We start from the raw sequence: 57671 nt of genomic DNA, 5'->3' as shown, positions 1-57671 counted from the left end.
GTGAACGTCGTCGCCTACTCGACGTACTTCGACAGCCTGCGCACCGATGTCGCGGGCGGTGGCGCCGACGACATCTTCTGGATCAGCAACGCCTACTTCGCCGAATACGCCGACAGCGGCCGCCTGATGGACATCGATCCCACGATGGGCGCGCGGGCGTGGGAACCATCGGTCGTCGACCAGTTCACCCGCGACGGAACGCAGTACGGGGTACCGCAACTGACCGACGGCGGCATCGGGCTGTACTACAACGCCGACCTGCTTTCCGCGGCGGGTATCGACCCGGGCGAGTTGACCACGCTGCGCTGGTCCCCGGATCCCGCCGTCGACACACTGCGTCCACTGTTGGCCCGCCTCACCCTCGACCACGAGGGCCGCACCGCCGATGCCGCGGGTTTCGACGCGCAGCGGATCCGGCAGTGGGGCTACAACGCCGCCAACGATCTGCAGAACATCTACCTCAACTACATCGGTTCGGCGGGCGGGGTCTTCGCCGTCGGCGACCGGTTCGCGTTCGACAACCCGCAGGCCGACCAGGCGTTCAGTTATCTGGTGGGGCTGATCAACACCGAGCACGTCGCCCCGCCCGCGTCGGCGACCAACGACAACGGCGATTTCTCCCGCAACCAGTTCCTGCAGGGCAGGATGGCGCTGTTTCAGTCCGGAACGTACAACCTGGCGGCGATCGCCGATGCCGCCCCGTTCCGCTGGGGAGTCGCGCTGCTGCCCGAAGGCCCAGTCGGTCGCGTCAGCGTGACGAACGGGATTGCCGCCGCCGGCAATTCGGCCACCGCGCATCCGGAGGCGGTGCGCGAGGTGTTGGCGTGGATGGGCGGTGCCCGCGGCAACGCGTATCTCGGTGCCGGTGGCGCGGCGATTCCCGCGGTGCTCGACGCGCAGCGGGTCTACCACGAGTACTGGCGTTCCCGCGGCGTCGACGTCAGCCCGTTCTTCGATGTGCTCGACGGCGTTCGCATCGAGGCCCCCGGCGGCGCCGGCTTCGCCGCGGGGTTCGACGCGCTCAAGCCCTATTTCGACGAGATGTTCCTCGGCCGACGCGACGTGGCGACAACGCTGCACAAGGCTCAGGAGGCCGCGAACGCCGCCGCGCAGCGGTAGCGATCACCGAGTGACGGCGCTGGTTCCCGCCACCGTCAACTCCAGCGCCAACGCCGTCCCGCACACTGCGGCGACGATGAGGAACGCCCACCAGTCAATGGCTTTGGGTCCCGACGGTGCGGCAGAGATCTGCCCGGCACCGCCGCGTGCGGTGATCGCATCGCCCATCTCGTCGGCGCGGCGCAGCGCGACGGTGATGGCCGCGGCCAACAGATCGATCGCTTCGAGCCACCAGCGACGCCACCGTCCGCGGCGGCGTGTGTGCACCTGCTTCGGGCGCAGATTGCGTGCGGCGTAGAGCACGCGGAACTCGTCGATCAGCATCGGGAACGCGCGCAGCGCCAACGCCAGTGCCACCGCCCATTCGTCGACCGGTATCCGGAACACCCGAAGCGGCCTGCCCAGTTTCGCGACCGCAGGCGCGATTTCGGCGACGTTCGTCGTCCATGAGACCATCGCCCCCAGACCGAGCAGCACGATCGACAGCGCGGTGATGCGCAGGAAATTCAGCAGGCCGCCAAGCCCGACGTCGATCGAACCCATCGAGATGATCGGGCTGCCGCCGGCGAAGGTGGCCGTCAATCCGCCGAGGAACAGCAGGAACCACAGCCAGCCGGGTATCGACGGGAGCACGCCGCGCGAGATGTTGGCCAGCCGAGCCGAGATGAGCACCAGAAGCGCGACCGCGCCGATCGGCACCCAGCCCGGGTAGAACGTCATCAATACGCCGATGGCCGCGACCAGCAGAAGCTTCGTACCCGCCCAAAGTTGGTGGATAACGCTGTTGCCGGGCACGGGCCGCAGCAGCACGACACCCCTGCGCTGTCGACGCTTCGTCGGCGCCGTCATGACAGTCCCCCCGCCGTCGTCGGTGCGGGCACCAGCACGCCACCTGCCAGATGCAAAGTGCGCGGGCACAATTCCTCCAGCCCGGCGAAGTCGTGCGAGATCACGACGACGGTCAGCCCGGCGCGGCGGCGAAGGTCGACCAGCAGCCGTAGCAGGCCCCGCTGACTCGCCGCGTCCAGGCCGGCCAGCGGCTCGTCGAGGATGAGGGCCCGTGGCGAGCGGGCGAGCAGTCCGGCGAGGACGACGCGACGCATCTGTCCCCCGCTGAGCTGGTCGATGCGCCGCTGCGCCAGCGTGGAATCCAGGCCGACGGTCGAGAGCGCCTCGGTGACCCGCGCGCGATCACGCGGCGAGAACCCGGCGGCCGACGCGATCTCGAGATCGACCCGGCTGCGCATCAGCTGCAGCCGCGCCGCTTGGAACGAAATGGCCGCGGCACCAACCTGATCCGACGCCGGCTTCCCGTCGAGCAGGCATTGGCCTGCGGTGGGTTCCGTCAGACCCGCCATGATCCAGGCCAGCGTGGACTTGCCCGACCCGTTGAGGCCGTGGATCAACAGGCCGTCGCCCTCGTGAACCGTGAAGGTGATGTCGCGCAGTGCCGTCGCGGCCCACGGTGTGCCGCTGCCGTATTCGTGGCTGACGTCCACCAGTTCCAGCACGGGAGCGGCATCGGCGCCCGGAGCGACCGTCCCGGCTGGGGCGTCGGCCGATTCCACCATGTCGGTGTTGTCGGTGGCGCCGCCGTTACCGGACAGGTCGACGGTGCGGTCGGCGGCGTCGGCCTCGTCGTTGTAGTGGGTGATGTGGACCAGCGACATCTGGTGGCGCCGCGTCAACCCGGACAGCACCGACATCAGTCCTTCCCGGCCCTGCTGGTCGACCATGCTGGTGACCTCGTCGGCGATCAACAGCGACGGCTCGCGCGCCAGCGCCGCCGCGACGGCAAGGCGCTGCAGTTCGCCGCCCGACAGCCCGCCGGTGTTGCGTTCGGCCAGCCCGTCGAGACCCACTTCGGCGAGCAACTGACCGACGTCGGTGGCCTTGCCGGGTGGCAGCCCCCAGACCACGTCGTCGGCGACGCGGGTGCCGAGCACCTGACTCTCCGGGTGCTGCATGACGACCGCCGTGCCGCCGATGCGGCCCAGTCCGACAGCGCCCGGCCGTTCGATGACCCCGGCCGTCGGCTCGCGCCCGGCCAGCATCAGCATCAGCGTCGTCTTGCCCGAGCCGTTGGCGCCCGTCACCGCGAGGTGCTCACCCGGTTCCACGCTCAGCGACACCGGTCCCAGCGCGTCGTGGTCGGCGCTCGGATACCGGAACCGGACGTCGCGCAGCCGGGCCGGGACCGGGGCGATCGCGCCGACGTCTCTGGAGGACTCCAGTTTGTGGACATCGGGGATGCCGGCCAGCCGCTCCATCACCCGCGACAGGGCCCACCATCCGACGAGGCTGACGAAGGTGATCGACATCACCCCGGCGCCGAAGAACAACAGCGGCCAGTAGTCGAGCGCCGTCGCGAAGTCGCGCTTGAGTCGCTCGGCCGCACCCTCCATATCGGGGATGCGGGCGATCACCGCGGCCAGGCCGTTGATGTTGGCGGTGACGGACTCGAAGATCAGGTGACGCAGCCGCGACAGGATCGACAGCGCCGCCACCACCGCCGTGCCGAACACCGCCCCGGCGATCAGCGCGGCGAACAGCACGGTCGGGGTGCCGCGTCCGCGGCGTTTGACGATGCCGGTCAGCCCGCCGATGTATGCGCAGTTGACGACGGTCATGAACCCGCCCATGCCCGCGATCAGGAACGCGATGATGCCGCCGGCGACGGTCGCGGTGAGCAGCACCCGCAGCCGGTAGCGGTAGGCCAGCAGCCCCATCGGCACCGTGCCCAGCAGAGAGAGCCCCGCCGCGAACGGGACGACCACGGAGATGATCGCGGTGGCCGCGCAGAGCGCCGCCATGACGGAGGCCTGCGCGAGTTCGACGGGACGCAAACGACCGGTACGGCGAGTCAGGCCCCCGGTCGCGGTCATTGCACGATTCTGCCAGTCGCGACCGGGCCGGCCACACGGCGCTGTGATCGGTTGGGCCGGAACTGGCGCTTGGAACACATAATGTTGTCGGCATGACCCAGACGCTCGGAGCCGATCTGCTGTCCGTGGTCGCCCGGATCAACCGACTGGCCACCCAGCGGACCCGCCTGCCCCTCGGCTATGCCCAGGCGCGGCTGCTGTCCACGATCGAGGATCAGGGCGAGGCCCGCATCTCCGATCTGGCCGCGCTCGATCACTGCTCACAGCCGACGATGACGACCCAGGTCCGCCGCCTCGAGGAGGCCGGCATGGTGTCGCGGACCGTCGACCCCGAGGACGCACGGGCGGTGCTGATCCGCATCACGCCCAAGGGAGTGGACACGCTCCGTCAGGTGCGGGTGGACCGCGGCGCGGCGATCGATCCGTACCTGGAGCGGCTCGACGGCGCCGACCGGGAGACGCTCAGCCAAGCGGTGCGCGTGTTGCGACGGCTGCTCGACGAGGCGTCGGCCTCCAAAGCGGTCAGCTGACTCCCGCGGGTTGCTCCCTCTGCACCCGCGGGAAGCGGAGCATTCGCCGGGCGTTCTCTTCCACGATCAGCGCGCACTCTTCGTCGGGCACTCCGGCCAACACCTCCGCGGCACGCTTGCGCGAGTTCGGCCAATTGGAATCCGAGTGCGGGAAGTCGATTTCCAGCGTGATGCGGTCCACGCCGATGGTGTACCGGTTCTCCAGGCCGTGCTCGTCGTCGATGAAGCAGCCGTAGAAGTGCGAACGGAACAGATCCGAAGGGCGCGTGTCGAAATCGATCGGCTGGTAGTACCGATGCCGCTCCCACACGTAGTCGGCGCGCTCCAGAATGTAGGGCACCCAACCGATACCGCCCTCGGACAACGAGAACTGCAGATCCGGGAACTTCTGCAGCTTGCCGGAGAACAACAGGTCGACGGTGGTCCACATCAGGTTGGTCGAGAACAGCGTGATCGCCACCGCGAACGGCGCGTCCGGCAAGGCCGGGGTCGGCGAGTTGGCCAGCGCTGAGTAGGAGAAGCCCGGGACGAACGAGCCGGAGCCGAAGTGCAGCGACACCGGCATTCTCGCGTCGGAGCAGACCTGCCACAGCCCGTCCCAATGGTCGGAGTGGAACGAGGGCAGACCCATCGGCACGGGGCTGTCGGGGAACGACACGGTGCGCGCGCCCTTGGCGGCGACGCGTTCGGCCTCGGCGACGGTTTCGTCGATGTCCCACACCGGCAGGATCGCCAGCGGGATGTAGCGTTCCGGCGCGGTCGCGCACCACTCGTCGATGTAGAAGTCATTCCACGCCTTGACGCACAGCAGCGCGAGTTCCTTGTCCTGTCCGCGGAAGAACGTGCTGCCGCCGAAGCCGGGGAACGACGGGAAGCACAGCGCGGCCTGCACGCCGTCGAGGTCCATGTCGGCGATGCGCGCCACCGGGTCGTAGCAGCCCGGGATCATGTCCTCGTAGCGGACGGGATCCATCCCCCACTCCTCGGGCGGCTTGCCCGCTACGGCGTTGAGGCCGATGGTCGGCAGGATCTGCCCGTCGTAACTCCACAGGTGCCTGCCCTCGATTTCCACGATGCGCGGGCCGTTCTCGTGGAATCTCGCCGGCAGCCGGTCCTGCCAGACGCGCGGATGTTCGATCAGGTGGTCGTCGACGGAGACGATCTGATGGTTGTCCTGCAATGGCATGGTGGGCCTCCTGAGCTGTCGGTAACGTGGGCTGCATGAAAGATGCGGAATCGTCGAAGAGTTCGGACACGACGCGCGGGCGGATCGACGAGGACGACCACGATCTGCTGACGTTCGGCGAGGTCGGTGAACGGCTACGCATCGAAATCGCCTCCGCCCGAGCGGCTGTCGAGAAGGCGGAGGCCAGCGGCGACACCTCCGCCCTCGAGCAGGCCCGCGCTCGCCTGGCCGCGCTGGAGTCGGCCGCCAAGCGCAACAGCGCGGGACGCATCAACGACGCCAACTTCGAGAAGTTCTTCGGATACTCGGGCACCGCGAAACGCAATCTGTCCGAGTAGCCGTTCGTCGCGCGCACCGCCGTCGCCGCTCTCATGGCCGCGGCGGGCAGGGCGGATTCGGGCCCACTCCGCACATTCCGTGATGGATGTAGCTGGGCACCTCGGTGGCGGGTGGTTGCACCTCGGCGTGCTGGTTGACCAGGTTGAAGCCCAGATTGAACACCAGCATGATCAGGTTGAACACTGCCGCCAGAGCCAGGATGCGCACTGCGGTGACGGTTCGCCTGTTCTTGAGCTGATCGATGCCGATGTCGGAGATCATCCGGCCGTTGCGGTCCCGCAGACAGTAGATGGCGATGGACGAGACGCTGACCAGCCCGCCGAAAACGATGCCTTCGTACAGCGGGAACTGGTACATGGTGCCACCGAAGATCGACCAGGTGTCGTCCACCCGCAGGTATGTCCACAGTCCGATGCGGTGGAAGTACTGTTCCAACACGATGTCGAGCACGATGAACAGCACCAGCATCGCCGCGAGCACGCCGGCGGTGTTGATGCGCGGGTACACCTTTCGCATACGGGCGATCACCTGATCGATGCCCATGATGGCCAGCGGCGTCAACAGGATGTAGCTGGCGAGGAAGTAGATGATCGGCTGCGGGTTCTCCGCGCCCTTGTGCACCCACCCGGGGATGAACTCACCCCACGTGCCCATGTTGAAGAAGCCCGCGTTGTACCCGAACACCGGCCTGACGGCGTTCACACCCGGGTCCTGCCACGCCGCGAGTAGCCAGGCCACCACGAAGATGCCGACCGGCGGAAGTTGCTTGTCCCGCCGCGTCTTCCGGATCATCCAGATCAGGAAGATCACCCCGCCGATCATGCATCCGATCTCCCAGAACCGGATCCAGGCGATGCTCGACGTGGGGATGGGGTCGGGTCCGGTCGGCGCGGGTGCGAACTCGTCCGAGAAGATCCAGCGCCCGTAGACGTAGAGCTGGAACACCACGAACAGCGCACCCAGCCGGGCCAGCCAGACGATCGGGGGCGAATCCCGGTAGGTCTTCGGCGTCTCGGGGAGGAACTCGGGGGCTTCGGCGTGCTGATGGGCGGTCATGTGACTGCTCCTGTCCTCGTGAAGGCCTCGACGACCTTTGTGCCGTACTGTTTGCGCCGCCGCGGACTGACGAGAAAGCCCGGTGGGGAATGGAATCCGAGATCGGGAAGGGCGCTGCGGGCGGCGAGCATCTCCCGCGCCTGCGCGGTGTCGCCGCACGCCGCCATCGCCCACAGCATCTCGTCGGTGACGTGCCTGCCGATCGCGCGAGGGTCTTTACCGGCGAAGTCCGCCCGGATCGCGGCCACCTGGTCCTGCCAGCCGTGCAGCGCGACCAACGAGTCGTAGGTCTTGACGGTCAGATAGAACGCGATTTGCAGCTTGGCGTCGTCGATCGCGCGTTGGGGATCGTCGTCGTCGATGGCGGTGATCACCCAACCCCAACGCAACAGGCCGGTCGGGTCGCGACCGGCGCGTCGCGCGCCCAGCGCCAGGTTCGGCTCGACCACCTCGGCCCACCAGCGGTCGGTGAACAATCCGTGCCCGAGCACCCCGTCCGCCACGCCGCCGACGACGCGCAGCATGTGAACATTGAACGCGCCCAGCAGGATCGGCACGTCGATGGGTCCCAGCACCGGCGCCTGGATGCGGGTGTCGATGTGGTAGAAGTCGCCGTCGAAGGCGATCCGCTCACCGTTTTCCGCCTCCAGGAACGCGCGGATGCAGCGCACCAGCTCCGTCATCCGCGGCGCCGGATGCGAGGAGTCCACCCCGAACCAGTCGCGGTTCATCCTTCCCGTTCCCGCGCCCAGCCCGAGGAACACCCGGCCGGGTGCGAACTTGTTGAGATGCCTGGCGGCCGCGGCGTGGACGAACGGCGACCGCGCGAACGCGTACGCGATCCCCGGCCCGATGCGCGCCGTGCTGGTCTGGTGTGCCATCTCCGAGGCCGTGACGTAGGCGCCGGTGTCGGCGAACTCGCCCGCGCAGAACGCCGCTGCTCCAGCGGATTCGGCCTGTCTCGCAAGATCACCGCCCGGCCACGGCATCGCCCACTGCATCGCCATGGATGTCCGTCCGATCAGAACTTCACGGTGGCGCCGGCGTCGACCTTGAGCTGCAACCCCGTCACGTATCGGGACTCGTCGGAGGCCAGGTAGCAGATCCCGTGTGAGATGTCCTCGGGCTCCACGTAGGGAATAGGCATGCCCTGCATCATCGGGAAGGTCAGCAACGCGTCGTCGAGGGACGGATGCTCGAGGTCGGGCCGGAACATCTTGTACATCGACTCGTTGTGCAGCATCGGGGTGTTGACGTTCGTCGGGTGCACCACATTGACCCGGATCGACTTCGGCGCCAGCTGGTTGGCCAGCGCCATCGTGTACTTGTCGATGAACTGCTTGGCCAGGTTGTAACCCGCTCCGCCCGAGCCGTTGGGCCCCATGCTCGCGGCCGGCCCGGCCTTCTCGGCCAGCAGCCCGGCGACCGACCCCACGGTGATGATCGAGGCTCCGGCCGAAAGATACGGCAGCGCAACGTGAACGGTGTTCACCACGCCGACGAAGTCGACGTCGAACGCGTTGGCGAAGGCGTCGATGGGCTGGTCCGACCCCAGCGGGCAGATGCCGGCGTTGGCGACCACCACGTCGAGCTTGCCGAGTTCGTCCACCGCGGACTTCAGCGCATCGGCGAGCGCGGCGCGGTCGCGCACGTCGACGATGGCCGTCACCGCCCGGCGTCCGGTCTTCTCGACCTCTGAACCCGCCTCTTCGAGGTCGTGCTCGGTGGACAGCGGGTAATCGTTGTGTTCGACGTCGCCGCAGATGTCGAACAGGATGATGTCGGCGCCCTCCTCGGCCAGTCGCACCGCATGCGACCGGCCCTGGCCTCGGGCGCCACCGGTGATGAGGACGACCTTGTCCTGCACTCTGCCCACGTTCGTTTCCTTCCGTCGGATATCTATTGGCCGGTCGTGTCGAGTTGTTCTCTGAGGCGGTGCTTTTGCACCTTGCCGCTGATGGTGCGCGGCAGTTCCGGCACCACCACGATGCGTTCGGGTGTCTTCTGCCGGGCCAGCCCGCAGGCGGCGAAGTGCGCGGCGGCATCGGCGGTGTCGAATGACCCACCCGCCTGCAGCACGACGAACACGCAGACCCGTTCGCCGTACTTCTCGTCGGGGGCGCCCACCGCGGCGGCTTCGGCCACCGCGGGGTGGCTGCTGACCACGTCTTCGACTTCCTTCGACGAGATGTTCTCGCCGCCCCGCACGATGATGTCCTTCTTGCGGTCGGTGATGGTGAGGAAGCCGTCGGGATCCAACCGCCCGACATCACCGGTGCGGAACCAGCCGTCGATGAAGCCGGCCTCGGTGAAGCGGGGATCGGTGTAACCCCGGAACAATTCGGGCCCGTGCGTGAGGATTTCGCCGTCGTGGCCGGCCGGTACGTCGCGCCCGTGCTCGTCGACCAGACGGACCCGGGTGCCGGGGGCGATCCGGCCGTCGGTGTCGGCCCGCTTGTCCAGTGGATCCTCCGGGCGGCCGACGCTGATCGTGGGGTGTTCGCTGGATCCGTAGCAGCGGTAGGCACCGATGCCGAACCGGTCGGCGCGACGGATCAGCGTGCCCGCGACACCGGCCGCGCCGGTGGTGTACTCGCGCAGGCTCGACACATCGAGACCGTCACGTTCGGCGACGTCGAGGATGCCGCCCAGATGGATCGGCGCGCCGGCCGAGACGCTCACGCCGTGCTTGGCGATGAGCCGGGCGGCGGCCTCGGGATTCCATGCGTCCATGGCGATGGTGTCTCCGGAGCGGCACATCATGCGCAGGATGCCCAGCGTGCCTGCGATGTGTCCGGCCGGAAAGACCGCCAACGTGGTCTGGTCGGCATCGGTGTTGCGCAGCGCATCCATCGCGCGCAGTTCACCGAGCAATGAACCGTGGGTGTGCTGGACCCCCTTGGGTTCCGCCGTCGTCCCCGATGTGTACACCAGCACCGCGCGACCTTCGGGGTCGGGACGAAACGGCGTGAAACCCGTTGCCGCCGTGGAGGTCAGGTCTTCGAGCGGGATGGTCCCCTGGTGCGCACCGCCCAGCACGACGCGGTGCTGCAGGTCGGGCAGATCGGCCAATGCCGCCACGGTCGCGCCGGTGTCGCGGTTGCGGAGCTCGCGAGCCAGCACGATGGCACGGGCCCCCGATTGCCTGGCGATGAAGGCGACCTCGGCAGGCCCGTAGATCGGCACGATGGGCAGCACCACCGCACCGCACAACCAGGCGGCGGCGTGCACGGAGAAGCACTCGCGCCAGTTCGGCAGCTGGACAGCGACGACATCGCCGGGCCGGATACCCAGTCCGGCCAGCCCGGCGGCCAACCGCATGCTCTCGTCGAACAACTCGGCGGCGGTGAACTGATCGGGACGGTCGTCGCTGTGCACCATGACCGCGGTGTCGGGGTGCTCGCCGATGAACCCGGCGATCTCGTCGGGGATGGTGTCCGCGGCTGTTCCTGCGCGGCGGCCGGGTTCGGTCAGCACGACAACAGCACACATCCGGCTATCGGGCCGCCGCCGGCGGAGGCGACGGCGACTTCGGGGCGCTTGGATACCGCGGTGTCGGTGGCCAGCCCGCGCAGCTGCTGGCACGCCTCGTACAGCACCCAGTACCCGTGCATCCGGCCGGCCGACAGCTGACCGCCGTAAGTGTTCAACGGCAACTCGCCGTCGATGCCGATGCGTGCACCGCCGTCGACGAAGGGGCCACCCTCACCGTCGCCGCAGAAGCCCAGGGCCTCCAACCACGCCAGCGTGAGATAGCTGAACCCGTCGTACAACTCGGCCAGATCGACGTCGGCGGGTTTCAGGTCGGTCTTGGACCACATGTCGGCCGCGGCGTCGTGCATCGCCATCTTCGGATAGTCGGGCCGGCCGGTCCACCCCCCGGCACCCGACGCGCCGCCTGCCGCTTCGATGGTGACCACCCCGTTCGGTGCATCGGTCCGGTGCCCGGGATGCGACAACACCAGCGCGATCGAGCCGTCGACCGGCACGTCACAGTCGAGCAAACCGAGCGGCGTGGAGATCGGCCTGGCGTAAAGGTACTGCTCCATGGTCATCGGATCGCGGTACACCGCAAGCGGATTGCGCGCGGCGTTGCGTCGGGCGTTCAGCGCGATCCAGCCGAGTTGCTCCTTGGTGGTGCCGTAACGGTCCATGTGGGCGCGGCAGTGCATGGCGAGCCAGTTGGCGGCCGAATACGCGTGCGCGGCAAGCAGGTAGCCGACCTCGGTCATGTCCATGCCGCCCTCGGCGCGCTTTCCGCCGGACTCCGGCGCCCGGTCTGCGGCGCGGCGCTCCACGGTGCCGCCGATCATCTGCACCGTCCGGTAGACGAGCACATGGCGGGCCTTGCCCTCGGCGATCAGGTCACGCGCCGCGACCACGGGGGTCAACAGCCCGTAGCGACCCAGCATCGGGCCGTCGTCTCCGCCTTCGCGAACCCCCAGCGCGGCGGCCGCTTCGTCGGCCGGGGTGTCACCCATGGTGAGAACCGCGTCGATATCGGCAGGCGCCAGGCCGGCGTCGGCGATGGCGGCCGCGGAGGCCTGCACGGTCATGTCCAGCGCCGGGACGCCGGTGCGGCGGCCGATCGCAGAGATTCCGGCGCCCGCGATCACCGGTGCGCTGGACGGGGCGGACATCCGACCTCCTTCGGAAATGAACTTAATCAGTGTACTTTTATGGCGTGTCTGATACGTCGGTTACCTCGGATTTCTCGCACGCCCCCCGCATCCTGCCGCCCCTCGACGACGCTTCGCGCCCGTATTGGACGGGCGGCGCCGAAGGCCGACTGCTCATCGCCCACTGCTCCCCGTGCGGGCGTTACTTCCATCCCCCACGGGCGGCGTGTCCGACGTGCGGCGCGGATCCGGAGTTCGTCGCGGTGTCCGGTCGCGGCACCGTGTTCACGTTCACCGTGTGTCATCAGCAGTTCAACCCCAGCGTGCCCACACCGTTCGTGGTGGCGTTGATCGAGCTGAAAGAGCAACCCGGGCTGCGGCTGCCCGCCAATGTCGTCGACTGCGACCCCGACGCGGTGCATTCCGGGATGCCGGTCGAGGTCCGGTTCGAAAGACACGACGACACATGGGTTCCGGTGTTCGCGCCGGTCACTTGATCAGCGGGTCGCGCGGCAAGCCCAAGATGCGCTCGGCGATCTGATTGCGCGTGATCTCCGAAGTGCCACCTGCGATGGTCATACCGCGGGAGGCCAGCACCATGAAACCCGGATACTTTCCGGGACCGCTGACGAGCGCGACGTCGGGCCCCACGAGCTCGGCCGCGAGGCTCGCCCGCGCCACCACGTGTTCGGCGATCAGGAGCTTGGTGACGTTTCCCTCGGGGCCGGGTTCGGCGCCGACCACGCTTCGCGCCACCCGGCGCAGGTTGAGCAGTCGCAGCGCGTGATCGTCGGCGAGGAACTCACCTGCCCGTTCAGGCGCGCCCGCCACCCTGTCGCCGTAGCGCTGCGTCAGGTCGACCACCATCCCCGCGGCCCCCTGGCTGCCCGGTAACCCGCCGCCGATGCTGACCCGTTCGTTGCCGAGGGTCGCACGGGCGACCCGCCATCCGTCGTTGGGTTCGCCGACCACGTCGCGGTCGGGGACGAAGACGTCGTTGAAGAACACCTCGTTGAACTCCGACCCCCCGGTGATCTGGCGCAACGGCCGCACTTCGACCCCGGGCGCCTTCATGTCGATGATCACCGTGGTGATGCCCGCGTGCTTGGCCGCGGCGGGATCGGTGCGCACGGTCGCCAACCCGTAGCGGCAGTACTGTGCGCCGCTGGTCCAGACCTTCTGGCCGTTGATGATCCAGCCGCCGTCGGTACGCGTGGCCTTCGTACTCACCGCCGCGGCATCCGATCCCGCGCCGGGTTCGGAGAACAGCTGGCACCACACGTGTTCGCCGGCCAGCGCCGGGTGCACCAGTCGCTCGATCTGATCGGCGGTGCCGTGCTGGATCATGGTCAACACCACCCAGCTGGTGATGCCGAACTCCGGTCGCTTGATGCCGGCCTCGGCCATCTCCTGCTCGATGACCAGTTGCTCGACGGCCCCGGCCGCCCGGCCCCACGGCTTCGGCCAGTGCGGCATGACATAGCCGGTCTCGATCATCTTCTCCCGCAGCTGTTTCGGGTCCAGCCCCGACCAGCTGCTGAACTCCGTGCGGACCTCGTCACGCATCTGTTCGGCCTCGGGAGGCAGGTCGATCGAGTTCTCCCGGACGACGCCTTTGGCCGTCAGCTCATAGACCTCCAGCGGCGCGTCGCGGCCCCCGAGCAGCCCGCGCAGCGTGATGGCGCGTCGCAGGTGCAGGTGCGCGTCGTGCTCCCAGGTGTACCCGATGCCGCCGTGTACCTGGATGTTCAATTCGGCGTTGTGGACGTAGGCGGGGAAGGCCAGCGTCGCCGCGCAGGCCGCCATCAACGCGAACTCCTGCTCCCCCGCATCCGCCGCCCGCGCCGCGTCCCATACGGTGGCGCCGGCCGATTCCGCGGCCACCAGCATGTTGGCCAGATGATGTTTGACCGCCTGGAAGGTGCCGATGGTGCGACCGAACTGTTCGCGCACCTTCGCGTATTCGAGCGCCGCGTCCACGCAATCATGGGCTCCACCAACGGCTTCGGCGGCCGTGATCGTCCTGGCCATCGCACGCGCGATACCGGCGGCGCCCGGCAGCACCTCGGCGCCGCCGATCGCGACATCGGTCAGCGTGACGCGTGCCGCGCGGCGCGTGGGGTCGAGGTTGGTCTTCACGTCCACGGTGACCCCGTCGGTGCCGGCCGGCAGCACCAGCGCGTCTTCGCCGACCGTGAGCACCAGCAGGTCGGCCAGCCCGGCGCCGAGCACCACACCGGCGTCCCCCGTACAGCGCGAACCGTCCGAGGACAGCGCGGTGTTGAACCCCACGCCCGCGGTCGAGGTGCCGTCGACGAGGGCCGGCAGCCAGCGCGCACGCTGCTCCTCGGTGCCCGCCGCCGAGATGACCGCCGAGGCGATCACCGTCGGGACGAACGGCCCGGGCGCGACCGCACGACCGAATTCCTCTGTCACCGCGACCAGTTCGGGCAGTCCGCACCCTGAGCCGCCGTACTGCTCGGGCACGTGAAGGCCGAGCCACCCGAGACCGGCGAGTTCAGACCAGAACTCGGGCCGCGATTCTGTCTCGGCGTCCAACAGCGCCCGGGCTGCCGTGCGCGCACCACGCGCGGCGAGGAAGGACCGTGCGACCTCGGCTAGCTCACGGTGGTCTTCGGTGATGGCGATGCCCATCGCTGCACTCCTGTTTCGCTCGAATCATGAAGTTCCGGCCAGGTCCGGTGCCGCAACGCGCCGGACGCCGTCCTGGTCAGGTAGTCGTCGCGCTTGATGCCGCGCCACAACTGGGCGACGTAGTCGCGCTCGCCGAGTTCGCCGCGCGCGACGCGCTCCGCCAGCGCGGCTCGGCCCTGTGGCACCGAAGCCGGGGCGTCGCCGAGCAATTCGGCCAGCTCCTCGAGTTCGGCCGCGTCGACCTGCACACCGACGCGATCCACCTCGGCGAGGTACTTGACCAGCCGGGCGGCGCCCTTGACGTATCGGACCGCCAGCGCGTCGGTCGAGCGCCCCACCGCATCCGACAGCGCCGCCGCGGTGGCCGCGTACACGGAGGCACGCTCGGATTCCTGGTCGTCCCCGGGGAATTCGACGTCGACGTCGGGGATCCCGACCACCCGCGCGAGCGCCTCGATCAGCAGCCGCCGGTGCAGCATGCCGTAGATCAGGCTGTTCCCGGCGTCGGGTGAATTCGCCGGCACCGATGCCCGCGCGTCGACGCCCCCGGGGTTCATCGAGGCCAGCCGCGTCTCGGCGAACAGCCGGTAGTACCAGACGCGGTCTTCGTCGACCGGGTGTCCGGACAGCCGTTCGTACTCGGCGATGCGGTCCGGGAAATGGGTGAAAGTGTCCTGCACGGTGCGCAGGGACAGCCAGGCGATGTCGTCCATCGGGTCACCGAAGTGGGCCAGCTCCCAGTCCACGATCGCGGTCACCGTGCGGTCGGCATACATGAAGTTGCCGGGCCCGGTGTCACCCTGGACCAGCACCGTCGGCCCCTCGTAGTCGGGGATGTTGCGTTCGAGCCAATCGATGCAGAACGACACCAGCGGCGCCGGCTTTCCGTACGCGGCAACGCGTTCGCGCATTCTCGTCAGCTCAGCACGGACGTGGTCCGGTACCGGGCCCGCCGGCCCCAGGCTGGGGATGTCCAACGCACCGGCGTCGATGCGATGCAGGTAGGCCAGTTTGGTGATGAAGTCCTGCGCGGTGCGCACCTGATCGTCGGGATCCTTGATCAGCCGGAACCAGGTGTCACCGCCGACGCGCTCCAGCAGGACCGCCTGCTCGTCCGGGTGCGCGGCCAGCACCCGCGGCACCGTCACACCATGGCGCCACAACTCGGCCATGATCTCGGCCTCGACCTGCAGCGGGTGAAAGGCGCTGCCGGGCTTGGGCGGATGCGGGTCGTAGCGCAGGAACAACCGCTCGTCGCCCGCTCCCCCGTACGTGTCGACGAACCACGCCTGCCTGCTGGCGCCTCCGGGCACCTGCTTGACCTCGACTCGGTCCGCGCCGGTGGTCTGCACGATCCACTGCTGCAACGCGGCGGAGATCGTCGCGCCGCCACTCATGACCGGACACCCGACTTCGCCGCAGCGGCAGCCAGCCACGCCTTGACCGCCGCCCGGTGCTCGGCCGTCATCCCGCTGCGCACCATGCGCTCACTTTCGGCCAGCAACGCCTGCTCCAATGGAAGCCGCTGCGCATCCAGGACATTGGCCTTGGTGCCGGCGAAGGCGGATGTCGGGCCCGCGGCGATCTCGGCGGCCCACCGAAACGCCGTGTCTCGCAGTTCGGCGTCGTCGGCAACCCGGTTGAACAAGCCGAGGCGCAGCCCGGCCTCCGCGTCGACGGGCTCATCGGCGATCAACAGCTCGAGTGCCTTGGCCGGTCCGACCAGCCGGGTCAGGAACCAGGCCCCGCCGAAATCACCGGAGAAGGCCAGTTTCGACCAGCCAGGGATGAGGCGCGCCGACCGTGCCGCGATGCGCAGGTCCGCGGCGAGCGCGATGCTCATGCCCGCGCCGACGGCCGCGCCGGGCAAGGCGGCGATCGTGACCTTGGGCATGCGATGCAGCAGGGTCACCATCTTGGCGTTGTCGGCCAACTGTGCGGATTGCGCGCGCACCTTGGCCTCGACGTCGACGGTGGCATCCCGCTCACCGGGCGCCTGCTTGCCCGAATTGCCGTCGCGCACATCGCCACCCGCGCAGAATGCGCTCCCCGACCCCGTGATCAGCACACAGCCGATCGAGTCGTCCGCGCCGAACTCCTCGAGCAGCCGCGGCACCGCAACATACATCTCGGCGTGCAGCGCGTTGCGCCGCTCGGGCCGGTTGAGCGTGACGATCCCGACCGCGTCGACGACCTCGGCCAGCACGGTGTCGGTGCCGGTTTCGATCGGATGAGCCGAAGTCACCGGCGCGATTTTCCGATCAGTTCGTTGTGCCGGTCGAGCATCGCCACGGCCTTGCGGCGCAGCCCTTCGTCCGGGGTGGGCAGCGTCACCGGACCGTGCTCGCGGCTGGGCAGCGCCACGGTGGCCGTCGCCGGAGCGGTGACCTCGCCGCGCTGGCTGGTGCAGCGGAAATCCAGGTCCACCAACGCGTTTCCGTTCTCCATGCGCTTTCCGACCACCTCACCGGTGATGAACTGCGTGTCCCCGATGAAATTGAACTTGCGCATCTCGTCGTGCTGGCGCACCAACCAACCGTCGTCACCGATCCAGTCGGTGACGAAATGGGTGAGCCAGCACTCGCGCATCACACCGTAGTCATAGGCCATCGGGTTGCCGATGGACTGCGACCACTCGTTCTCCCAGTGCAGGCGCTGCGCGACGTCGGGGATGCCCGCGGCGTTCTTGATGTAGAACTTGGGCACCCGCTGGCGGTTCTTGTACCCGATCCGCGCGGCGCCGATCCCGTACGGCCCGAATCCGTAACCGCCCGAGTGGAAGCTGATCACGTCGGTCAGCGTCAGCGGGCCCTTGACCATCTTCGGAAGCGGCTCGCCGACCTCGACGTCCTCCCAGTACCGCGGCTCGGCGCCGCGCGGGCCCTCGGCGGCGTAGATCTCGTCGATCTCGGCGATCTGCTCGTCGGTGTAGGTCGCGGGCTTGATGTCCATGTACTTGCCGCGCTCACGCGAGCGCTGGCGTTCGGTCGCGATCAGGATGATGCGGGCGACCGCGACGATCTCGGCGCGCTGATTCACCTTGACCTGACGCAGGATGCGGATGATGGATCGGCCCGCGTATTCGCTGTGCTTCTCTTCGATGGACTCCAGCCCACCGAACCCATAGAGCGAATCGCCCGGCCGCACCGGCTGGTACCACTCGGTGGTCTGGCCGGAGACGAAGACGTGGATGCCGGAGAACAAGCCCCTGGTGGCCTTGCGGATGTCGTCGGGGATCGGATCGCCGAGCATCTTCTTCGACATGGCCGAGAAGATCATCGGCGGTGCGATCACCCCGCCCCACCGCGTGTCGGCGGCATAGTCCGGATCGCAGAACAGCGGATTGTCGTCGCCCGCGCCGCGAGCGAAGTTGCGGATCCCGTCGACGCTGGCTTCGCGGTAGAACTCGTCGATACTCGTCGGGGCGTCGATGCCGATCAGCAGCTTCGCGCGCTCGATATCCTCGTCCTTGATGGCGTGGTCGAATTCCTGCTGTTGCGTCTGTGTCATATCAGTACATCCGTATCGGTAGGTTGGTCAGTCCGCGTAGCGACACCGTCGGCCGGTAGTGCAGCTGTTCCGGTGCCGCCTTGAGTTCCCAGTTGGGGAAACGTCGCAGCAGGGTGCTCAACGCCGCGCGGCCCTCCAGCCGCGCGAGTTGGTGCCCCAGGCAGTAGTGGATGCCGAAGGCGAAACCGAAGTGCCGGTTGGGCTTGCGGGTCAGGTCCAGCACATCCGGATTGTCGAACACCGCCTCATCCCGGTTGGCCGAGATGATCGCCCCCAGCAGCTGTGAGCCTCGCGGAATGTGCACACCGCGAATCTCCATGTCCTCCTTGGCAAGCCGGGCCGCACCGTAGGCGACCGGTGCCGTGTAGCGCAACAGCTCCTCGATGGCGGTGGATTCGAGGAGTTCGGGCCGGCTGCGCAACAGGTCCAGCTGTTCGGGATGCTGGGTCAGCGCCAGCACACTGCTGCCGATCAGGCTCGACGTGGTGTCGTGGCCGGCCAGCAGCAACAGGAACACCATGGCGACGGCTTCCTTGTGGCTGAGCTTGTCGCCACCTTCGTTGGCCCGCACCAGTTCTGAGATCAACCCGTCGTCGGGGTTGGCCCGACGATCGGAGATCATCTCTTCGAACAGCCGGGACAGCTTGATCGAGTGATACGCACTGAAAAGCTGCCCGGCGCGACGGCCCGCGTCGTCGCCCAGCTTCTCCACCAGATCGTGGAACGTGTCGCGGTCCTTGTCGGCGACGCCGAGCATGGTGGCGATGACCGCAAGCGGCAGCTTGACGGCGAAGGCCTGGACCAGGTCGACGTCGCGCTGGGCGGCCACCTCGTCGGCGAGTTGTTCGGCGATCTTGTTGATGTCGGGTGCCAGCGTGGTGACGAATTTCGGCGTGAAGGCCTTGTGCACCAACGTCCGCAGCCGCTTGTGGTCGGGATCGTCGCGAAAGACCATGGTCTCGGTCAGCATCCGGATCGACGACGGCAACATCCAGGCGAACCGGCGGGCCGAGGTGTATTTGATGATGTCGTTGGAGAAGCGATCGTCGCCGAACACGACGCCGACGTCTTCGTGCCGGGTCACCAGGTAGCCGCCCTTGCCCCGCAGCAGCAGCGGGGCCGTGGCCCATGAGATGGGTGCTTGCGCGCGCAGTTCGGCCATCCGCGCGAACGGATCGTCGAGCATCTGCCGGGTGCCGAGGTCGGTGTACGGCAACCCGGCAGGGCCAGGACTGGCTTTGCCCATCTCATTTCCCCGTGTGTCAGTTGCGAATCCAATTTATTAGTACACTGAATACTATGATTTACGCTAGCCCCCACTCGGACATCGACCCGGGCTCCTCCGATGGTGCGCTCAGGACCATCGATTTCGCGGTCGGTTCGGACCATGTGGCCACGGTGACGTTGAATCGGCCGGACGCGATGAACGCCATCTCCGAGCGGATGGCCCGCGAGCTGGTCTGGGTCTGGCAGACCGTGCGCGACACCGACGACATCCACGTCGTCGTGTTACGGGCGGCGGGTGATCGCGCCTTCTGCACCGGTGTCGACGTCAAGGGCGACGGGGGTTGGTTCCTGAAGCCCAACGTGTGGAACAGCTTCGATCCCGGGGTGTGGGTGTCGCCGAAGATCGCGCACCGGTGCTGGAAGCCGGTGATCACCGCCGTCCACGGACTGGTGGCCGGCGGCGGGCAGTACCTGCTCAACGAGGCCGACATCATCATCTGCTCCGAGGACGCCGCGTTCTTCGACCCTCACGCCAACGCCTCGATCGTCTCGGCGCTCGAACCGATCGGGATGCTTCAGCGCGGTGTTCCGCTCGGCGACGTGCTGCGTTGGGCGCTGATGGGCACCGAGGAACGCATCTCCGCCCAGACCGCGCTGCGGCTCGGGCTGGTCACCGAGGTCGTCGACCGCGAACAGCTCTGGGAGCGCGCCCACCAGATCGCGGCGACCATCGCCGAGCGGAATACGAAGGCAATCCAGGGAACCATCCGGGCAATATGGGAATCTCTAGACATGACCAGGTCGACCGCGCTGCAGAACGGCATGGCCTACACCCATATCGGCAACCCGCCAGTGGCCGAACGCCGGGCGACGCCACGGCGCAACGGACCACCCACTTACCGGTGATGCGGTGGATCAAGACCTAATCGCGCCGCGCATCGACTCGCGGCGGGCCAAGTTGGCGGGCCGCGCGGCCGAGCAGATCGTCGCCGACGTCATCGAACTGGGCTGGCCGGTGGGTCATGTGCTCGGTTCGGAGGCCGAGCTGCTCGAGCGCTACGGGGTGAGCCGGGCGGTGCTGCGGGAGGCCGTGCGCCTCGTCGAGCATCAGCGCGTGGCCCGCATGCGCCGCGGTACCGGTGGCGGCCTGGTCATCGACGAACCCGACGTCGACGCGGTGATCGGTCCGACCGTGATCTACCTGTTGCGGGCCAAAGCCACCCTCGACGAACTCTTCGACACCCGGATCATCCTGGAGGAACTGGTCGCCGAACTGGCCTCGCAGCGTGCCCGTGAGGCCGATATCAGCACCGTGCGCGAAACGTTGGCCGAGGAATCGGCGGGCAACTTCACGGATTACCGGGTTCTGCACACACAACTGGCCGCGCTGACCGGGAATCCGGTGTTGCAGCTGTTCGTCGAAACCTTCAGCCGCGTCATCGATTTCCACTTCGCCGACGAGGCCGCGCTGCCCACCGGCATGAGCAGAGAGGTACAGCACGCGCATGCGAGCATCGCGCGGGCGATCCTGACCAACAACCCCGGCGTGGCCCGCGAGCGGATGAGTAGGCATCTCCGCGCGGAAGCGGAATTCATTCACCGTCAGCCGGCGACGGTGCAGGTCCTCGACCCCACCACCGCCCTGGCGGGCACCGACGGCGACAAGCGCGGCGAGGCGCTGGCCAGGCAGATCTTCGCGTGGGTCCTTGACACCGGCGCGACACCCGGCACGTTCATCGGCTCGGAGGCCACGCTGATGGCCAAGTACAAGGCCAGCCGGGCGGTGCTGCGCGAGGCCATCCGGATCCTCGAGTACCAGCAGATCGCGCTCACCCGGCGTGGCCCCGGTGGCGGCCTGTTCGTCGCGGAGCCCGACAGTTCGGCGCTGACCGAGATCATCTCGATCTACCTACGCCGCCACGGCGTCAACGCACAACACATCCAGGAGTTGCGCACCGGGCTGGAACTGGCGGTGGCCGAGCGGGCAGCCTCCGCCGTGCGTTCCGGCACCGTCGACGCCTCGATGATCGAGAAGGCGCTGGCCACCGAGTCCGAACAGGGCGTCACCGCCGCGTATGCCAAACGTGAGGACTTCCATTCCGTGCTCGCCCGACTCTCGGGCAATCGGGCATTGGAACTCGTGCACCGGGTAACCATGCGACTCGGCTGGAACTTCTTCGCCCAGTACGTCGATGACGACCCCCAGGCGCTCGAGCGGGCATCCAAGGCCATCGATCCGGCGCACCGCAGCATCGCCGACGCGCTGCTGGCCGGTGACAGCGAGCTGGCCGTGGTGCGGATGCGCGCGCACATCACGGCCACCACACCGCAGGGGCGGTGACTTCTCAGCGGTCCAATCGGGGCCTGTTCAGAGCCCGGCGTTGAGTATACTGTTTAAGCTAATTCAAGAGGGGAGTGCTCGTGAAGCATCCGTGGGACCGGCGGCTCGGGGTGTGGTGGATCGCCGAAGATCACCCCCACGCACCGGCGATCGCCGAGTCGCCCAGCGGGCGCACCATGAGCTTCGGTGAACTCGCCGCGGCGGCCCACCGCGTGGCCAACGCCTTGCGCGCCCATGATCTCCAACACGGTGAGGCGGTTGCCTACGCGCTGCCCAACGACGTCGACGCCGTGGTGTGGCAACTGGCGACCACCGAGATCGGTCTGCGCTACCTGACGCTGAACCCGACACTGTCGGCCGACGAGTTCGCCTCGATCCTCGAACACTCCGGCGCCACCGCGCTGGTGTCCCACGTCGACTACCTCGACCGGTGCCGCACCGCGGCAGGCCGCGCCGCACTGCGCGTGGTTGTCGGCGCCGCGCCCGAAGACGACCTGCCCGCCGGATTCATCACCGACGCCGAGTTGGTGGCCGGTGAACCGTCGACCCCGCCCGCCCGTCGCAGACAGGGCGATTCCATCCGATATTCGTCGGGAACCACGGGCAAGCCGAAGGGCATCATGCGCGCACTCGACGACCGCGATCCGTCGGAGGCCGCGAACGCCATGGCGGTGTTCGGCCGCGCATTCGACTTCCGCCCGTTCGACGGCGCGCACCTGGTGTCGACGGGTATGCATCACGCCGGTTGCCAGAGCTTCTATCTCGGCGCTCTCAACGTCGGTCAGGCGCTGGTGATCCTCGGCAAGTTCGACGCCGAGCAGACCCTGGCCGCCATCGACCGGCACCCGGTCACGTCGGCCTACATGGTGCCCACCCAGTTCGTGCGGATGCTCAAGCTGCCGCGCGAGGTCCGCGACAAGTACGACGTCTCGAGCCTGCGGTCGGTGGTGCACTCGGCCGCGCCCTGCCCCCTGCAGGTCAAGAAGGACATGATGGACTGGTGGGGCCCGGTGATCTGGGAGACCTACGGCGGCACCGAGGGTGCGGCCACCATCGCCAAACCGCACCGCTGGCTGGAGAAGCCCGGCACGGTCGGCAGGCCGGTACGCGGGATGAGCGTCAAGATTCTCGACGACGAGGGAAACCTCTTGCCCGCCAACGAAATCGGGAACGTCTACATCGAATCGCGCAGCGGGCAGAGCTTCGAATACCGCAACGACGCCGAACTCACCGCGTCCGTGCACCGCGGGAATGCCTTCACGCTGGGCGATGTCGGTTACCTCGACGAAGACGGCTATCTGTTCATCTGCGACCGCGCCAAGGACATGATCATCAGCGGCGGCGTGAACATCTACCCGGCCGAGGTCGAGGGTGTGCTGTCCAGCCATCCGGCCGTCGCCGACGTGGCGGTGATCGGGATACCCGATCCGGAGTGGGGCGAACAGGTCAAGGCGGTGGTCGAACTCGTCGACGGCGCGGAGCCGTCGGACGCCCTGGCCGAGGAACTCATCGCGTTCACCCGGTCCCGGCTTGCGGGCTACAAATGTCCGCGCTCGGTGGAGTTCACCACCCGACTGCCACGCACCGAGACGGGAAAGTTGATGAAACGTTCGATCAGGGACGCCTATTGGGCCAAAGCCGGCAGGCTGGTCTGAGTGAGACCGACCGCGAGCCGGGGATCGCAATGAGCTTGACGCGCGAGGTTTTCGACGGCGAGCAGCTCACCCCCACCACCGTCGCCGAGGTGCTGCACATCAAGGCGCTGCCCCACGACCGGTTTCGAGCCGACCCGGTCAGCGTCACCGGCAGACGCACGATCTATGGCGGGCAGGTGGCGGCCCAAGCCCTGCGCGCGGCGAGCCTCACGGTGCCCGAGGATCGCGTCGCGCACTCCATCCACGGCTATTTCCTGCTCGCCGGTGATGCCAGCGCCCCGATCGAGCTGCGGGTCGAACGCGACCGCGACGGCGGGCGCTACTCGGGGCGCCGCGTCACCGCCGTCCAGGGCGACGGGGTGATCTTCTCGATGTCCTGCTCGTTCAGCCGTCCGAAACCCGACGCACCCGAATTCCAGGCCGCCGAACTACCGCGGGTGCAGCGGCCCGACGAGTTGGACACCCACCAGCTCAACGCCTCCCGCACCTTCGACGTCGAAGCGCGCGTCCCCGACGACACCCGACCGTGGTATCGCTGGCCTGCGCGAATGTGGCTGCGGATCCGCGAACCGTTGGCCGATGACCCCAACATGCGGGCCTGCGGTGTGGTGTTCCTGTCCGACCTCTGCACCGGATTGTCCCGGGCGCCGCAGATCGAGCAGGTCGGCCTGCTGCCGAGCGTCGATCACGCGGTGTGGTTGCACCGCGGCGCGGACCCCAACGACTGGTTGCTGATCGATCTCGATCCCATCGCGACCGCGGGCGGGCGCGGAATGTACTCCGGCCACCTCTACAACACGCAGGGCACGATCGTGGCCACGCTGGCCCAGGAGTCGCTTTTCGACATCCCTCGACCGCGAGCCGAGACACGTTCGGCCACATGAGGATTCGTGTGGATCACGCCCGTCGCAGATTTACGGACGCCGATCTCGAGAGTATCGCCTAAATTAGTATCCTTTACGTTAGGATGACGCCATGCCACGGGCCAGCAGTCCGGACGCAGCGACGCGGACGGATCGCACCGACACGAAACACCAGGCGGATCGGACCTCGGTGATCACCGCCGATACGCCGATGCTCCCCGCCGACGACAACTTCCACCCGGCCCCGGAGGGCGACCCCTACTGGGCCGAGACCACCTGGTGGTCGTTCAACATTCCGGAACGCAAGATCGGCTGCTGGCTGCACGCCACCTTCCACACCACCCGGCGCACCGTCACCTGGCGCGTGTACCTGTGGGACCCCCGCGGTGCCCATCCGGACGACCTGCGCTACTTCCGGATGCAAACCGAGGTGCCGGTGACCGAACCGAACCCCGACCTGCGCGACATCGCCATCCCCGGCGGCGGCTTCTCGGTGCGAATGCTGCGTCCCCTGCGCGAATACGAGGTCGAGTTCGCCGATGCGGCAGCCGACTTCGCCATCCGCCTGCATTTCGAGGGCCTGCACGACCCGCGCCGGTTCACCCCCGGTGAGCCACCGTTCATGAACCACACCCACTTCGACCAGGTCGGACACGTGACCGGCGCGCTGACGTTGGACGGCGAGCACATCCCGATCGACTGCTACTCGGTGCGCGACCGGTCCTGGGCACCGCGGGGCGCGCCTCGGAAACCGGGCAGCGGCAAACGGTCAGACGACAGCGGGCGGATCCTGCACCCGGGCGGGCCGCTGTGGCGTCAGATCGAACGCGAGCGCGGACGCGGGCGCATTCAGTACGTGTTCGCCCACACCGGGCCTGAGGCCGGCTTCCTGGCCTTCGTCAGGGTTGCCGAGGGCGGCGCTGACGGCTGGTCACCGCTCAACCACGGGTGGCTGCTGCGCGACGGCGAATTCGCCTCACTCGACAAATCGGCCAGCGTCATGAAGAACTACCGCGACCCGGTCACCGGGTGGAGTTCGCACATGGAACTGCGGTTGACCGACGTGCTGGGCAGGCAAATGGCCACGGAGGGCTTCACAGTCAGCCACATCAGCGAATACGGCGGCGGCAGTACGGCATTGATGCGGTTCGACATGGACGGGCGCATCGGCTGGGGCGAAGACCAGGACATCTGGGCGCCCAAGCACTTCGCTCGGATGCGTGACGCGCTGCAGGCGGTGCGGTGACCCTCCCATCGGAATTCGAACCTTCGCGAGCAGCAGGAGGATGAGCATGGCTGGACCGTTCGAGGGTGTTCGCGTCGTCGAGGTGGCGGCATGGACCTTCGTGCCGGGGGCCGGCGCCATCATGGCCGACCTCGGCGCCGACGTGATCAAGGTGGAGCCCCCGACCGGTGATCCCCAGCGCGCGCTGCGCAATGCGCTCAACGCCGACGATAGTGCGCCCAACCCCTTTCTGCACGTGCCCAATCGGGGTAAGCGCAGCATCACCCTCGACTTGACCACCCCGGCCGGCCTTGACGCGCTGCGCCAACTCGTCAAGACCGCGGATGTCTTCCTCACCAGCTACCTGCCGAAGGTCCGGGCCAAACTCGGGATCGATCCCGACGATCTGCGCGCGGACAATCCTCGGCTGATCTACGTGAGGGGATCCGGCTGGGGCAGCGCAGGTCCCAACGCCTCAACGGGCGGGTTCGATTCCGCCGCAGCATGGTCGGCGGCGGGAGTGCAGAACAAGCTGACCGCCCCGGGGGCAACCGACCCCGCCGCGCAACCGGCCGCGTTCTTCGACCTGCAGGGCTCGAGCGCCATCGCCGGTGCGGTGGCGATGGCATTGTTCCGACGAGAACGATCGGGCGAGGGCGCGCTGATCGACGTCTCGCTGCTGAACACCGGCATGTGGACGATGGGCCCCGACATCGCCGCAGCGGCGACAGGTTCCGGGGAACTGCCGCGCATCGAACGCAAGGCGGCACCGAATCCGATCGTCAACTACTACCGCACCTCCGATGACCGATGGCTGAACCTGGTGTGCCTGCAGGCCGACCGGTTCTGGCCTGAACTGTGCACACTGATCGGGCGCGACGACCTGATCGACGATGAGCGGTTCCGCGACGCCTTTTCGCGCTTCGCCAACAGTGCCGAGTGCGTCGCGGAATTGGACGCCACATTCGCAAGCCGCACGCTCGAGGAATGGCGCAGCGCGCTGGCCGGATTCTCCGGCGTGTGGTCGGCCGCCGCGACGTTCGAGGAGGTCTGCGCGAGCCCCCAGGTCGCCGAGAACGGTTATCTCCCCGAGGTCGTCGGCACCGACGGCAAACCGTTCCGTCTGGTGGCCCCGCCCTACCAGTTCGATGGCGTGCCAACCACTCCGGTGGGTCCGGCACCCGAACTCGGCCAGCACACCGAGGAGATCCTGCTGGACTGCGGCATGGACTGGGACACGATCGCCGGCCTGCGCGACCAGGGAGTGCTGGGCTGACGTGTCAGGAGTACAGGTCGAGGACCGTTTCATTGGCGAGGTCGCCCCACAGCATCTGGCGGCCCGCACGATTCATGTGGGCCGTCCACAGTTCCCTTGCTCCCGGCGCGTCTCCGTCTTCGACCAGGGCGATGAACTTCTCAAAGGTACGCAGCGTCTGCTTGAACTGCTTCTCGACCACTCCGGGACCGGCGGCCGTGGTGACCGCCCGTTGCATGTGCTTGGTGACGACATCGCGCAACACCGCACCGACCAAGGCCATGGTGTTGTTTCCGGAACGCTCGAGGATCACGTCATGGAACCGGAAGACGACGGCCGACCACTCGCCGAGGTCGGCATCCTCGGCGCCCTCGGCGATCAGGTCCGCCAAAGCCGTACAGGCGGACCGCAATTCGGCGATGTCGTCGGGTTTGGCCCGTTTGGCCAGCATCTCGACGGCGGCCGGTTCGAAGACCTTACGCACCTCGTACACGTCGGCCAGCGTGGTTTTCGACATCTGCAGCAGCAGGCCGAAATCCCGGGCGGCCACCGCGGTTTCCGGCGAGGACACCAGCACCCCGCCGCGCGAACCGCGGCGCACCACGATCAGCGACTCGCTCTCCAGGATCCGGAAAGCCTCGCGCAACGTGGGTCGCGACACCCCGAACTGCCGGACCAGTTCCACCTCGGTCGGCAGTGCGTCGCCCTTCTTGAGCACACCACGCACGATGCTGCTGCGCAGATGGTCGGCGATCAGCTCGGCGGTCTTGGGGGCACGGACGAGCTTGGACGAGCGGTCACCGCGGCCGTTCAGTTCCATCGCCCTCCTGCCCTGCCCGCCGATGACAACAACGAAATAGCTAATTCAGCTTACTCAATGACGCCCACGTAGGAGGACTTCAGTGACAGCGACGACCGTTTCCACGCACAAGGGCTTGTTCATCGACGGCGCTTGGACGTCGGGCACCGGCAACGACACCGTCACGGTGGTGAATCCGGCGACCGAAGAACCCATCGCCGAGGTACCGCAGGCGACCGTCGCCGACATCGATGCCGCTGTCACCGCCGCCCGCACCGCGTTCGACGAAGGACCGTGGCCGACGATGCGCCCTGCCGAGCGTGGCCGCGTCCTGGCCGCCATGGCCGACGAACTCACCCGCCGCCGAGACGAACTCATCGAGTTGAACATCGCCGAGGCCGGTTCGACCCGCATGCTCTCCGAGATGCTCCAGGTCGGCACCCCGATCGACCACTTTCGCGACCTGACCGAGCGGGTGCTGCCGCAGTTCGACTTCGAGCCGCCGGTGCGCCCCGTGACGGGCCACGGCATCGGCCAGGGCATGATGCTGCGCGAACCCTACGGCGTGGCAGCGCTCATCACCCCGTTCAACTTCCCGTTCCTGCTGAACCTGGCCAAGATCGGACCCGCGCTGGCCGCCGGGTGCACCGCCGTGCTCAAACCGTCGCCGTACACGCCACTGGAGGCGCTGGTGCTCGGTGAGGTGGCCGAGGCCGCCGGTCTGCCACCGGGCGTGCTCAACGTGGTCACCGGCGACATCGCCGAAGGTGAGGCGCTGACCACCCATCCCGCGGTGGACCTGGTCAGCTTCACCGGCTCGGATGCGGTGGGCCGCAGGGTCTATACGCAGGCGGCGGATTCACTGAAGAAGGTCGTTCTCGAACTCGGCGGCAAGTCGGCGAACATCATCCTTGACGACGCCGATCTGGACAAGGTGATGGAGAGTGTGCTCGCGGGCATCGTGACGCACGCCGGCCAGGGCTGTGCGCTGCTGACCCGCATCCTGGTGCACCAGTCGCTGCACGACGAGCTGGTCGCCCGGATCACCGGTGTGCTCGGGTTCATCAGCGTGGGTGACCCGTCGGATCCGGCGACGATGATGGGGCCGCTGATCCGCGAGGTGCAACGCCAGCGGGTCGAGTCGCTGATCTCCACCGGAGTCGACGAGGGGGCGCAGATCGCCTTCGGCGGGAAGCGTCCCGCGCAGTTGGAACGCGGCTACTTCGTGGAGCCGACGCTGTTCGTCGGGGTCGACAACAAGATGCGCATCGCCCAGGACGAGTTCTTCGGCCCGGTCGGCGTGGTCATCCCGTTCAGCGACGACGACGAGGCGGTACGGCTGGCCAACGACAGCCGTTACGGTCTGGCGGGCGGCGTCTGGTCGGCCGACCCGCTGCGGGCGGTGGCGGTGGGACGCCGATTGCGCGCGGGCACGGTCATCATCAATGGTGGTGGTGGCGGGCTGAACCCGAGCGCACCGTTCGGCGGGTACAAGCACAGCGGCATCGGTCGGGAGTTCGGCGAGTACGGGCTGGCGGAATACCTGCAGCACAAGGCACTTCAATGGCCGGTCGGCTGATGTGAGGTGAAGCCGTGAGGATTGGTCGACTGCTCGCCGTGGCTGCGGGCGCCGCCGTGCTGTGTCCCGGCGCGGTGGTGGCGCATGCGGCGCCGCCCACGCGGCCGCCGGGTTCCCCCGACTACATCGACCACACCGTCTGGGAGTATCACGGCGACCGGGCGACTCTGCGCATTTATCCCACCCCCTGGGGATGGGCGGGGTCGGGCCCGTTCAGCAACGGCGCGCAGAGCTACGACGCGTGGGCGGAGTTGCTCGAGCATGCCCCCGACGCCAACACGCTGTCGATGCAGAACCAGTTCCTGTGCTACTGGCAGCTGTCGACGTTCACCAATCCGGGCAAGGTCGGCACCTGGAACCTCGAACCGTGGCGGCCGGTCGTCTCGAGCATCATCATGCAGAACTCCGGGTGCAATCCCGGCGGACCGGACGACGTCCTCAACTGGTGATCGGTGCGAACACCGGAGCGATCAGATCCTGTACCCCGGCCCACGGGATCGTGATCGATCGCACCTCCCTGCCGAATTGGCCTTCGGGGAAGTACATCTGGATGCCCGCATCGGTCGGAATCCAGAATCGGAAGTTGCGCTCCACCGGCGCCCACCCCGCGTAGTACTCCCCCCATCCGCCCAGCGGCGGCTCCGGGTAGGTGGCGGGCAGGATCTTTTCGGTCAGTTCGCCCAACCGGTTCAGCCCGGCCTGCTCGTCGACGAACAGGTTCTTCCACACGATCTGGATTCCGCTGCGCGAGTCGAATACTCGGGTCGCCACGGTGTCGACAGGCATGTTCGGCAGTTCGAAGGCGTTGTACTGGCCTTGCCACAGTTGCGAAATGGTCATCGGCCGAAACAGCAGCCTGCCCTGGGTGTTGAACACCCAGGGCGAGCTCTTACTGGCGCTGGCGGCGAAGAGCCACACCTGACCATCGGCCTCGTCGTCGAGGATCCGGTTGATCGCATCGGTGACCGCGGGGTCGCCGCCCGCGAGCTTTTCGTAGTTCACCGTCCACTCGCCGGGACCCTGCGGGCTGGTTCCCGCGCGGACATCGGGTACGACGGTGTAGGTGACGCCGTTGGATGTGGTGTCAGCGTCGGCCGCCGGTGACGTCCCGACGAACACTCCCACGAGCGCGACGCCGAGCAGCGCACCCGACCACCGCGCGAGAAGCCGGCTCACGGCAGCACGACATCACTGGCCAGCCAGCGGCCGTCGACCTTTTCCATCGTGATGATGATGCGGTTGCGGTCAAGGCGCGGTTCGGGATTCAGTGCGTTGGTGACCGACTGGTCCAGAAAGAGCATCACCTCGACCTTGTCCTTGGTCGCCGACTTGATACCGGCCGCGATGACTTTGCCGTCGGCGCTGGCCTTGTTGTCGATGAGCGCTTGTTTGAGCTGACTGCTGGACTCGCTGTACATCTGCTTGAACTCACCGGTCGCGCCGTCCAGAACCGCCGTGAAGTTCTCGTCGAGTTTGGCGGCGTCGACACTGGTCAGGACGACCGCATACTGCTGTGCCGCGGCGAGGGCCTGCTGACCGGCGTCGGTCACCTCCCGCTCCCGCTTCAGGTCGATCGCCAGCACCACGCTGACGGCCAGCGACCCGACCACGAGCAGGGCCCCCAGTCCCAGCGCGACGGTCTTGCGGCTGGGCCGACGCAGCCACCGGCGCCGGGGGGAATCCGTCTCGGGCTCATCGGCTTTCGCACCGGACTCCGACTCGGGTTCGGCGGCGGTGCTCTCCTGGGCGGCCGTCTCGGCCGTGTCTTCGGCGTCGGTGTCGTCGTTGGCGTCCAGTGTCAGCACCTGTTCCCGGATAGTCATCGTCTGCTCCTTTCAGCCTAGTTGAACGTCGGTCCGGGTGATCCCGCGTTGGCGCGCATCAGGGACCACTCGGTGGTGGTGGAAGCGGAAGGTCGGGGCCGCCGAATGGCGTCGGGATCGTGAGCGGACCGGTGGGAACCGGATCGGCGCGTTGCAACGGATGCGCACCCGGCGGTGGGCCCGCGGTGTCGTCACCGGGCGGTCGCGGTGCGTTACGGGCGCCGCGCACAAGGTATTTGGGGTCGGGGTTCGGGCAGTAGGTGTACAGGAAGGGCTCCGGGAAGTCGGTCAGCGTCGGCGGTGCCTTCGGAAGGTTGTAATCACACCCGTACCGCGAGTACAGGCTCACCGCTCCCCAGACCCCGCCGTCGCGGAAGGTGCTACCGATGGCTTCGAGCGCCGAACCGGTCCGGTACTGCGGGAAGAAGAACTCCTCCAGGGCCGGCACCCGCTGATACACCAGCTGCGACACGGTGGTCAGATTCCCGAGCAGTTGCACCATCGTCGGTGAGTTGTCGGCGATGACGGCATCGATGCCCGCGAACGCCTCGGGCGCACGGTCCAGCAGGGTCCGGTATCCGCCGTCCATGCGTTCGACGCCGCCCAGGATCGTCGACAGGTCCGCCGATGTCGCTGCCATGCCGGGGCCGACGTCGCGCACCGTCGACAGCACCACCTTGCTGTTGCGAATCAGGCTGACCGTTTGCGGCAGAACCGAATCCAGCGTCGACACCAGGAATGCGCCACCGTCGAGAATGGCGGCGAGCTTGTCGGCCCCCTCCGGCCCGACCCGCAGCTCGTCGAGGACCGCCGACAACCGTGCGGTGTCGATCTGTTCCAGGGTGCCGTCGAGGTCGCCGAGCAGTTTGGCCAACGTCACCGGTGTCCGCGTTCGGTCGCTGGCGATTTCGGCGCCGTCGGCCAGATACGGCCCGTCGTTGCGGTCCGCGCGGAAATCGAGATACTGCTCACCGGCCGGGGACAGCGCGGAGACCCTGACCTCGGTGTCGGTGGGGATCCTCGTGCCCGGATGAAGCGCCGCCACCGCAACGGCGCCGGTGTCGGACAGCTCGATCGAGCGCACCCGGCCCACCGGAACGCCCCGCAGCGTCACGTCCTGTCCCGGCAGCAGACCGCCGGTCTGGTCGAGGTGAACGCGGACCAGGGATTCGGTGCTCACCGGGTCGAGCCGCAGTGTCCCGAATATCAGGTAGGTCACGCCGACGACGAACATCATCGCCAGTGCGAGCGCCGACAGGCCCAAGCGGCGCAGCTTGGCCCATCGCAACGCGTTCAGCACCAGTCTCATCGCGGGCCCTCCAGTGACGCCCCCGGCGGGGCCGTCGGCGGTGGCGGTGGCAGACCCGGCGGCGGTGGGGCGGGAGTGAGGTTGCCCGGGTTGGGTCCGATCAGGTTCGGCGGCGGCACCACTCCCGGCGGCGCTGTGGGTTTACCCCAAAACTTGTTGCGAATCATCAACAGCTCGTAGGAGATGCTGCCGACCATGTTGCGGAAGTCCTCGCGGCCAGGCCCGCGGCTTCCCGGGTCCGCGGGGTGATAGGGGTCGGCGAACGCCCCGACGGCGAGGTCGGCGAGGTCGATCTCCACGTTGGATGCAGTCGAGTTGGTCGTCTTGAGGATCGGTCCGAACATCAGGTTGAAGTTGGCCAGGGACGCGCCGGGAGCCGTCGCCGCGTCGTTGAGCCCCTCGGAGAGCCGGTTGAGGTCGGCCATCATGCTGCGGGACTCCTCCCCGCGCACCGACGGAAACTTCGCCAGCTGCAACGTGATCCGATTGACCTGGGCGATCAGATCGACGATTCGGTCGGTGTTCTCCGCGACGGCGCCCAGCGCGGGCCCGGCCGCCTCGATGGCCGCGTCGATGGATTCCTGCCGGGCCGCCATCGTGGCCGAGAGATCGTCGGTCTGGGCGAGGGCCCGCTTGATGGAATCCGAACGCGCCGAGAGGCTCTGGATCAGCCGGGTGGATTCGTCGACGAACTTGTTCAGATCCTCACCCTTGCCGCCGACGGCGCGGCCCATGCCGTTGATCACCCGGGTCAGGTTGCGAATCGCGCCGCCGTTGACCAGCAGTGCCGCGGTGCTCAGCACGTCCTCTACCGAGGCGGCCGATGCGGTGGAATCCAACGGCAGCACGGCGCCCGGCTGTAACGGTTCGGTCGCCGCGGACGCCCCCGGAGGCGGGGTCAGCGCGACGAAGATGTCGCCGAGCGGGGTGGCCGAACGTAGCTCGGCCTTTGTGCCGGAGGGGATCTGGACGTCGGAAGAGATCCGCATCGTGACCACCGCCGTGTAATCGCGGGCGGTCATCGACTCGACCTCACCGACGTCGGCACCGGACAACCGGACCTTGGCCTTGGCGGGCAGGTTCAGCGCATTGGCGAACGTCGCGCTGATCTCGTACGAGTCCTGACCGACGGACGGCGCCGGCAGCGGAACCCGGTCCAGGCCCATGGAACAACCACCGAGTACACCCGCCAGGACAACTGACGCGGTGAGTGCGCCCAGCGCGCGCAACGACCTGTGCGCCGGTGTCGGCGAGAGACGCGTCATGGGCTGTGTCATGGGCTTTGTCATGGGCTGTGTCATCAGGGAAGACCGGCCAATCCCTCGAGCATGCTGGTGACTCCGAAATCGGGACCGAAGTCCTGAATGGTGCCCGTGGTGCAGCCCAACTGCTTCATGCCCAGCAGGTTGCACACCTCCTTGGTGAACTGACCGTTGAGTTCGACCTTGTCGAGCACGGGGTGGGCCCGGATGGCGTCTTTCTCGTGGTCGATCATGTTGTAGACGTTGTCGAGCAGCATCGGCGCCACATCCAGCGACTCCGCGAGTTCGCGCCGGTACTCGGCGATGGCCTTGGTCGTCGTCTCCATTCCAGCGGTCGTCGTTTTCAGGGCGTCCCGGTTGTCCTCGATCAGATCGGCTGTCTCGGTGAGGATCTGGTTGATCTGCGCGCCGGTCGATCCACTGCCGAGCTGTTGAGCCGCCAGCACATCGCTGAGTTGGCGCATCGAGGAGCCGAAGTCGCGGATGGTCTGGTCGTTCTCGGCGGCCGCCGTCGTCAGGCGCTCGAGGTTGGTGACGATCTTGGTGATCGCGTCACCGGTCGGCGCCCCGCGCTCCTTGCTCATTTTCAGCGCCGTCGACAGCTCCCCCAGCGCCGACCGGATCTTGGTGCCGTTGCCCTCGGTCATCGCGGCGCTCACCGACAGCAGGTCGGCGACCGGTCCGGAGCCGTGACCGTCGCCCTGCAGCTGCACCGCGAGCTTGTCGATCATCGCCAGCACACGGTCGAATTCGACCGGCGTACGGGTGCGATCCAGCCCGAGGGTCTGTCCGTCGGTGAGTGTCGGGCCCTCCTCGTAAACGGGCGTGAACTCGACGTGCCTGTCGGTGAGGATGGAGGTGGAGACGGTCACCGCCTGCGCGTCGGCCGGGATCTTGACGCCGGGCTCGATGCGCATCGTCACCTCGACGTAGGCGCCTTTCGCCTCGATCTTCTCGACGGTGCCGACCGGCATACCGAGAATCGACACCGCGTTGCCCTCGTAAAGCCCACTCGCACTGTCGAACAGGCCGATGACCGTCATGTCCCGCTCGCCGAACGGATTGCTCGAACACCCGCAGGCGCCGCACACCATCGCCACAATCGCGATCAGTTTCACCAGTGCCCGGGAGGTCATTTGCAGTCCCCGAAGTAGGGCGGCAGGTTGAACTGCTTGGCGCGCCCGCTGATCGCGCACACGAATGTGTCGATCATGGTGCCGCCGGTCGAGGTGAAGTCGAACTCGTTGCCGTTGCCGGTGGCGTTGGCGAAGTTGCGGACGGTGACAGGCATCAGCTGCAGGGTGCTGCGCAGCAGCGCCTCGTTGCGCCCCACCGCGCCGAGCATGCCCTCGAGGTTGTGCAACAGTTCGTCGATGCGCTGCCGGTCACCGATCAGCACCGGCCGCAGCTGGTTCACCAACTTTGTGGTGGCATCGATCAACCGGACCACGAGTTCCTTGCGCGCCGCCAGATCGCCGAGCACCTCGCGGCCCTGGGTCATCAGCAGACCCAGGCTGCGCTGCTGGTTGCCGAGCAACTCGGCCACCTGCTCGGTGCTGCGCAGCAGGTCGTAGATCTGGTCACGGCGCGACGCGATCACCGATGAGAGGTGCTCGATGTTGTGCAGCGCCTGCGGAAGCACCTCGGGCGCACCCTCCAACTGCGTCGACAGCGTCGTCATCGACTGCGCGATCTTCTCGGCGTCGACGGCCTCGAAGGTCGTGGTGGCGTCCTGCAGGGCGGATTGGAGGTCGTAGGGAACCTCGGTGTTGGCCATCGGAATGCGCCTGTCCGACAGTGGCTTCGAACCCGCCGGCTGCACGTCGACGTATCGGGCACCGAGGAGCGTGGTGAGCTTGATCGAGGCGCGGGTGGCCGAGCCAATCGGTATGTCGTCGTCGATCTCGAGGCCGACGGACACATGGTCACGCGAGAGCCGCATGCTCGTCACGCGACCGACGCGCACACCGGCCACGGTCACCTGGTCGCCCACACTCAAACCCGCCGCCTGGGCGAATTCGGCGGTGTAGACGTCCTTGCCCAACCCGAGCCTGCCGAGGCCGAGCGCCCCGCCCAGGGCCAGCGCGATGACCAGAACCGAGATCAGGCCGAGCTGCAGCTTGCTGTAGGACCGGACGGACCGAAGCCACAACCGTTTTCCGGTCGGCTTCTCCTGGAGCTCCGTCATGGTGTCACCGACACTTCTGGCTGTAGGTCAGACGGTCTTCGGGCGTACCCTCCCGCACGATCGCGTTGATCAGGCTGTCGATGCGCGGGAACTGGCTGACGGTGAGGTTGCACGCGTACACGTCGAGGTACGCCCCGCCCTGACTGAACCTGGCCAGCCCCTTGAGCATCAAGGGCGTGTTGAAGGCCATATAGGCGAATCCCTGTTTGTCCTCCATGAAGTGTTTGGCGAAACCCGGCTCGCGGGCCAGCCATTCCCGCATGTCCGGTTGCACGTCGGTGATGACGTTGGCCAACCGTTCGCCCACGATCGACACCTGGTCCATCGAGTCGACGAATTCGGCACGGCGCGCGGCGAATCCGTTGAACGTCGTCTCCGCCGAATCGATGGTATCGTTCAACGCGCCACCGTGGTCGGCCAACGAGGCCACGACCTTGTTCAGATGGATCAGCACGCCGTCGAGGATCGCGTCGGTGCCCGAGTACGACTCCGCGAGACGGGTCGTCTCGGAGATCATGGTCGCGATCGCGCCGGTGTCGCCCTGCAGCGACCGGACGATGGCGGTCGTGAGATTGTCGACCTGGTCGGGGTTGAGCAGCGCGAACAGCGGCTCGAACCCGTTGAGCAGCCGCGAGATGTCGAACGAGGGCTCCGTGCGCTCGACGGGGATCACCGCACCGGCGGGCAGCACCCGCGGGTCACCGTAGTCGGCCAACGACAGGCCGAGATAGCGCTGGCCGATGATGTTCTGGTAGACGATCGCGGCCTTGGTGTTTCCGTAGAGCACCTGTTCCGACTGCACCTGGAACTGCACCCGCGCATCGGTTCCGTCGAGCGCGATGTCGTCGACGCGGCCCACCTTGACCCCCGCCATCCGCACCTCGTCACCGACCTTGAGCCCGGACACGTCGGTGAAGATCGCGTTGTACGAATGGGTTTGGCCGTCCACCTCACGCTTCAAGGTGACGAACACCGTCCAGATCAAGGCCAGGCAGACGACGAGGAATATGCACAGCCCGGTCAGCGGGCGGATGTGCCTTCTCAACGGGGTCCTGACGGGTGGGCCGGTCGACGTCACGGGCCGTTGCTCCCTTCTGCACCGGTGGGCCCGGGAAGCGCGGCCTCCGCGGGCAGAGGCGGTCCCGGTGGCGGTGCGGCAGCGTGCGCCGACGGATCCGGGACGATCTGCACGGTGTTGCCCCGAGCAACAGGGCCGAACAGCAACTCCGCGGCGGCATTCGGTTCTGGCCCGAGCAGTTCGCTCAGCTGCGCGCGTTCTTCGGGGCTGCCGACCGAACCCACATTGCCCCCGGGCGGTTGGTAGTTGCGCGGGTCGAGTTGCCGGGGCAGCACCGGCGGGTCGGCGGTCAGTGGAGCGGTGCGACAGCTCGGTCCCTCGAGTGCGCCGTAGCGCGGGCAGTCCTGACGGGTGTACATCCGGTTCGGCGTGAGAACCAGCATGAACTTTCCGACCGCCATGTTCTTGTCCTCATGCCACACGTGGTCGAAGAAGCGGTTGGTGACGTCGTTGATCCGGGTGACGATCGGCGCGAAAGCGCCCGCACCGTCCGCCATTACGCCCATCACCGGGGACAGTTGGGTGGTGATCACGATCATCCGGTCGGTGTTGTTCTCGAAGGCGGTGCCCACTTCACCGAATGTCGTGTGTCCGGCCGACAAGAAATGGGCAAGGTCCTGACGCTTCTCGGCGAAGGTGCGCATGGGCACCACCGCACTGTGCACGGCGTCCAGCAGGTCCGGTGAGCTGGTCTGAAGGCCGGCCAGCGCCTCGGACAAGACCGAGAGCGTGGCCTCGGTGCCGTCGTCGGCCATCACGCGGTTGAGTTCGTCGACGATGCGGTTGGCCCCGCTGCCCGCCCGTTCGAGTTCGTCACCCCGACCGCTGGTGGCCTCGGCGACGGCGGCCAGCACGCCGACGGTGTCGCTGGACCCCGGCCGGCCCGCGGCGGCGAGCACCTCACGCAGCTTCGACAGCGCGGTCTGGAACTGGACGGTGGCCAGGCTGTCGTCCTGGCGGATCTGCGCGCCAGATCGCAAGGCAGGACCGGATCCGTTGTCCACCAGCTGAATCGACGACACCGCGAATACGTTGCCCGGAACGACACGCGCGGTGACCGTGGCGGGAATCGCGTGCGCGAAGTGGGGGTCCAGGCTCAGGTCGACCTCGTTGTCACCACCGTCGATGCTCGGTGTGACGCCTTCGACGGTGCCGACCAGGGCGCCGCGGAACTTGACGTCGGAGCCGTTCGGCAGCCCGTCTCCGACGTTGGCCAGCAAAGCGACCACTTCGACCCGGTTCGAGAACACCCCTTCGGACTTGGCGATCGCCGCGGCCGCCAACAGGACCGTGCCGAGCAGCAGCGCGACCCCGCGCAGCAGCAGCCGAGCGTCGGATACGGGTTTCGCCGCCGATTCGAAGCTCTGTGTCATCGTCAGCCTCCGAGCCTTGCGCCGGAGCCGATTCCCCACAGCCCGATGGTGAGAAGGAGATTGGCGATGATCATGACCGAGATGCTCGCCCGCATCGCGCGGCCGGCGGCGATACCGACCCCTTGTGGCCCACCAGCGGCGAAATAGCCGTAGTAGCACTGGATTGTGGATGTGATGATCACGAAGACGATCGCCTTGATCACCGAGTACACGATGTCCTGGCCGGTGAGTACCAGCCGGAAGTAGTGCTCGAAGGACCCCGCCGACAAGCCGCCCGCGAATGTCACGATGCTCTGCACCGCCGCGTAGTTCACCACCAGGCACAGGATGTAGAGCGGGATGATCGCCACCACCGAGGCAAGAAGCCGGGTGCTGACCAGGTACGGCAGCGGACGGATCGCCAGCGACTCGATGGCGTCGATCTCCTCGGAGATCCGCATCGAGCCCAACTGCGCGGTGAACCGGCAGCCGGCCTGAGCGGCGAATGCCAGCGCGGCCATCACCGGCGCGAGCTCCCGGGTTGACACCGTCGAAGACAGCAGTCCCGCAGCGGGTTCCATGCCCAGCAGGTGCAGCGCTTGGTACCCCTCGATCCCCACGATCGCGCCAGCCGTCGCCCCGAGAAGGATGATCACCCATGCGGTGCCGCCACCGACGACGATCGATCCGTTACCCCACGTGACGTCGGACAGGATGGTGAGGAACGCCTTGCGATACCGGGTGACCGCCAGCGGGAATCCGGCGACCGCGCGGCTGAAGAAGGTCAGCATGTGGCCCAGCCGGACACCGAGGCCGGCCACCGATGTCGACGCGGTGAGGATCGGGCGAACACCCTTGGGGTAGTAAGGCGCCGCCATCAGAGCGCTGCCTTGGGGAACAGCAGCACGTACATCTGGGTGAACACCACGTTGGTGATCATCAGCAGGAGGATGGAGGCCACCACGGTGGCGTTGACCGAGTTCGCCACGCCCGCCGGTCCACCCTTGGTGGTAAGTCCCTTGTCGCAGGCGACGATTGCCACGATGGCGGCGAACACGACTGCCTTGATCAGGGTGAGGATGAGGTCGCCGACCGTCGCGAACGACGCGAAGGTCATCACGAAGCTACCCGGAGCACCGTTCTGGGCGAAGGTGTTGAACAGATAGCCGGCGAGGAAACCGATGAAGCACACCAGTCCGGTCAGTGCGACACCGACGACGATGGCCGCCGCCAACCGGGGGACGACCAGCCTGCGTACCGCCGAGATACCCAGTACCTCAAGGGCGTCGACCTCTTCACGGATGGTGCGCGATCCGAGGTCCGCACAGATCGCCGAGCCCACAGCGGACGCCATCAGCAGTGCGGCCACCAGCGGCGCGCCCTGACGGATCACCGCGAGTCCGCTGGCGGCGCCGGCCAGCGAGGTGGCGCCGACCTGCCCGGCCAACAGGGCGAACTGGATCTGCAGCGTCACCCCGATCGGGATTGCCACGCACATGGTGGGCAACATCGCCGTCGACGCCATGAACGCGGCCTGCTCGACGAACTCCCAGAACGGGAACCGCCACCTGACGATGTCGACGATCAGGTACCGGATTGCCTGCAGGCCGAGGATGCACTGACTGCCAACGGTATTCAGCGCCGCGACGGGGTGGCGCTGGACATAGCCGCGCCCCCAGTCGCCGACCTCGCCAAGCGGGCTGGGGTACACCTGACGTGGCGTACTCATTCCGCAGTCATCCCGCACTCACGAGCCGTCAGCCACGTGGTAGTCCGAGCGCCCGCTCTGCAATGACGTTACGCAAAACCTCGTTGGTCCCTCCGGCGATGGTGAACGCCCTCCCGTAGAGAAACGCATCTTGCCACCAACCACCGTCGCGCACATGCGGATCCGTCTCGATTCGAACGCCGTCGTGGCCCTGCAGCTGAAGACCGTATTCGTGCAGCGCAAGGTTGATCTGACTGAAGAGGATCTTCGACACCGGCGCGTCAGCGAGGTCGGCGCCGCCGTGCAGCGCCCTGCTCTCGTTGTATGCCGCGACCAACGAGTTGACGTGGACGTCGGCGACGAAGCCTCCGATCGCCTGACGCACGTCCCGGCGGTCGAGCGCCGAGCCGGCCGTGCCACCGTCCTCGGAGCCGGAGCCGTCGGGCAGCGCGCCCGCCAACCGCACGAGCCGCTGCAGCGCACCGAACAGCGAAGCACCGCTGCCCGCACCCGCACGCTCGTGCACCAGGCTGGCCGTGGTCACGGCCCAGCCCTGATCGACTTCGCCGATCACGTGCTCGGCCGGAACGCGCACCCCGTCCAGGAAGACCTCGTTGAAGTCCGCCGTCCCGGTGATCTCGCGCAGCGGCCGCACCGTGACTCCCGGCAGCGACATGTCCAGAGCGAAGGCCGTGATGCCCGCGTGCTTGGGGACCTCAGTATTGGTGCGGGCCAGCAAATAGCCCCAGTCGGCGTGCTGGCCATTGGTGGTCCACACCTTCTGGCCGTCGATGACGAACACGTCCCCGTCGCGACGTGCGCGGGTGCGCAGGCCCGCGAGGTCGCTGCCGGCATCCGGCTCGCTGAACAGCTGACACCAGATGTGCTCCCCGGACCGGATGCGTGGCAGAAAGTAGTCCTTTTGCTCGGCGGACCCTGAGGCGATGATCGCCGCGGCAGCCAACATCCCGCCACCCACCGGGCCGGGCGCGTTCACACGGATCAGCTCGTCGATCACGACCGACTCGTGCAGCGGATGCGCGTCGGGCAGTCCACCGTATTCGACCGGCCAATTCACGCCGAGCATTTGCTCGGAGAACAGCCGCGCGGTCCATTCCCGGAGTTTCGGGACGTCGTGCGCTTCCGGAGCCCGAACGCCGGTTCGACCATGTCGAGGCGGTTGACAGCTGGCGGCCAAGGCACGCACCCGCTCGCGCAACAAGTCGAGGTGCGTGTCCTGTTCGAGGTGCAATTCAACCCCTCTCCATCGAATGGTCGAACCAGCAATCGAGCTTAATCAGTATCCTGTATCTTGTGAAGGCTTTTCCGGATCCGGTCCTTCCGTCACCGATCAGAGCCAAGGAGACACCGTGAATTTCGACCTCACCGACGAGCAACGGGGGCTGATCGAGGTCACCCGCGAGTTGTTGGAGCGGCAGTCGTCGGTGGAGGCGGCCCGGGCGTTGATCGATGGGCCGGCGGGATACGACCAGCAGTTGTGGCATAAGGGAGCCGAGCTGGGCTGGCCCGCCTTGGCCATTCCCGAGGCAGACGGGGGGCTGGGTCAGCAGGTCATCGAATGGGCTTTGGTCGCAGTCGAATTGGGTCGCGGACTGGCGAGTACACCCTTCCTGCCGACCGCCGTGGTGGCAGACGCGGTCACCCGCTCGACCGTGGAGGGCCGAGCGGAGCTGCTGTCGGCGCTGGCCTCCGGTACGCAGACGGCGACCTGGGCGTTCGCCGAGGTGGGACGACCCTGGTCGGTGGCGGGAATCCAGACCACCGCCACACGGGACGGTTCCGGGTACGTGCTCAACGGCGCGAAGGCATCGGTGCAGGACGCCGATTCGGCGGCGACGCTTCTGGTCGACGCCGTGCTCGACGGACGTCCGGCGCGCTTCCTGGTACCCGCCGAGGCAACCGGTGTGAAGATCGAGCGCCAGCACACGCTCGACGTGACCCGCCGATTCTGCGACGTCGTGTTTGACGGGGTGACGCTGGAGGGCACGGCGGTGCTTGCCGAGGGGGCCGCCGCCGAGGAGTCCATCGCCCGCTCCGGCCAGCTTGCAGCGGTGCTGACCTGCGCCGAACTGGTCGGAATCGGCGAGCGACTGCTCGAGGTCACGGTGGCCTATGTCAAGGAACGGGTTCAGTTCGGCCGGGCGGTCGGCAGCTTCCAGGCCGTCAAACACAAGTGCGCGGACATGCGGATCTGGAGTCAATCCTGCGCCGCGGCAACGTACTTCGCCGCCATGACCCTCGACAGCGAACACCACGACAGCGCCCACGCCGCCAGCGTGGCCAAGGCGTACGTCTCCGACGCGGTCAACAGGCTCGCCGGCGAGGCGTTGCAGCTGCACGGCGGTATCGGTTTCACCTGGGAGCACGACCTGCACCTGTACCTGCGCCGGGCCCGGGTGGGCGCCGCGCTCTACGGCGACGCCGACCACCACCGCGAGCAGCTGTTCCGGGCGCAGGCCCTCGCCTCCGCCTGACGACTTCCTCAGTTCTCCCAACTCAGCTGCAGCGAGTCCAGCCCGAATACCTGCCCCGCGTGCTCGACGGGTGGTGCCGTGACCCGGTAGTCCGGGATGCGCGCATGCCACTCCTCGAGAAACACGGTCATCTCCTGGCGCGCCAGGTGCGAACCCAGGCAGCGGTGCGGACCGGCGCCGAACGAGATGTGCCGCGTGATGCCGCGATCCAGATCGACCTCGCGGGCCCGGGGGAACACCGTCTCGTCCCGTCCCGCGGCCGCGAGCGGAAACGAGGCCATGTCGCCGGCCTTGACCGGACATCCGTGAAAATCGATGTCCTGGGTCGCCTTTCGGGCGGTCTGCACGATCGGATAGACCCGGAGCAACTCCTCGATGGCCCGCGGGATGAGATCGGGTTCGGCCGTGATGCGAGCGCGGTCCGCGGGATGGGTGGCCAGGTGCAGCATCGCGTACGACAGCTGGCTCGCCACGGTGTCCAGGCCCGCCATGAACAACAGCAGCAAGCAGTTCAGCAGGTCGCCGTCGCTGACCGGCTCACCGTCGATCGTCCATCCGAGGGCGGCCGTGACGATATCGTGGGCATCGGGATCCGCGTCGGTACGGCGCTGGTCGATCAGCGTCTGGAAATAGCCCACCACCTGCGTCATGCCCTCCAGTCGGATCGCCATGGCTTCGTCGCCGGTGCCCGACTGGTGAAGCATCTTGTCTTCCCAGTCGAGGAACTCGTCCAGTCGCTCGATCGGCATGCCCATGATGTCGAGGAAGATGTGCGAAGGAAACACCCTGGCCACCTGCTTGACGAACTCGCAGGAGCCGTTGACCGAGACCTGCTCCACGAGTTCGGCTGCGAGCCTGCGATGTTCGTCGCGCAGACCCTTCACCCGGCCCGGCGAGAAGTACTCGGCGAGCACCTGTCGCCATTTGGCGTGCTGCGGCGGGTCGACCATCACCGGGATCCACCGATAGGGCGGGTCGGGATCGGTCGGCACGATGACGCTGCTCGACCACATCTCCGGATGTTGCAGGCCTTCGAGGATGGCGGCGTAGTCGGTGAACATCCAATAGCCGGCTTCGCCCTCGGTGTTGCGGAACACCGGACGCATCCGGTCTTGGCGAGAATCGATGTTCGCGAAACCCGTCAACGCCGGTCCGGCGAGAGCCGCCAGCTCGAACGTGTCCACCGGGCATTGTCCAACCCGCTGTTGAGCCGTCACATCGTCAACCTCTCATCAGCGAACTTCGCTTCCTTTGTCCACCAGCTGATTTCGCTACTCGGCACACATGCGATGACGTCGGACGGGACTGCGGCCAGACGGCGCACCCGCGGTCGGAACGTCCGTCGTCATTCGCAGTTCCTTGGCTTCTTACGGAGGGATACGCAGGACGCCTGGACCGTATCAACAGTCGTGCGGCGGCGAGGCGCCTTGAGAGATTCAGCAGACACGGTCACGACGGGGACCGCCCGAACTCACGTGACGGACGTACCCACCAACAGTCCGACGACATAGGTCGCGGCGATCGCCATCGTCCCGAATGCCAGCTGACGTAGTGAGGCGAACCATATCGGTCGCCCGGTGAAACGCGCGGCCACACCCCCCGCGACGAGCAGGCCCACGCCACCACACGCCAGCCCTGCCCACAGCGAGTGGAAGCCGAGCAGGTACGGGATCAGCGGGATGATCGCGCCGAGCGTGAACATCAGGAACGACGACCCACCCGCGACCCACGGCGAAGGTTTCTCCCGGGGGTCGACGCCGAGCTCCTGGACCAGGTGGAAGTTCAGGGCCCGGTTCTCGTCGCGATGGACCTCGTCGGTGGCCTTGAGCGCGGTATCGCGGGTCATGCCCATGTCCATCAGCATCGCCACCAGTTCCGCCCTCTCGGCCTGCGGGTGCTTGCGAAAGGCTCGTCGCTCGACCAGTACCTCGGATTCGATCTGTTCGTTGGCGGTGGTCACCGAGGTGTACTCCCCCAGCGCCATCGAGAACGCGCCTGCCAACAGCCCCGCGACGCCGCTGATGACGACGGTGTCGGGGTCGGCCGCTGCGGCGACCCCCGCGATGAGCGCGGTGTTGCTGACCAGACCGTCCATCGCCCCGAAGGTGGCCGCGCGCAACCAGCCGCCGGTCACATCGGCGTGGCGGTGCGTCGAGGTGTGCGGCACTCCGGTCGGGGCGGACATGAGGATGATTCAACGCCACGGATTTCGCCTGGTCCAGTGAGGATTGCCTGGGTTTAGCACATCACAGTTTGCAGGAGCGCGCGGACGGCTACGGTCGAGTCATGACCACCACTGCGGAACATCTGCGCAACGCGCTCGACGGCCGTTGGCGCGATGTGAAGAACCGGATGCGCGAGGAGCTCTCCAACGAGATCTTCCGACCGCACTACACCCCCAACACCGTCATCGCCCGTACGAAGGTGGCGGAACAGCTCAAGATCATGGCGGCCATGGGGGCCGCCGAGGACGGCTTCAAGAAGGAGCACGGCGGCAACGGCGACGTCGGTGCGGCCGTCACCCAGATCGAGATGCTGGCGATGAGCGATTTGTCGCTGATGGTGAAAGCCGGTGTGCAGTGGGGGCTGTTCGGCGGGGCCATCGAGAACCTCGGCACCGAGCGACACCACGAGAAGTACGTCAAGCCGATCATCGACTGCGAGCTCCTGGGCTGCTACGCGATGACCGAGACCGGTCACGGCAGCAATGTGCAGGCCTTGGAGACCACCGCCACGTACGATCCGGCCACCGAGGAGTTCGTCGTCGACTCCCCCACACCGACCGCGCGCAAGGACTACATCGGCGGGGCCGCCGAGACCGCCCGCATCGCCGCCGTTTTCGCCCAGCTGATCACTCCCGACGGGCAGGGCCACGGTGTGCACTGTGTGCTGGTGCCGATCCGCGACGAGGACGGCAACGACCTTCCCGGGGTGACGACGTCGGACTGCCACTACAAGGGCGGTCTGCCCGGCGTCGACAACGGCCGGATCCAGTTCGACCAGGTCCGCGTCCCGCGGGAGAACCTGCTCAACAGGTACGGCGACGTCGCGCCCGACGGCACCTACAGTTCACCGATCGAGAGCCCCGGCCGCCGCTTCTTCACCATGCTCGGCACGCTGGTGCGGGGCCGGGTCACGGTGGGCGGCAGCGCGGCGGCCGCGGCCCGCGTCGCACTCGACATCGCCACGCGATACGGCTTGCAGCGCAGGCAATTCGAGGCGCCGGGCGAGGACCACGAGGTGGTCATCATGGACTACCTGGTGCATCAGCGCCGGCTGCTGCCGCTGATCGCCGAATCGTATGCGCTGCAGTTCGCGCAGAACGAACTCGTCGCCAAATGCCATGACCTGCAGAGCGCCGAGGATCCCGACCCGGAGGAGCAGCGTGAGCTCGAGGGCCGCGCGGCCGGGCTGAAGGCCGCCAACACGTGGCACGCCACCCGCGCGATCCAGGAGGCCCGCGAGGCCTGCGGCGGTGCGGGCTACATGGCCGAGAACCGCCTGATCGCATTGAAAGCCGACACCGACGTGTTCACCACCTTCGAGGGCGACAACCACGTCCTGACGCAATTGGTGGCCAAGCAGCTGCTCACCGCGTACGCCGACGACGTCAAGAGCATGAGCCCGGTCGAATGGGTGCGGTTCGCCGCGAACTTCGCCGGTGAACGGGTGCTCAAACGCACTGCGGCCGAGACGATCATGCAGACGATCCTCGACACCCGGCAGGACAACGAGGAGGAAGGCAGCCTGTTCAACCGCGGCACGCAGGTCAAGATGTTCGAGGACCGCGAGGAATACATGCTGTCCACGGTGGCGCGCCGGCTACAGGGCAAGTCGAAGGAGATGAGCGAGTTCGACGCCTTCAACGCGGTGCAGGACCACGTGCTGCACTGCGCCCAGGCCCACATCGACCGGGTGATCTTGGAAGCCTTCGTCGCCGGCATCGATGCGTGCGAGGACGAAGAGGCGCGCAAGATCCTGAACATGGTGTGCGATCTGTACGCGCTGTCGGTGATCGAAAAGGACCGAGCGTGGTTCATCGAGCACAGGTTCATCTCGACCGAACGCGCGAAGGCCGTCACCCGTGGCGTCAACGAACGCTGCCGGACGCTGCGCCCGTACGCCGAACTTCTCGTCGACGGCTTCGGCATCCCCGAACAGTTGCGTTACGCGGAGATGCTGCATCCCGAGCGCATCCCCGACGCCGACGAGCACACCGAGCAGAACGCGATCAGTTCGGGCACGATCGAACCGAAGTAGTTCTTGGGATCGGTAGCCGCTCTCACGGTCTGTACTTGATCGCACCTCACGACGAAGGAAGCGATCATGAAACAACTTTCGCGATTCGCCGCAGCAGCGGCGGTATCCGGCGGTCTTGCGCTGGCCGGATTGGGATTGGCGAGCGGCGCCGGTGCCGACTACTACTGGTTCAGCTGGTGCCCCGGCCAGAGTCCGCCCTCGGCAGCGTCGGACCGCAACCTGGACTGGGATTGGAACGTCTGCCACCAGTACCGGTATCAGGGCAACGATCTCATCGATGAGAGCGGTCGCCTCTATCCGGCGCCGCCGCCGGCGCCCGGTGCCATCTGCGGTAGGGACCTGTTCACCGGGACGCCCATCTACTGCGGTGCCTGACGGCCGATCAGCTCCGCGTCCATAGGCAGTCACCGCTCAGTTCGATGAGAAACATCCTCGGCGGTATGTCGAACTGTAGCGGTTGGCCAGGCTTCCCTTCGACGATCGTCGGTGTGCTGAGTTCGCCGGGGCTGACGACCACCTGCTGCTGGGCGCGGCACGTCGTGCTCGAGTCCTGCGGTTTCCCAACCCATTTGCCCGCTGCCATGTCCGGATTGCGCATGCCCTGTCCGTGCAGTTTCAACGGAGCTGCCTGGCTCACCCAGCGGTCGGCGGGCGGCTGCGGACCGGTGACGTCCTGCCACGCGCCGCCCCGGCACACCGAAACGGTGTCCGTACCCGGCGACTGCGTCCTGGCGCCCTCGAGATCGGCGGTGCACTGACCGGTTTGCGGCGGCGGTCCGGGTGGCGGAGCGGGCTCTGCGCACGCGACCGGCGCACCGACGAGTGCGACCAGCATGCCGAGCAGTGCCGCCCTCAACACGTCACACCTTGCTCAGGTCGGTCTTCATCATCACCACGTTGTAGGAGTCCCACACCGACAGGTTCCAGTACAGATCCGTGCCGGTGCCCTGGGTCGACGGCGACCAGGGATGCATCATCGGGGCGTAGATGCCGCCGGGCTGCTGGTTCATCAACACCTTCGGACCCGACCATGCGCCCTGCGGGGTGTCCGACGTCCGCATCACGATGTTGTTGAACTGGTCGCCGTGCAGGGCGACGTACTTGTTCAGCTGTTTGTTGTACTGCACCGACATTTCGCTGACCTGGTTGCCGGCGTAGGTGGCGCCGCAGGCACCTTGCTCGACTCCGAAGATATATGTGGCCGCGGCGGGGTTGCCCTTGACCCAGCCGGCCGGAGCTCCTCCCCAGGCGCTGCTGCCGTTCCAGTACTCGTACTTGCTTAAATCCAGAATGTCCTGCTCGGGTACCCGCGCCAGGTATGCCGCGCCCTGACGGCCATTGGGAGTTCCGTACGCGTAGACGTATCCGTCGCCGGGCCGGACGAAGGCCATCTGCTGGAAGTTCTGGTTGCCGCTCCACGGCTGGTTGTAGCGAACGGTTTCCGGTGCGACATGGAAGGTTTCGCCGTTGTCGTCGGACCAGGCGATCGCCGAGTAGTTCGTCGTCCAGGTACCGGGTGCGCCCCACTGGGTCACCGACATGAAACTCACGTATTGGATCGCTCCGAATTTGGAGCCTTCCACGGGCACCGAGATCCCCGCCGTCGGAATCAGGGTGATCCCGGCGGGCAGGCCCTCGGGGAAGATGACCTGCCTGGCGCGAGTCGGGTAACCGTCGGGGCCCAACGGCGCGCCGCCGAACATGTTGCCGTTGTACCACTCGCCGTCGGGGATCTCCATGCCGTTGGCGAGGTACCAGTCGGAGGTCCGCATGATGGTGTTGGACCGCCAGTCCACCGTCATGTTCTGGTCGAAGAACGTGTCGCCGAACGCGATCAGGACCTGATGTTCGTTCTCCGGAGTGTTGGGGTCGTCCTCGATTCCGTTGTCCCACATGATGCCGAGGTCAGTACCACCGACCGAGAACCGGTCGACGGTGTTGGCCATGAGCGGATTGCCCGGGTACGACCACGGGCCCGTGACCCAGGAGACGAACTGCGTCGACGGGCTCACCTGCGTGTTGGGGAACGGCGAGTACAGCGGAGTGAAGGGTTCGGCGGCCGTCAGCGCCATCCTGGCCATCGGGTCCGCCACCATCAGCGTCGGGGTCATCGCTGTCGGTGTGGTGGTCGGCCGTCCCGTCAGCGCCGCAAAGAAGTTCTCGAACTCCCGACGCGCGAAGGCGAGCAGGCCCCAGATCAGCGGTGGCTGCGCGGGTGACGTCGGCGCCGTGCCGGCCAGCGGGTTGAGAATCCAGTTGATCGTGTTGGTGACCAGATTCGTCACCGCGGTGAAGAGGTTGGCAGGAGCCGCGGGCGTCACGGTCGTCGGCTGGTAGGCGAGCATCAACGGCGACGCATTGTTCATCGCCGTCGTCGCCAATGACCGTGCATCGGCGAACATGACGTACTTCGGCGGTTCCTGGAGCGTCGCGGCGGGGTCGGAAAGCGACTGCATTGCAGCCGTGTCGGTCGTGGTGCCCGCGTCCTGCGTGGAGGTGTTCGACGTTGCGTCGGGTTTCGGCTGCGACGACGGGTCCGCTTCGCCGGTTTTGGAATCCTTACCGGGCTCGGTGGTCGCCTTCGGCTCGGCGGAGGGTGTTGGGTCCGGCGTCGGTGTCTGTGTCGGGGTCGGTGTTGGCGTCGGCTCGGCGGTTGGCGTCGGCTCCGCGGTTGGCGTCGCTTTCGGCTCCGGGGTTGCAGTCGCGGTGGGGGTGGGCACGGCGATTGCCGTGGGACACGGTTTCGCGGTGGCCGACACCACCGACTCGCAATCGGACAAGTCTTCTAATTCGGAGTCGGCGAGCAGCACCAGTGGTGGCACGGGGACTGCGACCGGGTCCGCGACGTCGGGTACCGGTGTTGCGACGTCGACGACGGGTTCGACGTCGACAACGGGGTCGACGTCGACGTCCACCTCGACCTCGGATGGAACCGGCAACGACAACGACGATGACGACGACAAAGGCGACGGCGAGGGGTCCGACTCGGCGACGTACCTTGCTGCGCCCATGCTTGCCCTCCGAAGAAAATCCCCCGCCCCGTGCAGCAATGTAATAGCAGTTACGGGGGCGTACAGCAAAACCGGCAGATGTCCCATTCGCAACAACTGTCAGTGCAGTCATCGCCGGGTAGGGGTTTTGCGTTACCGGCCGTTCGAGGAGCTATCGCCTAAGGGGTCAGCAGGCCGGCCTTGCGTAGCGCTTTCTCGTACAGATTGAACGCGTCACCGAGGCCGTCGTTGACCCATGCGTCGACCATGCCGACGCTGTCGGCCACCAGCTGAACCTGAGTCACGAATTGCTGAAAGTCCTCGGTCCGGCGCAACGCGTCGATCTGCTCCTGCGAGCCCTGGATCAAGACGAACCCGCCGAGCTCCATGTTCTGAGGGCGCAGGACGGCGACGTCGTAGCGCTCGATCGCCTCGTCGCGCAGAAGCTGGGCACCGTAGCCCTCGAGGGACTCCCGGAAAAGTTCGAGTGCTTGCACTTCGCGTCCGCGCGTGGGGATGCCCCACGCGATCCAGATGCCTGCATCAGCCATCCGCCCATCATGCGCTGCGCGAGGTGCGATGGGTTGGCCCGACACGGTGGGGAACCCCGAAAGTGGTGATGTTGCTCCCCCGGCTGGACTCGAACCAGCAACCCTTCGGTTAACAGCCGAATGCTCTGCCAATTGAGCTACAGGGGACTGCTCTCCCGCCGGCACGCTGTGTGCGGGACGGGGGTTGACTCTAGCGTACGTGTCGGCGGCGTCGCCAATACGCCGCCACCCCTCGCGCTCTCAGGTGCGTGAGGCAGGATGGAACGCAACACACCGTTTCTGGAAGGGACCCTGTGATCGGGTATTTCGTCGTATTGGGTGTCGGCTATGTACTGGGCTCGAAGGCCGGCCGCCGCCGATATGAGCAGATCGCCGGCACCTACAAGGCGGTCACCGAGAGCCCCGCGGCAAAAGCCGTGCTCGACGCCGGACGACGCAAGATCGCCGACCGGGTGTCACCGGACCCACCGATGATCACGTTGACCGAGATCGACAACGGAACCGAGATCATCGGCCCCGAGACTGCGCAGGTGAGAAAGGTCCGTTAGCGGTACGGATCGGTGATCGTCTGGCCCGGGACCAACGGGCCCGTGTTGACGCCGGTCTGCCCCTGATTCAGGCCGATATCGGGTGTGCCGACGTTGATGCCGTTGCCGTTGGAGACGCCGAGGCAGCGGCCGTCCTCCTTGTTCCCGAACCACGCCAGGCACTGGCTGAGCGGCGGGGCTGCATCGGATTCGGACAGCACGGAGGCGGCGAGCGGCGCCGCGACCGCGGTCACCGCGAACGCGCCTGCAGCGACGAAGCGTCGCACCCGGTTGTTGGTCGATGTCACGTCCACGCCTTCCTGACCGTTCCCACGGTTTATAGCGCGCCCACCATATCGCGTTACCGGGGGCTACGCAGAGATGTCGTCTCCGCTGGCCTGCTCGAGAAGGCTGCGCCGATAGGCCTCCATTGCGACCAGGTCCCCGAACAATGCGTGGTACTCGTCGCCCTGCTCGACCGGTGACATGCGCTGGAGTTTGGACTTGACCTCGGCGATCTGCCGCCCCACCCAGACTTCCTGCAACCGGGCCAGCACCCCGCCGATGTAGCGCGGCAACCGCTCGTCGTCGACGACGTTGATGGCTTCCACCCCGAGTTCGTTGACCAGGCTCGCCGCGGCGGGCGTCTCGGTGTGCGTGCGAACCGTCTCGATCCACTCCGCGCCGGACTGGCCGGTGGACGTGCCACCGGCGGCGTCGACGGCCGCGCGCACCGCGGCGTAACCCGGATGCGTGAAGCTCTCGACCGTCAGCGAATCGAACACCGGCCCCGCGAGCGCGGGATACTGCAGCGCGGCCTTGAGCGCCTCGCGCTGCGGCCACAGCGTCGGATCCGCGGGGTCGGGCCGCGAACCCGGGTCAGGAGTGCGTGACCTGCGTGGCTGCGCCTGCTCGCTTGCGGCGCGCCTGCGACCGGCGCGTTCGGGCATCCCCCGCTTCTGGGCTTCCTCGCGCACCCGCGTGAGCACCTGCCCCTCGTCGGCCCAGCCGACCCATCCCGACAGTCGGCGCGCGTACTCGTCGCGCAGCATCGGCTCTTTGATGCGGGCCACCATCGGCACGCACCTGCGCAACGCGGCGACCCGACCCTCGGCGCTGTCGAGGTCGTGTTCGGCCAGCGCGGTGCGAATCGCGAACTCGAACAACGGTGTTCGACGTGCCACCAGGTCGCGCAGCGCACCGTCGCCGAAGTGAAGCCGGATGTCACACGGGTCCATCCCGGCCAACTTGTCTTCGGAGGCCACCGCGACGAACGACTGGCCCGCCAGGTTCTGTTCACCCTCGAATGCCTTGATCGCCGCGGCACGGCCCGCCGCGTCGCCGTCGAAAACGTAGATCAACTCGCCGCGAAAGAAGTTGTCGTCCATCATGAGTCGGCGCAACATCGACAAATGCTCGTCGCCGAACGCCGTTCCGCACGACGCGACCGCGGTCGTCACCCCGGCCAGATGCATCGCCATCACATCGGTGTATCCCTCGACCACCACGGCCTGATGCCCCTTGGCGATGTCGCGTTTGGCCAGGTCCAACCCGAACAGCACCGACGATTTCTTGTACAGAACGGTTTCGGGTGTGTTGACGTACTTGGCCTCCATCGGGTCGTCGTCGAAGATCCGGCGCGCGCCGAAACCGATCACCTCGCCGCCGCTGGCCCTGATCGGCCACAGCAGCCGGCGGTGGAAGCGGTCCATCGGGCCGCGTTTGCCTTCCCGGGACAGGCCTGCCGACTCGAGCTCCTTGAACTCAAAACCCTTGCGCAGCAGGTGCTTTGTCAACGTGTCCCAGCCTGACGGCGCGAAGCCGCAGCCGAACCGGTTGGCCGCCTGGCCGTCGAAGTTGCGCTCGATCAGATACTGCCGCGCCGGTGCGGCCTCGTCGGACTCCAGCGCCGCCGCATAGAACTCCTGTGCTGCCGCGTTGGCGGCCAGCAACCTGCTGCGGCTGCCGCGGTCGCGCTGCACGTTGGTGGTGGAGGCGCCGGTGTAGGTGATCGTGTAGCCGACGCGGTCGGCGAGCAGCTCGACCGACTCGACGAAGTTGACGTGCTCGATCTTCTGCACGAACGCGTAGACGTCGCCACCCTCGCCGCAGCCGAAACAGTGGAAGTGGCCATGATTGGGCCGCACGTGAAACGACGGCGACTTCTCGTCATGGAACGGGCACAGCCCCTTCAGCGAGTCCGCGCCCGCGCGCCGCAACTGCACATAGTCGCCGACGACGTCCTCGATGCGGACTTGGTCGCGGATGGCCGCGATATCGCGATCAGGAATGCGGCCGGCCACCGGGCCAGTCTAGAGCGCCCCGCGCGGATGCCTAGGCGGGTTCCAACCGCTCGAGACGGCCCTCGGTGAAGGACGCGACCTGGTCGATGATCACCCGCAGGCGGGCGCCGTCGTCACCGGCGGCGTGGAAAGCCGGTACGAAGATCGGGTCGAGCGTTGCCGGTGCGCCGGCGGCGACCCACGCCACCACGCGGTGTACGCGTTCGCGCTGCCGGGCCTGCAATTCCAGATGCCGGGGATCCGACATGATGAACTGCAGCGCCAGGATCTTGAGCACGGCCACCTCGGCCCGCACCAGCTCCGGGACGCGCAGATCGGCCTGGTAGCGGACCAGGGGTCCCCGGCCGGATTCCTCGCGGGTCGCCGCAATGGCCGCGGACGCGAACCGGCCGACGAGCTCGCTGGTCAGTTTCTTGAGCGCGACGGATGCGGCCAGCGTGCCGTCGTACTTACCCACAGCGGCCACGACCGGCAGGTTAGACAGCCGCGATGCGGCGGCCACCAGGTCGTCGGACCGCAGCCCGGCACCCATCCCGCTCGACTCCCCCAACCGGCCCAGTTCCGCCGCCGCGTCCGTGTCGGCCAGCACCCGCATGTCGATGCGACCGGAGACCACCCCGTCCTCGACATCGTGCACCGAGTAGGCGACGTCGTCGGCCCAGTCCATGACCTGGGCCTCCAGGCAGGGTTTCTCCGCGGGCGCATCGGCGCGCACCCAGTCGGCCACCGGCAGGTCGTCCTCGTAGAAACCGAACTTGGCGGGTCGGCTTCCGCGTCGCCACGGATACTTGGTGACGGCGTCCAGCGCGGCCCGGGTGAGGTTCAGCCCAGCGCTACCGCCTTCTGCGTCAAGGGTTTTCGGCTCGAGGCGGGTCAGGATTCGGAAATTCTGTGCGTTGCCCTCGAAGCCGCCGCAGTCGGCGGCGATCTCATTGAGGGCGCGCTCGCCGTTGTGGCCGTAGGGCGGGTGACCGATGTCGTGGGCCAGGCCGGCGAGGTCGACGAGGTCGGGGTCGCAGCCCAGGCCGATCGCCATACCGCGGCCGATCTGGGCGACCTCCAGCGAATGGGTCAGCCGGGTGCGCGGCGTTTCACCCTGGCGCGGCCCGACCACCTGCGTCTTGTCGGCCAACCGGCGAAGGGCCGCACAGTGCAGCACCCGCGCCCGGTCACGCGCGAAATCGGTGCGGTGTTCGGCGTCGGTACCGGGCAGCGCAGCACTCTTGGGCGATTCGACCACCCATCGCCGGCGGTCGAACTCGTCGTAGGGATCTGCGTTGCCTGTCACCGACGGATAGTCTGCCAGCACCAACCGGCCCCACCGTGTCGCGCACTAGATTGGCGGGCATGCGCCTCGTCCGCTTGCTGACCCTCGTGCTCGCCTTGCTCACCGCCGGCGCGCTCATCGCGCCGACGGCGGCTGCCGAGCCACCGTTTCGACTGCCGGGCTACGTCACCGACAACGCGGGCGTTCTCGACAGCGCCGGCCGGGCGGAGGTGACCTCGGCGGTCGACTCGCTCTACAACAGCCGCAGGACCCGGTTGTGGGTCGTCTACGTCGACTCGTTCTCCGGTCAGTCGGCCGAGACGTGGGCGCGCAACACCATGCGCATCAGCGACTTGGGTTCCTATGACGCGCTGTTGGCGGTGGCCACGGTCGACCGTTCGTACGCCTTCCTGGTGCCCGACAGCGCAACGGAGTTGAGCTCGAGCCGGGTGGACAGCGTGCGGCGCAACGACGTCGAACCCGCGCTGCGCAGCGGTGACTGGGCCGGAGCGGCGGTCGCGGCCGCGGACGGGCTCGCCCGATCGGGCAGCTCGGGTTCGAGTCTGAGCTGGGTCGGATTGCTCATCGCCCTGGGAGTGATCGCGTTCGCGGTGGTGGTGCTGATGATCTGGCGGCGTCGGCGCCGGCGCAAGCGCCGGGAGGCCGAATTCGCCGCTGCGCGCAGAGTCGACCCGAGTGACCCACAGGCCCTGGCGGCGGTGTCGCTGGACGCGCTCGACGACCTGTCGCGGGCGATGGTGGTCGAGGTGGACAACGCGGTGCGAACCAGCGACCACGAACTCGAGTTGGCGGTCGAGGAGTTCGGCACTGCACGGACCGAGCCGTTCACGCGGGCGGTCACCAACGCGAAAACCACGCTCGCTCAAGCATTCAACGTCCGGCAGATCCTCGACGACGCCATCCCCGAAACCCCGGCTCAGCGGCGCGACCTGCTGACCCGTGTGGTCGTCGCGGCGGCCAAGGCCGACCGGGAGCTGGACGCGCAGCGCGACGCGTTCACCGAGCTGCGGAACCTGGTGATCAACGCTCCGTCGAAACTGGACTCGATGACGCAGCGCGTCGTCGACATCACCGCCCGGCTCGAGCCGTCGCGTCAGAAACTCGCCGAACTGCACAGCGAATTCGACCCGACGGCGTTGAGTTCGGTGGCCGGAAACGTCGACGCGGCCAAGGAGCTCCTCGACTTCGCCGATGAGAGCATCAGCCGCGGGCGCGACCTTGCCGCACGCCCGGTGCCGGGCCGCCAGAGTGAGCTCGTCGAATGTGTCCGTGCGGCGGAGTCGGCGCTGGCGCAGGCGCGCGGACTGCTCGACGCGGTGGACAGCGCCGCCAGTGACATCCGCCGCGCCGCTGCCACGTTGCCCGCCGCGATCGAGGACATCCAGAACGGCATCAAGCAGGCCGGCGCCCTGCTGCAGCAGGGAAACGTGCCGCAGGCAGCGCAGTTGGCCGAGGCGCGTGACGCGGCAGCGGCCGCCGTCGCCGCCGCGCAGCGCTCGAAAGCCGCTGACCCGCTGGGGACTTTCACCGAACTGACGAAGGCCGACGCGGATCTCGATCGGCTGCTGGCCGCCGTCGAGCAGGAGCGGGAGGCCGCCGAACGCCTCAACCGGGCGCTGGACGAGGCGCTGTTCACGGCGCGGTCGCGGGTGCGGTCGGTGTCGGACTTCATCGACACCCGTCGCGGCATCGTCGGTCCCGAGGCCCGGACCCGGCTGGCCGAGGCCGTCCGTCAGATCGGCGCGGCCGAAGAGAGGCGGGCCACCGATCCGGCCGAGGCCATCAAGCACGCCAACGGCGCGGCGATGCTCGCCTCACAGGCGCAGAACCTGGCCAACGCCGACGTGCAGAACGCGCAGAGTTCGTACATGGGACCGTTCGGGGGTGGCCGCGGTGGTGGCGGCAACATGGGCGCGATCATCGGCGGCATTCTCATCGGCAACATCCTCAGCGGAGGCATGCGCGGCGGGTTCGGCGGGTTCGGCGGCGGCGGGTTCAGCCCCGGTTCGTTCGGCGGCTCCGGTGGCGGAGGCGGGATGTTCGGCGGCGGCGGCCGCTTCTAGGTCGCCCGGGGCGCGCGAGCGACCGCGACGTGTCACAGTTTCGCGGCGTGTTGCGGACGAACACGGGCGCTCGCGGCAGTGGGCCTAGCAGCCCTTGAGGCGGGCGGCGAGGTAGTCGCTGACGTTGTCGAGCGACACCCGGTCCTGCGTCATCGCGTCGCGCTCGCGGACGGTGACGGCGTGATCCTCGAGCGTGTCGAAGTCGACCGTCACGCAGAAGGGAGTGCCGATCTCGTCCTGGCGACGGTAGCGCCGCCCGATCGCGCCCGCGTCGTCGAACTCCACGTTCCAGCACTTGCGCAGTTCCGCGGCGAGGTCACGCGCCTTCGGTGAGAGCGCCTCGTTTCGCGACAGCGGCAGCACCGCGGCCTTGACCGGCGCGAGTCGCGGATCCAGTCGCAGCACAGTGCGCTTGTCGACGCCGCCCTTGGCGTTGGGCGCCTCGTCCTCGGCGTAGGCGTCGACCAGGAACGCCATGAACGACCGCGTCAGCCCGGCCGCCGGCTCGATCACATAGGGAACGTAGCGGGTGTCGTTGGCCTGGTCGTAGTAGGACAGGTCGGCACCGGAATGCTTTGAGTGCGTGGACAAGTCGAAATCGGTGCGGTTCGCGACGCCCTCGAGCTCACCCCACGGGTTGCCCTGGAACCCGAACTTGTACTCGATGTCGACGGTGCGGTCGGAGTAGTGCGACAACTTCTCCTTCGGATGCTCGTAGAGCCGGAGGTTGTCGCGGTCGATGCCCAGTTCGACGTACCACTGCAGCCGCTCGTCGATCCAGTACTGGTGCCATTCGCGTGCGGTCGACGGCTCGACGAAGAACTCCATCTCCATCTGCTCGAACTCGCGGGTCCGGAAGATGAAGTTGCCCGGGGTGATCTCGTTGCGGAAGCTCTTGCCGGTCTGCGCGATGCCGAACGGGGGCTTCTTACGTTGCGTGGTCACCACATTGGTGAAGTTGACGAAGATGCCCTGCGCGGTCTCCGGCCGCAGATAGTGCAGGCCTTCCTCGGTCTCGATCGGACCGAGATAGGTCTTGAGCATCATGTTGAAGTCGCGCGGTTCGGTCCACTGGCCCTTGGTCCCGCAGTCCGGGCAGGCGATCTCGCTCATCGCCACGGATTCGGGATCCTCGATCTTCTTCTTCTCGGCGTAGTTCTCCTGCAGGTGATCCTGTCGGTGCCGCTTGTGGCAGTTCAGGCACTCGACGAGCGGATCGTTGAACACGTCGACGTGCCCGGACGCCACCCACACCTCACGGGGCAGGATGATCGACGAGTCCAGGCCCACAACGTCGTCGCGGCTGGTCACCACCGACCGCCACCACTGGCGCTTGATGTTCTCCTTGAGTTCGACGCCGAGCGGGCCGTAGTCCCACGCCGACTTGGTGCCGCCGTAGATCTCCCCCGCCTGGTAGACCAAACCGCGCCGCTTGGCCAGGTTCGCAACGGTGTCGATGATCGAGGAAGAGTGAGCCACGACTGCATAGCCTAGCGACCCCCTCACCGCCGCCGAGCGACCGCATTTGGACGGCGACACGCCGTGATTTCGCGCACAGACACCTTCGTAAGTGGTGTTTGTCAATGGTGGTTGGGGTGGCCTGCCCTGGTCCTGGTCTCAACGTAGTGCGT

At 67.3% G+C, this 57671-nt stretch carries 51 protein-coding genes and 1 tRNA gene (1 of these 52 running past the window's edge); 17 read left to right on the top strand and 35 right to left on the bottom strand.

The annotated features are described in order from the left end of the window. A protein-coding gene (locus AU072_RS13495) for an ABC transporter substrate-binding protein (protein ID WP_064414234.1) crosses the window boundary here: on the top strand, nt 1-1119 show its 3' portion. The gene continues 213 nt to the left of window position 1, outside the view; 1119 of the gene's 1332 nt are visible here — the last part of the coding sequence; its start codon lies off the left edge, out of view; its stop codon occupies nt 1117-1119. Between the two features lie 3 nt (nt 1120-1122). On the opposite strand, the gene AU072_RS13490 is transcribed toward AU072_RS13495, so the two are convergent. Continuing rightward, nucleotides 1123-1968, bottom strand: coding sequence for a CbiQ family ECF transporter T component (locus AU072_RS13490; RefSeq protein ID WP_064414233.1), 846 nt, complete (start codon nt 1966-1968; stop codon nt 1123-1125). After that, entirely contained in the window at nt 1965-4004 is a 2040-nt protein-coding gene (locus AU072_RS13485; RefSeq protein ID WP_064414232.1) for an ABC transporter ATP-binding protein, read from the bottom strand. Before AU072_RS13485 ends, AU072_RS13490 begins: the two co-directional genes overlap by 4 nt. A 92-nt stretch (nt 4005-4096) precedes the next feature. Between AU072_RS13485 and AU072_RS13480 the strand changes: the two genes are divergently transcribed. After that, on the top strand, nt 4097-4534 hold the full coding sequence (locus tag AU072_RS13480) for a MarR family winged helix-turn-helix transcriptional regulator (protein ID WP_064414231.1): 438 nt from the start codon (nt 4097-4099) through the stop codon (nt 4532-4534). Here AU072_RS13480 and AU072_RS13475 read toward each other — a convergent pair. Beyond that, nucleotides 4527-5720: an amidohydrolase family protein gene (locus AU072_RS13475; protein WP_064414230.1), complete on the bottom strand. Its 1194-nt coding sequence runs from the start codon at nt 5718-5720 to the stop codon at nt 4527-4529. The two genes, AU072_RS13480 and AU072_RS13475, sit on opposite strands and share 8 nt — an antisense overlap. Before the next feature lie 35 nt (nt 5721-5755). Here AU072_RS13475 and AU072_RS13470 point away from each other — a divergent pair, with 35 nt between their 5' ends. Further along, nucleotides 5756-6058 (top strand): hypothetical protein, encoded by a 303-nt coding sequence (locus AU072_RS13470; RefSeq protein ID WP_064414229.1) that lies wholly within the window; start codon nt 5756-5758, stop codon nt 6056-6058. Between the two features lie 31 nt (nt 6059-6089). Here AU072_RS13470 and AU072_RS13465 read toward each other — a convergent pair whose 3' ends face one another. From AU072_RS13465 to AU072_RS13445, 5 genes are read right to left on the bottom strand one after another with little or no spacing between them, the layout of a single operon-like run. Beyond that, nucleotides 6090-7115 (bottom strand): spirocyclase AveC family protein, encoded by a 1026-nt coding sequence (locus AU072_RS13465; RefSeq protein WP_082680865.1) that lies wholly within the window; start codon nt 7113-7115, stop codon nt 6090-6092. Beyond that, nucleotides 7112-8116, bottom strand: a complete 1005-nt coding sequence (locus AU072_RS13460) for an LLM class flavin-dependent oxidoreductase (RefSeq protein ID WP_064414265.1) — start codon at nt 8114-8116, stop codon at nt 7112-7114. The genes AU072_RS13465 and AU072_RS13460 overlap by 4 nt, the downstream gene beginning before the upstream one ends. A gap of 20 nt (nt 8117-8136) precedes the next feature. Next, nucleotides 8137-8991, bottom strand: coding sequence for a mycofactocin-coupled SDR family oxidoreductase (locus AU072_RS13455; protein WP_064414228.1), 855 nt, complete (start codon nt 8989-8991; stop codon nt 8137-8139). Between the two features lie 23 nt (nt 8992-9014). Further along, the gene (locus AU072_RS13450) at nt 9015-10592 is read right to left on the bottom strand and encodes a class I adenylate-forming enzyme family protein (RefSeq protein ID WP_235629890.1); all 1578 of its coding nucleotides are present in this window, start codon (nt 10590-10592) and stop codon (nt 9015-9017) included. After that, nucleotides 10586-11755: a thiolase family protein gene (locus tag AU072_RS13445; protein ID WP_064414227.1), complete on the bottom strand. Its 1170-nt coding sequence runs from the start codon at nt 11753-11755 to the stop codon at nt 10586-10588. Before AU072_RS13445 ends, AU072_RS13450 begins: the two co-directional genes overlap by 7 nt. Before the next feature lie 44 nt (nt 11756-11799). On the opposite strand from AU072_RS13445, the gene AU072_RS13440 reads away from it, so the two are divergent. Beyond that, nucleotides 11800-12231, top strand: a complete 432-nt coding sequence (locus tag AU072_RS13440) for a Zn-ribbon domain-containing OB-fold protein (protein WP_064414263.1) — start codon at nt 11800-11802, stop codon at nt 12229-12231. On the opposite strand, the gene AU072_RS13435 is transcribed toward AU072_RS13440, so the two are convergent. From AU072_RS13435 to AU072_RS13415, 5 genes are read right to left on the bottom strand one after another with little or no spacing between them, the layout of a single operon-like run. Next, complete coding sequence (locus AU072_RS13435) at nt 12224-14389, bottom strand: acyl-CoA dehydrogenase family protein (protein ID WP_064414226.1); 2166 nt, start codon at nt 14387-14389, stop codon at nt 12224-12226. The two genes, AU072_RS13440 and AU072_RS13435, sit on opposite strands and share 8 nt — an antisense overlap. Beyond that, the gene (locus AU072_RS13430) at nt 14353-15786 is read right to left on the bottom strand and encodes a phosphotransferase family protein (protein ID WP_064414225.1); all 1434 of its coding nucleotides are present in this window, start codon (nt 15784-15786) and stop codon (nt 14353-14355) included. Before AU072_RS13430 ends, AU072_RS13435 begins: the two co-directional genes overlap by 37 nt. Continuing rightward, nucleotides 15783-16634 (bottom strand): enoyl-CoA hydratase/isomerase family protein, encoded by an 852-nt coding sequence (locus AU072_RS13425; RefSeq protein ID WP_082680867.1) that lies wholly within the window; start codon nt 16632-16634, stop codon nt 15783-15785. The genes AU072_RS13430 and AU072_RS13425 overlap by 4 nt, the downstream gene beginning before the upstream one ends. Then, entirely contained in the window at nt 16631-17899 is a 1269-nt protein-coding gene (locus tag AU072_RS13420; RefSeq protein ID WP_064414224.1) for an FAS1-like dehydratase domain-containing protein, read from the bottom strand. Before AU072_RS13420 ends, AU072_RS13425 begins: the two co-directional genes overlap by 4 nt. Before the next feature lies 1 nt (nt 17900). Beyond that, nucleotides 17901-19145 (bottom strand): cytochrome P450 family protein, encoded by a 1245-nt coding sequence (locus AU072_RS13415; RefSeq protein WP_064414223.1) that lies wholly within the window; start codon nt 19143-19145, stop codon nt 17901-17903. 53 nt (nt 19146-19198) lie between these two features. Here AU072_RS13415 and AU072_RS13410 point away from each other — a divergent pair, with 53 nt between their 5' ends. The 6 genes from AU072_RS13410 to AU072_RS13385 all read left to right on the top strand — a co-directional run bounded on the left by AU072_RS13410 (nt 19199) and on the right by AU072_RS13385 (nt 26486). Continuing rightward, on the top strand, nt 19199-20032 hold the full coding sequence (locus tag AU072_RS13410) for an enoyl-CoA hydratase/isomerase family protein (RefSeq protein WP_064414222.1): 834 nt from the start codon (nt 19199-19201) through the stop codon (nt 20030-20032). Nucleotides 20033-20036: 4 nt separating this feature from the next. Continuing rightward, nucleotides 20037-21467, top strand: coding sequence for a FadR/GntR family transcriptional regulator (locus tag AU072_RS13405; RefSeq protein ID WP_064414221.1), 1431 nt, complete (start codon nt 20037-20039; stop codon nt 21465-21467). 80 nt (nt 21468-21547) lie between these two features. Further along, nucleotides 21548-23122, top strand: a complete 1575-nt coding sequence (locus AU072_RS13400) for an AMP-binding protein (RefSeq protein WP_064414261.1) — start codon at nt 21548-21550, stop codon at nt 23120-23122. A 29-nt stretch (nt 23123-23151) separates the two neighbouring features. After that, nucleotides 23152-24006 (top strand): acyl-CoA thioesterase, encoded by an 855-nt coding sequence (locus AU072_RS13395; protein WP_064414220.1) that lies wholly within the window; start codon nt 23152-23154, stop codon nt 24004-24006. A 91-nt stretch (nt 24007-24097) separates the two neighbouring features. Next, nucleotides 24098-25231 carry a DUF7064 domain-containing protein gene (locus AU072_RS13390; protein ID WP_064414219.1) on the top strand — a complete coding sequence of 378 codons (1134 nt, stop codon included), beginning with the start codon at nt 24098-24100 and terminating at the stop codon, nt 25229-25231. 46 nt (nt 25232-25277) lie between these two features. Next, nucleotides 25278-26486: a CaiB/BaiF CoA transferase family protein gene (locus AU072_RS13385; protein WP_064414260.1), complete on the top strand. Its 1209-nt coding sequence runs from the start codon at nt 25278-25280 to the stop codon at nt 26484-26486. A gap of 4 nt (nt 26487-26490) precedes the next feature. Here AU072_RS13385 and AU072_RS13380 read toward each other — a convergent pair whose 3' ends face one another. After that, nucleotides 26491-27285 carry a FadR/GntR family transcriptional regulator gene (locus AU072_RS13380; RefSeq protein ID WP_064414218.1) on the bottom strand — a complete coding sequence of 265 codons (795 nt, stop codon included), beginning with the start codon at nt 27283-27285 and terminating at the stop codon, nt 26491-26493. An 82-nt stretch (nt 27286-27367) separates the two neighbouring features. Between AU072_RS13380 and AU072_RS13375 the strand changes: the two genes are divergently transcribed. Further along, complete coding sequence (locus tag AU072_RS13375; RefSeq protein WP_064414217.1) at nt 27368-28843, top strand: aldehyde dehydrogenase family protein; 1476 nt, start codon at nt 27368-27370, stop codon at nt 28841-28843. A gap of 14 nt (nt 28844-28857) precedes the next feature. Then, a complete protein-coding gene (locus AU072_RS13370; RefSeq protein WP_120271034.1) occupies nt 28858-29292 on the top strand; it encodes a DUF2599 domain-containing protein in 435 nt (144 codons plus the stop codon). Here the strand turns inward: AU072_RS13370 and AU072_RS13365 are convergent. From AU072_RS13365 to AU072_RS13315, 11 genes are read right to left on the bottom strand one after another with little or no spacing between them, the layout of a single operon-like run. Then, nucleotides 29282-30019 (bottom strand): hypothetical protein, encoded by a 738-nt coding sequence (locus AU072_RS13365; protein ID WP_064414216.1) that lies wholly within the window; start codon nt 30017-30019, stop codon nt 29282-29284. The genes AU072_RS13370 and AU072_RS13365 overlap by 11 nt on opposite strands. After that, nucleotides 30016-30666 carry an Rv1363c family protein gene (locus AU072_RS13360; protein ID WP_082680868.1) on the bottom strand — a complete coding sequence of 217 codons (651 nt, stop codon included), beginning with the start codon at nt 30664-30666 and terminating at the stop codon, nt 30016-30018. The genes AU072_RS13365 and AU072_RS13360 overlap by 4 nt, the downstream gene beginning before the upstream one ends. 58 nt (nt 30667-30724) lie before the next feature. After that, the gene (locus AU072_RS13355) at nt 30725-31975 is read right to left on the bottom strand and encodes an MlaD family protein (protein ID WP_064414215.1); all 1251 of its coding nucleotides are present in this window, start codon (nt 31973-31975) and stop codon (nt 30725-30727) included. Next, complete coding sequence (locus AU072_RS13350; protein WP_235630306.1) at nt 31972-33252, bottom strand: MCE family protein; 1281 nt, start codon at nt 33250-33252, stop codon at nt 31972-31974. Before AU072_RS13350 ends, AU072_RS13355 begins: the two co-directional genes overlap by 4 nt. A 23-nt stretch (nt 33253-33275) precedes the next feature. Next, nucleotides 33276-34373 carry an MCE family protein gene (locus AU072_RS13345; protein ID WP_064414213.1) on the bottom strand — a complete coding sequence of 366 codons (1098 nt, stop codon included), beginning with the start codon at nt 34371-34373 and terminating at the stop codon, nt 33276-33278. Then, entirely contained in the window at nt 34370-35425 is a 1056-nt protein-coding gene (locus tag AU072_RS13340) for an MCE family protein (RefSeq protein ID WP_064414212.1), read from the bottom strand. The genes AU072_RS13345 and AU072_RS13340 overlap by 4 nt, the downstream gene beginning before the upstream one ends. Before the next feature lie 4 nt (nt 35426-35429). After that, the gene (locus AU072_RS13335; protein WP_082680869.1) at nt 35430-36503 is read right to left on the bottom strand and encodes an MlaD family protein; all 1074 of its coding nucleotides are present in this window, start codon (nt 36501-36503) and stop codon (nt 35430-35432) included. Then, the gene (locus AU072_RS13330; RefSeq protein WP_064414210.1) at nt 36500-37876 is read right to left on the bottom strand and encodes an MlaD family protein; all 1377 of its coding nucleotides are present in this window, start codon (nt 37874-37876) and stop codon (nt 36500-36502) included. Before AU072_RS13330 ends, AU072_RS13335 begins: the two co-directional genes overlap by 4 nt. A gap of 2 nt (nt 37877-37878) precedes the next feature. Continuing rightward, a complete protein-coding gene (locus AU072_RS13325; protein ID WP_064347644.1) occupies nt 37879-38733 on the bottom strand; it encodes an ABC transporter permease in 855 nt (284 codons plus the stop codon). After that, a complete protein-coding gene (locus AU072_RS13320) occupies nt 38733-39584 on the bottom strand; it encodes an MlaE family ABC transporter permease (RefSeq protein WP_064414209.1) in 852 nt (283 codons plus the stop codon). Before AU072_RS13320 ends, AU072_RS13325 begins: the two co-directional genes overlap by 1 nt. Nucleotides 39585-39612: 28 nt before the next feature. Further along, a complete protein-coding gene (locus AU072_RS13315) occupies nt 39613-40815 on the bottom strand; it encodes an acyl-CoA dehydrogenase family protein (protein ID WP_064414208.1) in 1203 nt (400 codons plus the stop codon). A 118-nt stretch (nt 40816-40933) separates the two neighbouring features. On the opposite strand from AU072_RS13315, the gene AU072_RS13310 reads away from it, so the two are divergent. After that, entirely contained in the window at nt 40934-42058 is a 1125-nt protein-coding gene (locus AU072_RS13310) for an acyl-CoA dehydrogenase family protein (RefSeq protein ID WP_064414207.1), read from the top strand. Between the two features lie 8 nt (nt 42059-42066). Here AU072_RS13310 and AU072_RS13305 read toward each other — a convergent pair whose 3' ends face one another. Together AU072_RS13305 and AU072_RS13300 are read right to left on the bottom strand one after the other, a co-directional pair. Further along, complete coding sequence (locus tag AU072_RS13305) at nt 42067-43242, bottom strand: cytochrome P450 (RefSeq protein ID WP_064414206.1); 1176 nt, start codon at nt 43240-43242, stop codon at nt 42067-42069. Between the two features lie 287 nt (nt 43243-43529). Beyond that, nucleotides 43530-44243: a VIT1/CCC1 transporter family protein gene (locus AU072_RS13300; RefSeq protein ID WP_064414205.1), complete on the bottom strand. Its 714-nt coding sequence runs from the start codon at nt 44241-44243 to the stop codon at nt 43530-43532. Between the two features lie 101 nt (nt 44244-44344). On the opposite strand from AU072_RS13300, the gene AU072_RS13295 reads away from it, so the two are divergent. Both AU072_RS13295 and AU072_RS13290 read left to right on the top strand, forming a co-directional pair. Beyond that, nucleotides 44345-46318: an acyl-CoA dehydrogenase family protein gene (locus AU072_RS13295; RefSeq protein WP_064414204.1), complete on the top strand. Its 1974-nt coding sequence runs from the start codon at nt 44345-44347 to the stop codon at nt 46316-46318. Between the two features lie 66 nt (nt 46319-46384). Further along, nucleotides 46385-46693 carry a hypothetical protein gene (locus tag AU072_RS13290; RefSeq protein ID WP_064414203.1) on the top strand — a complete coding sequence of 103 codons (309 nt, stop codon included), beginning with the start codon at nt 46385-46387 and terminating at the stop codon, nt 46691-46693. 7 nt (nt 46694-46700) lie between these two features. Here AU072_RS13290 and AU072_RS13285 read toward each other — a convergent pair whose 3' ends face one another. The 4 genes from AU072_RS13285 to AU072_RS13270 all read right to left on the bottom strand — a co-directional run bounded on the left by AU072_RS13285 (nt 46701) and on the right by AU072_RS13270 (nt 50006). Then, nucleotides 46701-47177 carry a hypothetical protein gene (locus tag AU072_RS13285; RefSeq protein WP_064414202.1) on the bottom strand — a complete coding sequence of 159 codons (477 nt, stop codon included), beginning with the start codon at nt 47175-47177 and terminating at the stop codon, nt 46701-46703. 1 nt (nt 47178) lies between these two features. Next, a complete protein-coding gene (locus tag AU072_RS13280; RefSeq protein WP_064414201.1) occupies nt 47179-49329 on the bottom strand; it encodes a glycoside hydrolase family 183 protein in 2151 nt (716 codons plus the stop codon). A gap of 158 nt (nt 49330-49487) precedes the next feature. Next, a complete protein-coding gene (locus AU072_RS13275) occupies nt 49488-49859 on the bottom strand; it encodes a hypothetical protein (RefSeq protein ID WP_064414200.1) in 372 nt (123 codons plus the stop codon). Nucleotides 49860-49933: 74 nt separating this feature from the next. Continuing rightward, nucleotides 49934-50006 (bottom strand) — tRNA-Asn (locus tag AU072_RS13270). Between the two features lie 146 nt (nt 50007-50152). Between AU072_RS13270 and AU072_RS13265 the strand changes: the two genes are divergently transcribed. Next, nucleotides 50153-50407 carry a hypothetical protein gene (locus tag AU072_RS13265; RefSeq protein ID WP_064347626.1) on the top strand — a complete coding sequence of 85 codons (255 nt, stop codon included), beginning with the start codon at nt 50153-50155 and terminating at the stop codon, nt 50405-50407. Here the strand turns inward: AU072_RS13265 and AU072_RS13260 are convergent. The 3 genes from AU072_RS13260 to AU072_RS13250 form a co-directional block, all read right to left on the bottom strand. After that, nucleotides 50404-50694, bottom strand: a complete 291-nt coding sequence (locus tag AU072_RS13260) for a DUF7155 family protein (RefSeq protein WP_328586869.1) — start codon at nt 50692-50694, stop codon at nt 50404-50406. The genes AU072_RS13265 and AU072_RS13260 overlap by 4 nt on opposite strands. Nucleotides 50695-50757: 63 nt before the next feature. Next, on the bottom strand, nt 50758-52689 hold the full coding sequence (gene dnaG, locus AU072_RS13255; RefSeq protein WP_064414198.1) for a DNA primase: 1932 nt from the start codon (nt 52687-52689) through the stop codon (nt 50758-50760). A gap of 31 nt (nt 52690-52720) precedes the next feature. Further along, nucleotides 52721-53977 carry a deoxyguanosinetriphosphate triphosphohydrolase gene (locus tag AU072_RS13250; protein ID WP_064414258.1) on the bottom strand — a complete coding sequence of 419 codons (1257 nt, stop codon included), beginning with the start codon at nt 53975-53977 and terminating at the stop codon, nt 52721-52723. 59 nt (nt 53978-54036) lie between these two features. Here AU072_RS13250 and AU072_RS13245 point away from each other — a divergent pair, with 59 nt between their 5' ends. After that, a complete protein-coding gene (locus AU072_RS13245; protein WP_064414197.1) occupies nt 54037-56040 on the top strand; it encodes a TPM domain-containing protein in 2004 nt (667 codons plus the stop codon). Nucleotides 56041-56124: 84 nt separating this feature from the next. Here the strand turns inward: AU072_RS13245 and AU072_RS13240 are convergent, their stop codons facing one another. After that, entirely contained in the window at nt 56125-57519 is a 1395-nt protein-coding gene (locus AU072_RS13240) for a glycine--tRNA ligase (protein WP_064414196.1), read from the bottom strand. Nucleotides 57520-57671: the final 152 nt, after the last annotated feature.

Source organism: Mycolicibacterium novocastrense (assembly GCF_001499835.1).
GTDB lineage: Bacteria > Actinomycetota > Actinomycetes > Mycobacteriales > Mycobacteriaceae > Mycobacterium > Mycobacterium novocastrense.
This window is presented reverse-complemented; position numbering and strand designations above follow the sequence as displayed.

Excerpts from the sequence above, each read along its gene's own strand:
- AU072_RS13460 (WP_064414265.1), bottom strand. The coding sequence starts at position 8,116 with ATGCAGTGGGCGATGCCGTGGCCGGGCGGTGATCTTGCGAGACAGGCC.
- AU072_RS13415 (WP_064414223.1), bottom strand. The coding sequence starts at position 19,145 with ATGGGCAAAGCCAGTCCTGGCCCTGCCGGGTTGCCGTACACCGACCTC.
- AU072_RS13430 (WP_064414225.1), bottom strand. The coding sequence starts at position 15,786 with ATGAGTGGCGGCGCGACGATCTCCGCCGCGTTGCAGCAGTGGATCGTG.
- AU072_RS13435 (WP_064414226.1), bottom strand. The coding sequence starts at position 14,389 with ATGGGCATCGCCATCACCGAAGACCACCGTGAGCTAGCCGAGGTCGCA.
- AU072_RS13320 (WP_064414209.1), bottom strand. The coding sequence starts at position 39,584 with ATGAGTACGCCACGTCAGGTGTACCCCAGCCCGCTTGGCGAGGTCGGC.
- AU072_RS13475 (WP_064414230.1), bottom strand. The coding sequence starts at position 5,720 with ATGCCATTGCAGGACAACCATCAGATCGTCTCCGTCGACGACCACCTG.
- AU072_RS13300 (WP_064414205.1), bottom strand. The coding sequence starts at position 44,243 with ATGTCCGCCCCGACCGGAGTGCCGCACACCTCGACGCACCGCCACGCC.
- AU072_RS13340 (WP_064414212.1), bottom strand. The coding sequence starts at position 35,425 with ATGACGGAGCTCCAGGAGAAGCCGACCGGAAAACGGTTGTGGCTTCGG.
- AU072_RS13485 (WP_064414232.1), bottom strand. The coding sequence starts at position 4,004 with ATGACCGCGACCGGGGGCCTGACTCGCCGTACCGGTCGTTTGCGTCCC.
- AU072_RS13245 (WP_064414197.1), top strand. The coding sequence starts at position 54,037 with ATGCGCCTCGTCCGCTTGCTGACCCTCGTGCTCGCCTTGCTCACCGCC.
- AU072_RS13275 (WP_064414200.1), bottom strand. The coding sequence starts at position 49,859 with ATGGCTGATGCAGGCATCTGGATCGCGTGGGGCATCCCCACGCGCGGA.
- AU072_RS13410 (WP_064414222.1), top strand. The coding sequence starts at position 19,199 with ATGATTTACGCTAGCCCCCACTCGGACATCGACCCGGGCTCCTCCGAT.
- AU072_RS13345 (WP_064414213.1), bottom strand. The coding sequence starts at position 34,373 with ATGACCTCCCGGGCACTGGTGAAACTGATCGCGATTGTGGCGATGGTG.
- AU072_RS13325 (WP_064347644.1), bottom strand. The coding sequence starts at position 38,733 with ATGGCGGCGCCTTACTACCCCAAGGGTGTTCGCCCGATCCTCACCGCG.
- AU072_RS13380 (WP_064414218.1), bottom strand. The coding sequence starts at position 27,285 with ATGGAACTGAACGGCCGCGGTGACCGCTCGTCCAAGCTCGTCCGTGCC.
- AU072_RS13480 (WP_064414231.1), top strand. The coding sequence starts at position 4,097 with ATGACCCAGACGCTCGGAGCCGATCTGCTGTCCGTGGTCGCCCGGATC.
- AU072_RS13280 (WP_064414201.1), bottom strand. The coding sequence starts at position 49,329 with ATGGGCGCAGCAAGGTACGTCGCCGAGTCGGACCCCTCGCCGTCGCCT.
- AU072_RS13295 (WP_064414204.1), top strand. The coding sequence starts at position 44,345 with ATGACCACCACTGCGGAACATCTGCGCAACGCGCTCGACGGCCGTTGG.
- AU072_RS13390 (WP_064414219.1), top strand. The coding sequence starts at position 24,098 with ATGCCACGGGCCAGCAGTCCGGACGCAGCGACGCGGACGGATCGCACC.
- AU072_RS13385 (WP_064414260.1), top strand. The coding sequence starts at position 25,278 with ATGGCTGGACCGTTCGAGGGTGTTCGCGTCGTCGAGGTGGCGGCATGG.
- AU072_RS13395 (WP_064414220.1), top strand. The coding sequence starts at position 23,152 with ATGAGCTTGACGCGCGAGGTTTTCGACGGCGAGCAGCTCACCCCCACC.
- AU072_RS13355 (WP_064414215.1), bottom strand. The coding sequence starts at position 31,975 with ATGAGACTGGTGCTGAACGCGTTGCGATGGGCCAAGCTGCGCCGCTTG.
- AU072_RS13420 (WP_064414224.1), bottom strand. The coding sequence starts at position 17,899 with ATGACACAGACGCAACAGCAGGAATTCGACCACGCCATCAAGGACGAG.
- AU072_RS13465 (WP_082680865.1), bottom strand. The coding sequence starts at position 7,115 with ATGACCGCCCATCAGCACGCCGAAGCCCCCGAGTTCCTCCCCGAGACG.
- AU072_RS13360 (WP_082680868.1), bottom strand. The coding sequence starts at position 30,666 with ATGACTATCCGGGAACAGGTGCTGACACTGGACGCCAACGACGACACC.
- AU072_RS13330 (WP_064414210.1), bottom strand. The coding sequence starts at position 37,876 with ATGACACAGAGCTTCGAATCGGCGGCGAAACCCGTATCCGACGCTCGG.
- AU072_RS13290 (WP_064414203.1), top strand. The coding sequence starts at position 46,385 with ATGAAACAACTTTCGCGATTCGCCGCAGCAGCGGCGGTATCCGGCGGT.
- AU072_RS13470 (WP_064414229.1), top strand. The coding sequence starts at position 5,756 with ATGAAAGATGCGGAATCGTCGAAGAGTTCGGACACGACGCGCGGGCGG.
- AU072_RS13350 (WP_235630306.1), bottom strand. The coding sequence starts at position 33,252 with ATGACACAGCCCATGACGCGTCTCTCGCCGACACCGGCGCACAGGTCG.
- AU072_RS13490 (WP_064414233.1), bottom strand. The coding sequence starts at position 1,968 with ATGACGGCGCCGACGAAGCGTCGACAGCGCAGGGGTGTCGTGCTGCTG.
- AU072_RS13445 (WP_064414227.1), bottom strand. The coding sequence starts at position 11,755 with ATGTCCGCCCCGTCCAGCGCACCGGTGATCGCGGGCGCCGGAATCTCT.